General features: G+C 66.8%; 54 protein-coding genes, 1 other RNA gene and 1 other annotated feature (1 of these 56 cut by a window edge). Of the genes, 22 read left to right on the top strand and 33 right to left on the bottom strand.

Annotated features, from left to right (window positions below):
- The 9 genes from murD to NUV79_RS17940 form a co-directional block, all read right to left on the bottom strand.
- Nucleotides 1-732 carry the 5' portion of a UDP-N-acetylmuramoyl-L-alanine--D-glutamate ligase gene (murD, locus tag NUV79_RS17980; RefSeq protein WP_257734475.1) on the bottom strand. The gene continues 702 nt to the left of window position 1, outside the view, so only the first 732 of its 1,434 coding nucleotides appear in the window; the start codon lies at nt 730-732; its stop codon lies off the left edge, out of view.
- Between the two features lie 10 nt (nt 733-742).
- The gene (gene mraY, locus NUV79_RS17975) at nt 743-1,825 is read right to left on the bottom strand and encodes a phospho-N-acetylmuramoyl-pentapeptide-transferase (RefSeq protein WP_257734474.1); all 1,083 of its coding nucleotides are present in this window, start codon (nt 1,823-1,825) and stop codon (nt 743-745) included.
- A gap of 18 nt (nt 1,826-1,843) precedes the next feature.
- The gene (locus NUV79_RS17970; RefSeq protein WP_257734473.1) at nt 1,844-3,271 is read right to left on the bottom strand and encodes a UDP-N-acetylmuramoylalanyl-D-glutamyl-2,6-diaminopimelate--D-alanyl-D-alanine ligase; all 1,428 of its coding nucleotides are present in this window, start codon (nt 3,269-3,271) and stop codon (nt 1,844-1,846) included.
- Nucleotides 3,268-4,722 carry a UDP-N-acetylmuramoyl-L-alanyl-D-glutamate--2,6-diaminopimelate ligase gene (locus NUV79_RS17965; RefSeq protein WP_257734564.1) on the bottom strand — a complete coding sequence of 485 codons (1,455 nt, stop codon included), beginning with the start codon at nt 4,720-4,722 and terminating at the stop codon, nt 3,268-3,270. The genes NUV79_RS17970 and NUV79_RS17965 overlap by 4 nt, the downstream gene beginning before the upstream one ends.
- 27 nt (nt 4,723-4,749) lie before the next feature.
- Nucleotides 4,750-6,498 (bottom strand): peptidoglycan D,D-transpeptidase FtsI family protein, encoded by a 1,749-nt coding sequence (locus tag NUV79_RS17960; protein WP_257734563.1) that lies wholly within the window; start codon nt 6,496-6,498, stop codon nt 4,750-4,752.
- A gap of 26 nt (nt 6,499-6,524) precedes the next feature.
- Nucleotides 6,525-6,911, bottom strand: a complete 387-nt coding sequence (gene ftsL, locus NUV79_RS17955; RefSeq protein ID WP_257734472.1) for a cell division protein FtsL — start codon at nt 6,909-6,911, stop codon at nt 6,525-6,527.
- 2 nt (nt 6,912-6,913) lie between these two features.
- Nucleotides 6,914-7,954 (bottom strand): 16S rRNA (cytosine(1402)-N(4))-methyltransferase RsmH, encoded by a 1,041-nt coding sequence (gene rsmH / locus NUV79_RS17950; protein WP_257734471.1) that lies wholly within the window; start codon nt 7,952-7,954, stop codon nt 6,914-6,916.
- On the bottom strand, nt 7,951-8,427 hold the full coding sequence (locus NUV79_RS17945) for a division/cell wall cluster transcriptional repressor MraZ (protein WP_257734470.1): 477 nt from the start codon (nt 8,425-8,427) through the stop codon (nt 7,951-7,953). The genes rsmH and NUV79_RS17945 overlap by 4 nt, the downstream gene beginning before the upstream one ends.
- Before the next feature lie 419 nt (nt 8,428-8,846).
- Nucleotides 8,847-9,329, bottom strand: a complete 483-nt coding sequence (locus NUV79_RS17940) for a MarR family winged helix-turn-helix transcriptional regulator (RefSeq protein WP_257734469.1) — start codon at nt 9,327-9,329, stop codon at nt 8,847-8,849.
- Between the two features lie 129 nt (nt 9,330-9,458).
- On the opposite strand from NUV79_RS17940, the gene NUV79_RS17935 reads away from it, so the two are divergent.
- A complete protein-coding gene (locus NUV79_RS17935) occupies nt 9,459-9,881 on the top strand; it encodes an organic hydroperoxide resistance protein (protein ID WP_257734468.1) in 423 nt (140 codons plus the stop codon).
- Nucleotides 9,882-10,063: 182 nt separating this feature from the next.
- Here the strand turns inward: NUV79_RS17935 and rnpB are convergent.
- Nucleotides 10,064-10,470: RNase P RNA component class A (gene rnpB / locus NUV79_RS17930), an RNA gene on the bottom strand.
- 57 nt (nt 10,471-10,527) lie between these two features.
- Nucleotides 10,528-11,181, bottom strand: a complete 654-nt coding sequence (locus tag NUV79_RS17925; protein WP_257734467.1) for a lytic transglycosylase domain-containing protein — start codon at nt 11,179-11,181, stop codon at nt 10,528-10,530.
- A 355-nt stretch (nt 11,182-11,536) separates the two neighbouring features.
- Here NUV79_RS17925 and NUV79_RS17920 point away from each other — a divergent pair, with 355 nt between their 5' ends.
- From NUV79_RS17920 to NUV79_RS17895, 6 genes are all read left to right on the top strand, one after another.
- Nucleotides 11,537-12,286, top strand: a complete 750-nt coding sequence (locus NUV79_RS17920; RefSeq protein ID WP_257734466.1) for a TerB family tellurite resistance protein — start codon at nt 11,537-11,539, stop codon at nt 12,284-12,286.
- 10 nt (nt 12,287-12,296) lie between these two features.
- Nucleotides 12,297-13,100, top strand: a complete 804-nt coding sequence (locus tag NUV79_RS17915) for a peptidoglycan recognition protein family protein (RefSeq protein ID WP_257734465.1) — start codon at nt 12,297-12,299, stop codon at nt 13,098-13,100.
- Between the two features lie 107 nt (nt 13,101-13,207).
- Complete coding sequence (locus NUV79_RS17910; protein WP_257734464.1) at nt 13,208-14,872, top strand: efflux RND transporter periplasmic adaptor subunit; 1,665 nt, start codon at nt 13,208-13,210, stop codon at nt 14,870-14,872.
- Nucleotides 14,873-15,115: 243 nt separating this feature from the next.
- Entirely contained in the window at nt 15,116-15,865 is a 750-nt protein-coding gene (locus tag NUV79_RS17905) for an ABC transporter ATP-binding protein (RefSeq protein WP_257734463.1), read from the top strand.
- Nucleotides 15,862-17,094 carry an ABC transporter permease gene (locus NUV79_RS17900; protein WP_257734462.1) on the top strand — a complete coding sequence of 411 codons (1,233 nt, stop codon included), beginning with the start codon at nt 15,862-15,864 and terminating at the stop codon, nt 17,092-17,094. Before NUV79_RS17905 ends, NUV79_RS17900 begins: the two co-directional genes overlap by 4 nt.
- A gap of 84 nt (nt 17,095-17,178) precedes the next feature.
- Nucleotides 17,179-18,120 (top strand): sensor domain-containing diguanylate cyclase, encoded by a 942-nt coding sequence (locus NUV79_RS17895; protein ID WP_257734461.1) that lies wholly within the window; start codon nt 17,179-17,181, stop codon nt 18,118-18,120.
- Between the two features lie 27 nt (nt 18,121-18,147).
- On the opposite strand, the gene NUV79_RS17890 is transcribed toward NUV79_RS17895, so the two are convergent.
- Nucleotides 18,148-18,441, bottom strand: coding sequence for a winged helix-turn-helix transcriptional regulator (locus NUV79_RS17890; protein WP_257734460.1), 294 nt, complete (start codon nt 18,439-18,441; stop codon nt 18,148-18,150).
- A gap of 189 nt (nt 18,442-18,630) precedes the next feature.
- Here NUV79_RS17890 and gstA point away from each other — a divergent pair, with 189 nt between their 5' ends.
- From gstA to NUV79_RS17875, 3 genes are all read left to right on the top strand, one after another.
- Nucleotides 18,631-19,242: a glutathione transferase GstA gene (gene gstA / locus NUV79_RS17885; RefSeq protein WP_257734459.1), complete on the top strand. Its 612-nt coding sequence runs from the start codon at nt 18,631-18,633 to the stop codon at nt 19,240-19,242.
- 16 nt (nt 19,243-19,258) lie between these two features.
- The gene (locus tag NUV79_RS17880) at nt 19,259-19,639 is read left to right on the top strand and encodes a nuclear transport factor 2 family protein (protein WP_257734458.1); all 381 of its coding nucleotides are present in this window, start codon (nt 19,259-19,261) and stop codon (nt 19,637-19,639) included.
- 185 nt (nt 19,640-19,824) lie between these two features.
- Nucleotides 19,825-21,540, top strand: a complete 1,716-nt coding sequence (locus tag NUV79_RS17875; protein WP_257734457.1) for a Na/Pi cotransporter family protein — start codon at nt 19,825-19,827, stop codon at nt 21,538-21,540.
- A 54-nt stretch (nt 21,541-21,594) separates the two neighbouring features.
- Here NUV79_RS17875 and NUV79_RS17870 read toward each other — a convergent pair whose 3' ends face one another.
- The 4 genes from NUV79_RS17870 to NUV79_RS17855 are packed head-to-tail and all read right to left on the bottom strand — an operon-like array spanning nt 21,595 to nt 27,766.
- A complete protein-coding gene (locus NUV79_RS17870) occupies nt 21,595-22,029 on the bottom strand; it encodes a GNAT family N-acetyltransferase (protein ID WP_257734456.1) in 435 nt (144 codons plus the stop codon).
- Between the two features lie 55 nt (nt 22,030-22,084).
- Complete coding sequence (gene metH / locus NUV79_RS17865; RefSeq protein ID WP_257734455.1) at nt 22,085-25,837, bottom strand: methionine synthase; 3,753 nt, start codon at nt 25,835-25,837, stop codon at nt 22,085-22,087.
- Nucleotides 25,838-25,841: 4 nt separating this feature from the next.
- Entirely contained in the window at nt 25,842-26,753 is a 912-nt protein-coding gene (gene metF, locus NUV79_RS17860) for a methylenetetrahydrofolate reductase [NAD(P)H] (RefSeq protein WP_257734454.1), read from the bottom strand.
- Nucleotides 26,753-27,766 (bottom strand): ArsR/SmtB family transcription factor, encoded by a 1,014-nt coding sequence (locus tag NUV79_RS17855; RefSeq protein ID WP_257734453.1) that lies wholly within the window; start codon nt 27,764-27,766, stop codon nt 26,753-26,755. The genes metF and NUV79_RS17855 overlap by 1 nt, the downstream gene beginning before the upstream one ends.
- Before the next feature lie 287 nt (nt 27,767-28,053).
- Nucleotides 28,054-28,109, top strand: a sequence feature (sul1 is cis-regulatory element that is thought to sense ions involved in sulfur or methionine metabolism; They are found in Alphaproteobacteria).
- Between the two features lie 101 nt (nt 28,110-28,210).
- On the opposite strand from NUV79_RS17855, the gene NUV79_RS17850 reads away from it, so the two are divergent.
- On the top strand, nt 28,211-29,686 hold the full coding sequence (locus NUV79_RS17850) for a SulP family inorganic anion transporter (protein WP_257734452.1): 1,476 nt from the start codon (nt 28,211-28,213) through the stop codon (nt 29,684-29,686).
- A 491-nt stretch (nt 29,687-30,177) separates the two neighbouring features.
- Here the strand turns inward: NUV79_RS17850 and NUV79_RS17845 are convergent, their stop codons facing one another.
- Nucleotides 30,178-30,381, bottom strand: coding sequence for a cold-shock protein (locus tag NUV79_RS17845; protein ID WP_047581917.1), 204 nt, complete (start codon nt 30,379-30,381; stop codon nt 30,178-30,180).
- A gap of 475 nt (nt 30,382-30,856) precedes the next feature.
- Here NUV79_RS17845 and NUV79_RS17840 point away from each other — a divergent pair, with 475 nt between their 5' ends.
- Together NUV79_RS17840 and NUV79_RS17835 are read left to right on the top strand one after the other, a co-directional pair.
- Complete coding sequence (locus NUV79_RS17840) at nt 30,857-31,480, top strand: YitT family protein (RefSeq protein WP_257734451.1); 624 nt, start codon at nt 30,857-30,859, stop codon at nt 31,478-31,480.
- 96 nt (nt 31,481-31,576) lie between these two features.
- Nucleotides 31,577-32,749, top strand: a complete 1,173-nt coding sequence (locus tag NUV79_RS17835) for an alpha-hydroxy acid oxidase (protein ID WP_257734450.1) — start codon at nt 31,577-31,579, stop codon at nt 32,747-32,749.
- Here the strand turns inward: NUV79_RS17835 and NUV79_RS17830 are convergent.
- The 3 genes from NUV79_RS17830 to NUV79_RS17820 all read right to left on the bottom strand — a co-directional run bounded on the left by NUV79_RS17830 (nt 32,746) and on the right by NUV79_RS17820 (nt 35,295).
- The gene (locus NUV79_RS17830) at nt 32,746-33,123 is read right to left on the bottom strand and encodes a type II toxin-antitoxin system VapC family toxin (RefSeq protein ID WP_257734449.1); all 378 of its coding nucleotides are present in this window, start codon (nt 33,121-33,123) and stop codon (nt 32,746-32,748) included. The two genes, NUV79_RS17835 and NUV79_RS17830, sit on opposite strands and share 4 nt — an antisense overlap.
- A complete protein-coding gene (locus NUV79_RS17825) occupies nt 33,120-33,395 on the bottom strand; it encodes a type II toxin-antitoxin system Phd/YefM family antitoxin (RefSeq protein WP_257734562.1) in 276 nt (91 codons plus the stop codon). Before NUV79_RS17825 ends, NUV79_RS17830 begins: the two co-directional genes overlap by 4 nt.
- A 112-nt stretch (nt 33,396-33,507) precedes the next feature.
- Nucleotides 33,508-35,295 (bottom strand): peptide ABC transporter substrate-binding protein, encoded by a 1,788-nt coding sequence (locus NUV79_RS17820; protein ID WP_257734448.1) that lies wholly within the window; start codon nt 35,293-35,295, stop codon nt 33,508-33,510.
- Between the two features lie 355 nt (nt 35,296-35,650).
- Here NUV79_RS17820 and NUV79_RS17815 point away from each other — a divergent pair, with 355 nt between their 5' ends.
- Nucleotides 35,651-36,067 (top strand): DUF1801 domain-containing protein, encoded by a 417-nt coding sequence (locus tag NUV79_RS17815; RefSeq protein WP_257734446.1) that lies wholly within the window; start codon nt 35,651-35,653, stop codon nt 36,065-36,067.
- Nucleotides 36,068-36,074: 7 nt separating this feature from the next.
- Here the strand turns inward: NUV79_RS17815 and NUV79_RS17810 are convergent, their stop codons facing one another.
- Both NUV79_RS17810 and ettA read right to left on the bottom strand, forming a co-directional pair.
- Entirely contained in the window at nt 36,075-36,713 is a 639-nt protein-coding gene (locus NUV79_RS17810; protein ID WP_257734445.1) for a VOC family protein, read from the bottom strand.
- Between the two features lie 150 nt (nt 36,714-36,863).
- Nucleotides 36,864-38,516 carry an energy-dependent translational throttle protein EttA gene (ettA, locus tag NUV79_RS17805; protein WP_257734444.1) on the bottom strand — a complete coding sequence of 551 codons (1,653 nt, stop codon included), beginning with the start codon at nt 38,514-38,516 and terminating at the stop codon, nt 36,864-36,866.
- Nucleotides 38,517-38,676: 160 nt separating this feature from the next.
- On the opposite strand from ettA, the gene NUV79_RS17800 reads away from it, so the two are divergent.
- Both NUV79_RS17800 and NUV79_RS17795 read left to right on the top strand, forming a co-directional pair.
- On the top strand, nt 38,677-39,225 hold the full coding sequence (locus tag NUV79_RS17800) for a hypothetical protein (protein ID WP_257734443.1): 549 nt from the start codon (nt 38,677-38,679) through the stop codon (nt 39,223-39,225).
- A gap of 149 nt (nt 39,226-39,374) precedes the next feature.
- Entirely contained in the window at nt 39,375-40,187 is an 813-nt protein-coding gene (locus NUV79_RS17795; RefSeq protein ID WP_257734442.1) for an MBL fold metallo-hydrolase, read from the top strand.
- Nucleotides 40,188-40,197: 10 nt separating this feature from the next.
- Here the strand turns inward: NUV79_RS17795 and NUV79_RS17790 are convergent, their stop codons facing one another.
- The gene (locus NUV79_RS17790; RefSeq protein ID WP_257734441.1) at nt 40,198-40,938 is read right to left on the bottom strand and encodes an SDR family NAD(P)-dependent oxidoreductase; all 741 of its coding nucleotides are present in this window, start codon (nt 40,936-40,938) and stop codon (nt 40,198-40,200) included.
- A gap of 112 nt (nt 40,939-41,050) precedes the next feature.
- Here NUV79_RS17790 and NUV79_RS17785 point away from each other — a divergent pair, with 112 nt between their 5' ends.
- Both NUV79_RS17785 and NUV79_RS17780 read left to right on the top strand, forming a co-directional pair.
- Nucleotides 41,051-41,668 (top strand): TetR/AcrR family transcriptional regulator, encoded by a 618-nt coding sequence (locus tag NUV79_RS17785; RefSeq protein ID WP_257734440.1) that lies wholly within the window; start codon nt 41,051-41,053, stop codon nt 41,666-41,668.
- 95 nt (nt 41,669-41,763) lie between these two features.
- Nucleotides 41,764-42,093 carry a hypothetical protein gene (locus NUV79_RS17780; RefSeq protein ID WP_257734439.1) on the top strand — a complete coding sequence of 110 codons (330 nt, stop codon included), beginning with the start codon at nt 41,764-41,766 and terminating at the stop codon, nt 42,091-42,093.
- Nucleotides 42,094-42,105: 12 nt separating this feature from the next.
- Here the strand turns inward: NUV79_RS17780 and NUV79_RS17775 are convergent, their stop codons facing one another.
- Nucleotides 42,106-43,113, bottom strand: coding sequence for an aldo/keto reductase (locus NUV79_RS17775; RefSeq protein WP_257734438.1), 1,008 nt, complete (start codon nt 43,111-43,113; stop codon nt 42,106-42,108).
- Between the two features lie 154 nt (nt 43,114-43,267).
- On the opposite strand from NUV79_RS17775, the gene fliK reads away from it, so the two are divergent.
- From fliK to NUV79_RS17760, 3 genes are read left to right on the top strand one after another with little or no spacing between them, the layout of a single operon-like run.
- Nucleotides 43,268-44,899 carry a flagellar hook-length control protein FliK gene (fliK, locus tag NUV79_RS17770; RefSeq protein WP_257734437.1) on the top strand — a complete coding sequence of 544 codons (1,632 nt, stop codon included), beginning with the start codon at nt 43,268-43,270 and terminating at the stop codon, nt 44,897-44,899.
- Nucleotides 44,896-45,189, top strand: coding sequence for an EscU/YscU/HrcU family type III secretion system export apparatus switch protein (locus NUV79_RS17765; RefSeq protein ID WP_257734436.1), 294 nt, complete (start codon nt 44,896-44,898; stop codon nt 45,187-45,189). Before fliK ends, NUV79_RS17765 begins: the two co-directional genes overlap by 4 nt.
- Entirely contained in the window at nt 45,186-46,349 is a 1,164-nt protein-coding gene (locus NUV79_RS17760) for a GNAT family N-acetyltransferase (protein WP_257734435.1), read from the top strand. Before NUV79_RS17765 ends, NUV79_RS17760 begins: the two co-directional genes overlap by 4 nt.
- On the opposite strand, the gene NUV79_RS17755 is transcribed toward NUV79_RS17760, so the two are convergent.
- Nucleotides 46,282-47,280: a hypothetical protein gene (locus NUV79_RS17755; RefSeq protein WP_257734434.1), complete on the bottom strand. Its 999-nt coding sequence runs from the start codon at nt 47,278-47,280 to the stop codon at nt 46,282-46,284. The genes NUV79_RS17760 and NUV79_RS17755 overlap by 68 nt on opposite strands.
- Nucleotides 47,281-47,374: 94 nt before the next feature.
- On the opposite strand from NUV79_RS17755, the gene mog reads away from it, so the two are divergent.
- Nucleotides 47,375-47,908: a molybdopterin adenylyltransferase gene (mog, locus tag NUV79_RS17750; protein WP_257734433.1), complete on the top strand. Its 534-nt coding sequence runs from the start codon at nt 47,375-47,377 to the stop codon at nt 47,906-47,908.
- Between the two features lie 29 nt (nt 47,909-47,937).
- Here the strand turns inward: mog and NUV79_RS17745 are convergent, their stop codons facing one another.
- The 8 genes from NUV79_RS17745 to NUV79_RS17710 form a co-directional block, all read right to left on the bottom strand.
- Nucleotides 47,938-48,507 carry a glutathione peroxidase gene (locus NUV79_RS17745; protein WP_257734432.1) on the bottom strand — a complete coding sequence of 190 codons (570 nt, stop codon included), beginning with the start codon at nt 48,505-48,507 and terminating at the stop codon, nt 47,938-47,940.
- A 123-nt stretch (nt 48,508-48,630) separates the two neighbouring features.
- Entirely contained in the window at nt 48,631-49,017 is a 387-nt protein-coding gene (locus NUV79_RS17740) for a response regulator (RefSeq protein ID WP_047578914.1), read from the bottom strand.
- 12 nt (nt 49,018-49,029) lie between these two features.
- Nucleotides 49,030-50,139: a chemotaxis-specific protein-glutamate methyltransferase CheB gene (cheB, locus tag NUV79_RS17735; protein WP_257734431.1), complete on the bottom strand. Its 1,110-nt coding sequence runs from the start codon at nt 50,137-50,139 to the stop codon at nt 49,030-49,032.
- Nucleotides 50,139-50,732, bottom strand: a complete 594-nt coding sequence (locus NUV79_RS17730) for a chemoreceptor glutamine deamidase CheD (protein WP_257734430.1) — start codon at nt 50,730-50,732, stop codon at nt 50,139-50,141. Before NUV79_RS17730 ends, cheB begins: the two co-directional genes overlap by 1 nt.
- On the bottom strand, nt 50,729-51,607 hold the full coding sequence (locus NUV79_RS17725; RefSeq protein WP_257734429.1) for a CheR family methyltransferase: 879 nt from the start codon (nt 51,605-51,607) through the stop codon (nt 50,729-50,731). The genes NUV79_RS17730 and NUV79_RS17725 overlap by 4 nt, the downstream gene beginning before the upstream one ends.
- Before the next feature lie 3 nt (nt 51,608-51,610).
- Nucleotides 51,611-53,428: a methyl-accepting chemotaxis protein gene (locus NUV79_RS17720; RefSeq protein ID WP_257734428.1), complete on the bottom strand. Its 1,818-nt coding sequence runs from the start codon at nt 53,426-53,428 to the stop codon at nt 51,611-51,613.
- Between the two features lie 65 nt (nt 53,429-53,493).
- Nucleotides 53,494-54,006 carry a chemotaxis protein CheW gene (locus NUV79_RS17715; RefSeq protein ID WP_257734427.1) on the bottom strand — a complete coding sequence of 171 codons (513 nt, stop codon included), beginning with the start codon at nt 54,004-54,006 and terminating at the stop codon, nt 53,494-53,496.
- Nucleotides 54,003-55,267 (bottom strand): chemotaxis protein CheA (locus NUV79_RS17710; RefSeq protein ID WP_257734426.1); only part of this gene is annotated, 1,265 nt, incomplete at its 5' end. The genes NUV79_RS17715 and NUV79_RS17710, both read right to left, overlap by 4 nt.

Genomic DNA, 55,267 nt, shown 5'->3' with positions numbered 1-55,267 from the left:
GATCCTGACCAGTGGGCGGCCTCCGGCGGCCCGGCGCCTCGCCATCTGCTTGGAAGCCTCGTCATCGACGCCGACGACCGCGATATCGGCCGCCGCGACCAGCCGTTCCTTGATTCCCGCGTAGTTCTCCAGCGAGCCGTGCCGGTCGAGATGATCCGGCGTCAGGTTCATCTGGATGCCGACAGTGGGCTTGAGCGAAGGCGCAAGGTCGATCTGGTAGCTTGAGCACTCGATGACATGGATGCGGTTCGCGGCCGGCGGCTCCAGCGCCAGCACGGCGGTGCCGATATTGCCGCCCATCTGCACGTCGCGGCCGGCTTCCTTCAGCACATGCGCGATCAGCGCGGTCGTGGTCGACTTGCCGTTGGTGCCGGTAATGCAGACGACTGGAGAGCCCGGCGCGATCTTCGCCCGCTCCAAAAAGAACAATTCGACATCGCCGATGATCGCGACGCCGGCAACCTTGGCCTTGCCGACGGTCCAGTGCGGCTCGGGATGGGTCAACGGCACGCCGGGCGAGAGCACGAAAGCCGCGAAACCGGACCAGTCGGCGCTTGCGAGATCGACGACGGCGATACCCTCAGCCGCAGCTTTGTCCCGGCTTTTCTCGTTGTCGTCCCAGGCCGCGACCTCGGCGCCGCCCGCCTTGAGCGCACGCGCCGTCGCAAGCCCCGAGCCGCCGAGGCCAAACAGGGCGACCCTACGCCCGGCGAAAACGGTGACGGGCGTCATGCGTGCACTCTCAGCGCAGCTTCAGCGTGGCGAGGCCGACCAGCGCCAACACCACCGAAATGATCCAGAAGCGGATCACGACCTGCGGCTCGGTCCAGCCCAGTTTCTCGAAATGATGGTGGATCGGCGCCATCAGGAAGACGCGCTTGCCCGTGCGCTTGAACACGAAGACCTGGATGATGACCGAGAGCGCCTCGACGACGAAAAGGCCGCCGACGATCGCCAGAACGATCTCGTGCTTGGTCGCGACCGCGATGGTGCCGAGCAGGCCGCCGAGACCCAGCGAGCCGGTATCACCCATGAATATCTGGGCCGGCGGTGCGTTGAACCAGAGGAAGCCGAGGCCGGCGCCGATCACCGCGCCACAGATCACCGCAAGCTCGCCGGCGCCGGGGATATGGTGAATCTGCAGGTAGTTGGCGAAGATCGCGTTGCCGACAAGATAGGAGATGAAGCCGAAGGTGCCAGCCGCGATCATCACCGGCACGATGGCGAGCCCGTCGAGACCGTCGGTCAGGTTCACCGAATTGCCGGCGCCGACCACGACGAAGGCGGTGACCAGCGGAAACAGGATGCCGAGCGGGATGATCGCTTCCTTGAGGAAGGGCATCGCGAAGCCCGAGCCGATCGCCGGCGGCTGCGTCTGCATGATGAAATAGCAGGCGATCAGCGCGACCACGACCTCGATCGAAATGCGCGCCTTGCCCGAGAAGCCCTTATGCGACTGCTTGGTGACCTTGAGATAATCGTCATAGAAGCCGATCGCGCCATAGGCCGCGGTGACGCCGAGCACGATCCAGACATAAGGGTTGCGCAGGTTGCCCCAGAGCAGCACCGCGACGAACAGCCCGGTCAGGATCATCAGCCCGCCCATGGTCGGCGTGCCGCGCTTGGCGAGATGCGATTCCGGTCCGTCGGTGCGGATCGGCTGGCCCTTGCCCTGCTTGATCCGGAGCCAGGAGATCGCCGAGGGCCCGAAGAAGAAGACGAAGAGCAGCGCCGTCGCCGTCGCTCCGCCTGCGCGGAAGGTGATGTAGCGGAAGACGTTCAGCACCGGGAAGGTGCTGGCGAAGTCGGCGAGCCAGACGAGCATACTGCTTGGTTCTCTTGTCTATCGGTCTTCGGCAGGCACAGCAGGAAAGCGCGCGAGGATCGCCTTGACGATCGGACCCATGCGCGTGCCCAGCGATCCCTTGACCGTGACGGTGTCACCGCCGCGAATCGCATCGAGCACGAGCGGCTCCAGCTCGCTCGCGGAGGCGGCATAAGCCCCCCGCATGGCGGAAGGCAAGCTTTCATGCAGCCCCTTCATCAGCGGGCCACAGGTGAAGACCTTGTCGATGCCGTTCGAAACCAGCGGCTCCGCGAGCCCGCGATGCAGCTCCGGCCCGGTCGGCCCGAGTTCGAGCATGTCGCCGAGCACGGCGATGCGCCGGCCGCGGCCCTCGACCGGCAGGCGGCCGAGATTCTCGATCGCGGCCCGCATCGAGGCGGGGTTGCCGTTATAGCTCTCGTCGAGCAGCGTGATCCTGCCGCCCGGCGCCTGCAGCACCTGCCGCGCGCCCCGTCCGGCCGGCGGCGTGAGGTCGCCCAGCGCCAGCGCCGCCAGCGCGAGATCGGCGCCGAGCGCATGCACGGCGGCCAGCACCGCGAGCGAGTTCAGCACGATATGCTTGCCGGGGCTGCCCAGCCGGTAGGTCACCGGCTCGCCGAAGACGCGGGCCTCGACCGTCGACAGGTCAGGCTTCAGTGCACAGGAGATCAGCTTGACGTCGGCATCGGGGCTTTCGCCGAAGGTGATGATCCGCCCGGCCGGGCCGGATTTGGCGATATCGCGCAGCAGTTCGGATTGCGGGATATCGGCATTGACGATCGCCGTGCCGCCCTTCTCCAGCTCCCAATAGACCCCGGCCTTCTCCTCGGCGATCCCCTCCAGCGAGGCGAAGGCCGCGAGATGCACGGGCTGGATCGTGGTGACGATGGCGACCTGCGGGCGCACCATCCGTGCCAGTGGGACGATCTCGCCGGGGCTGTTCATGCCAATCTCGTAGACGCCATAGGCGACGTCGCTGGGCGTCCGACACAATGTGAGCGGCACGCCCCAGTGGTTGTTGTAGGAGGCAACCGGCGCATGGGTATTGCCCTGGCGCGAGAGCACAAGGCGCAAAGCCTCCTTGGTGCCGGTCTTGCCGACCGAGCCGGTGACCGCCACGACACCTGCCTTGAGCTCGGCACGGCGCGCGGTGCCCGCATGCTCCATCGCCTTCAGCACGTCCGGCACGACGGCAAGCGCGCCGGCGCCCTCAAACTGCGCCGCATGCGCCTCGTCGATCACGGCGAGCGCCGCGCCCTTGTCGAGCGCGCCCTTGACGAAATCATGCCCGCTGCGGGCCTCGCCGGTGATGGCGAAGAAGACGTCGCCCGGCTCCAGCGTGCGGGTATCGATCGAGGCGCCGGTCACGACCGGCGGCACGGCGCCCTCAGGCTTCGCGCGCAACGCCGCGATCAGCTTGTCTCCGGTCCAGAGCGGGGCGCTCATTTCGTCATCTCCGATAGCGCCTTGCGGACCACGTCATGGTCCGAGAAGGGCAGCGTCCGGTCGCCTATGATCTGGCCGGATTCATGGCCTTTTCCGGCCACGATCAGCAAATCCCCAGGCTTCAGCATCTTGACGGCAGCGTTGATCGCTTCCTCGCGGTCGCCGATCTCCTGGAGCTTGGGCGAAGCGGCCATGATCTCGGCCCGGATCGTCGCCGGGTTCTCGCTGCGCGGATTGTCGTCGGTGACGATGGCGATATCGGCCTTCTCGGCCGCGATCGCGCCCATCAATGGGCGCTTGCCCTTGTCGCGGTCGCCGCCGCAGCCGAAGACGCAGATCAGCCGCCCGGTCGCATAGGGCCTGAGCGTGGTCAGAACCGCAGCGAGCGCATCGGGCTTATGCGCGTAATCGACGACGACGAGCCCACCATTGGTCTCGCCGACGCGTTCGAGCCGCCCGGCGACGCCCTTCAGTCCGGAAATCGCCTTGAGCGAACGAGCCTTGTCCTCGCCAGTCGCGATGGCGAGCCCGGCCGCAACCAGCGCATTGCCGGCCATGAAATCGCCGACCAGCGGCAGGTCGACCGATAGCTCGCGCCCGTCGAACCCGACGGTCAGGCGCTGCGAGAAGCCGTCGCGCTCGTTGCGCAGCAAGGTCAGCGTCTCGCCCTCGCGGCCGATGCCGATGATCGGGTGCCCCGCCTTGGCCGCAGCCTCAGCCGCCTCCTCCGCATAGGGCTCGTCGCGGTTGATCACCACCGGAGCGCCCGCGGGCAGCAAGTCCCAGAGCCGCAGTTTCGCGGCGAGGTAGTCCTCGACGCTCGGGTGATAATCGAGATGGTCGCGCCCGAGATTGAGGAAGGCGCCGGCGCTGAGCCGCACGCCGTCGAGGCGGCGCTGGTCGAGCCCGTGCGAGGAGGCCTCCATCGCCAGATGCGTGATGCCCTCGCCCGCGAGCTTGTCGAAGGAGGCGTGCAGCGAGAGCGGGTCCGGCGTCGTCAGCGAGCCGTAATCGGCGCCCTTGCTGGTCACGACGCCGATCGTACCGACGCTCGCCGCTTCATGGCCGAGCGCCTGGAAGATCTGGCGGGTGAAATCCGCGACCGAGGATTTGCCGCTGGTCCCGGTCACCGCGACAATGGTCTCCGGCTGCCGCGGATGGATTTTCGCCGCGGCCAGGGACAACGCCAGCCGCGGATCGTCGACCTGCGCGAAGGCGACGCCGGCCGGCAGGTCGGCCGGGCGCGGGCCGCCCGAGACGATCGCGACCGCGCCATGCCCGACCGCATCCATGATGAAGCGCGCGCCATCGGCCTTGGCACCGGCGAGCGCGACGAAGACGTCGTCGCCGGTCACCTTGCGGCTGTCGAAGGCCACGCCATGCACCTGCTGGCTCGCGGCCTCAGCCTCGAAAATCTCGGGGAAGAGGTCTCCGAGGCTGTATCCGGTCATCGTCATGGCCACCGTTATAGACTGTGCTTAGCGCGAACCCCAGGCGCCGAGCCGCGCCATCAGCGGGAAGGGCAACGGCGGCGGGTCGAAGCGCGGGTTGAGCCCCAGGATCGGCCCGGCGCGCTCGATCACGCGGCCGGTCGTGACGCCGGCATTCCACGCCGCGGTTGAATAGCCGCCGCTCTCGGCATAGCCCTTCGGCTCGTCATAGATCGCGAGGAACAGGTATTTCGGCTTGTCGGAAGGGGCGATCGCCGTGAAGGTCGTGAAGTTCTTGTTCTTGGCGTAGCGGCCGTTGATGACCTTTTCGGCCGTGCCGGTCTTGCCGCCGACGAAATAGCCGGCAACGTCGGCCTTGCGGGCCGAGCCCTTCTCGCCGTTGAGCCGCATGATGAAGCGCATCGCCTCCGAGGTCTCCGGCTTGATCACGCGGGTCGCAACCTGCCGGGCTTCCTCCTCGCTGCGCTTCAGGAAGGTCGGCTTCATCAGGTAGCCGCCATTGACCAGCGCGGCGACCGCCGACAGCGCCTGCAGCGGCGCGACGGCGAGGCCGTGGCCGAAGGCGATGGTCGCGGTGTTGATTTCGCCCCAGCGCTGCGGAACGATCGGCGCCGCGCTTTCCGGCAGCTCGGTCGTCATCCGGTCGAGCTGCATCATCTTCTTGAGGAAGGCCTTGTGGCCCTCGACGCCGACGGCCAGCGCCATCTTGATCGAGCCCATGTTCGACGAGTGCAGGAAGACTTCCGGCACGGTCAGCGTCCGGCCGGTGCCGTGGTATTCCTTGATGACCTGCCGGCCGAACCGCATCATGCCGCCGGCGGTCGAGAAGCTCGAATTGATGTTCACCTTGCCGGAATCCAGCGCCATCGCGATGGTCAGCGCCTTGAAGGTCGAGCCCATCTCGTAGACGCCGACATTCATCCGGTTGATCCGGTCCTTCTCCAGCGCATCGACCGGGTTACCCGGATCGAAATCGGGCAGCGAGACCAGCGCGATCACCTCGCCGGTGTTGACGTCCATGATCGCGCCCGCGGCGGCGATGGCCTTGAAGCGTTCCAGTCCCTTGGCGAGTTCGTCTCGCAGCAGGTGCTGGACACGCAGGTCGATCGACAGCTTGACCGGCTTGAGATCGGACGCCTCGGTCGCCAGCCCCGCTCCGTTCAGGTCCTGCAGGCCTTGCGAGTCGATGTATTTCTCGATTCCGGCAATGCCGACATTGTCGATATTCGCGAAGCCGAGCACGTGGGCTGCGGCATTGCCGTTCGGGTAGACGCGCTTGTTCTCGGGCACGAACCCGACGCCGGGGATGCCAAGCCGGTGGACTTCCGCCTGCTGGCGCGGCGTGATCTCGCGCTTGACCCAGACGAAGCCCTTCTTGGTGCCGAGTTTGTCGCGCAGTTCCTTGGCGTCGAGGTCCGGCAGCACGGCCGTCAAAAGCTCGGTCGCCTCGTCCTTGTCGAGGATACGGCGCGGCTCGGCGAAGACCGAGACCGTGCGGATATCGGTCGCCATGACCTCGCCGTTGCGGTCGACGATGTCGGGCCGGGCGGCCGAAATGGCATTGGAGGTCGCGCGGCGCAGGCCCACCTGCTCGTTCGGGGCGACGCCGAGATAGACCAGACGGCCGGTGATGGCGAGGAACAGCGCGGAGAAGCCGAGGATGACGAGGCCGACGCGCGGCTCGCTTTTCTCGCCGCTCATGCGGAAGACGTCGCGCAACCAGGCCAGGCGCCCGCGCTTGACCACGCCCTCGGCGGCCTCGTGCTGCTGCTCCATCGAAACCTCGTTTCGTGTCGGCTCGGTCATGGCATCGGCCCCGGCGTGGTGGCGCCCGCCCTGGTGTTCCTGGGAGTCTCGGTCGGCATGCCCAGCCCGAGATCCTCGAGCTTGCGGCCGATGGTATCGACCTTGGGGCCGCGGTTCGGGATGTCCGAGGGCTTGACCACCTGCGTAACCACGAAGGGCTGGAGGTCGAGATGGCGCTCCGCCAGCATCTGGACGCGGTCGGGCCGGTTGAGGAACTGCCACTCGGCCTTGAGCACGGCGATGGCGTCGCGCTCGCGCTGGGTCTTGGACTTGAGCTTCTGGAGATGCTCGGTCGCCAGCGTCGTCTCGTATTTGATCGAATAGGCATAGACCGCCGAGGAGACCAGCGCGCCGATGGCAATGACATGCAGGAGCTTGATCACGCTCAGGGCCTCCGGCGCGGCTGCGGGTCGGGGACGGTGGAGAGCGCGACGAGCCCGGCATCGGCCCGGCGTGCCGGCGCCTCGTTGCGTTCGGCGGCACGCAGCTTGGCCGAGCGCGCCCGCGGATTGGCCCGCATCTCGGCCTCGGACGGCGCGACCGCACCCTTGGCGACCAGCCTGAAGGTCGACTGCGCGGCGGCAACCGCCGGCGCATGGCGCGAGCCCGCCGGCACCCGGCCGGAGCGCTCCGCGAAGAACTGCTTGACGATACGGTCTTCCAGGGAATGGAAGGTCACCACGACCAGTCGCCCGCCCGGCTTCAGCACGGTCTCGGCCGCGTGCAGCGCCCGGACCAGCTCGCCGAGTTCGTCATTGACCGCGATGCGCAGCGCCTGGAACACGCGCGTCGCCGGATGCGCCCCGCCGGGCTCGCCCCAGACGATGCCGGCGACGAGATCGGCCAATTGCTTGGTCGTCGTGATTGGCGCCTTGCGGCGGGCCTCGACCACGGCGCGCGCGACGGCGCGCGAGCGACGCTCCTCGCCATAGTGATAGAAGATATTGGCGAGCAGCCCTTCCTCGGCCTCGTTGACGAGGTCCGCCGCGCTCTGCCCGCTGCTGCTCATCCGCATGTCGAGCGGCCCGTCGAAGCGGAACGAAAAGCCGCGCTCTGCCTGATCGATTTGCATCGAGGAGACGCCGATATCGAGCACGACGCCGTCGAGCGGCGCCATCTTGAAGCGCTCGGCCTCCTCGGCAAGCTCGCCGAAATTGGCCTGGGACAGCGTCAGGCGTCCGGCCATCTCGGCGACGAGATCGGCCCCGCCGGCGATCGCCGTCGGGTCGCGGTCCAGTCCCAGCAGGGTCACATCCGGCTCGGCCTCGAGGATCGCGCGGGAATAGCCTCCCGCCCCGAAGGTACCGTCGAGATAGCGCCCGCCGGCCTGCGGCGCGAGCGCATCCAGAACCTCGGCGAGCAACACGGGCACATGACGAACCGGTCCGCCAATGGCTCCGCCGGAACGGTCGCCATGGTCCGTCATGTGCCCGTGCCTCCCGTTGGAATGGTCAAGCTGCCGAGCGTGCGCTTCACGTCGCGCAGGCGCGTCCGCGCAGCGTCGAGATGCGCGCGGAACCGCTCCGGCTCCCAGATCTGGAACTTGTGGCCGTGCCCGACGAAGGTCACGGCATCGCCGATACCGGCATGCGCCTTCAGCGCCTCGCTCAGCACCATACGGCCCTCCGTATCGATCTTCAGCACCTCCGAGGTGCCGTTCAGCGCCGTCGAGAGCAATTCCCACTCGTCCGAGAACGGCGAGAAGCGCGCGAGGATATCGTCGATCGTAGCCCTGAGCGCGTTGCCGCCGGCATCCAGCGCCGGCAGGTCGAGCCCCTGATGGACATAGAGACCCTCGTAGCCGTCCTTGGCCAGCACCGACCGGAAACTCGAGGGAATGGAGACGCGCCCCTTGGCGTCGAGCCGGTTCGTGAAATTCGAGACGAAGCGGTCCGTCAACGCCGCCTCCCGGCCTGCTCTTCAAGGCGCCACCGCTGAGATGGGCAAGCGGCGAAAGGACTCTCCGTCGAAGCGGGCAAGGCAGGCCAGCAAGCCAAATTCCGCGCGGCACACGGAGCCTGACCCTTGGTTTGCCTGCCGGCTTCGACGGGATGATTTGGGATAGCATGGGCCTATATGGGCGTCAATGGAATCACGGGTGCAACGGCGCACCCGCGAGGACTCTCCGCCATCACAGCTCGTTAAGGTTAAGTATCCGTAAGCACGCGCAATTCGGCGTCGCCCGACCCTATGGGCAGGCGGAAAATCATTTCAGCGATGCGAAAAATATTTACGAAAGCGGGCCGTTATTTTTAGCAGGCCGCAAGCCGCCGCCCGGAAGGCGCAGGGAAGGTGGCGCCTACGGCAAAAGGCTCCGCTCAGCCGTCGCGCGACGACGCCAGCAGCGCATCGCGGACGAGGCCAAGCTGATCGCGCAACCGCCCGGCATCGCCGGCCGTCCCGCCGAGCGCCTCGCCGACAGCGTCCTGCACGCAGCGCCCCCGCTCGCGCAGCCCCTCGCCCTTCTCGGCGAGATGGATGCGCACCTGCCGCTCGTCGCGCGCATCGCGCTCGCGCCGGATCAGGCCGGAAGCTTCGAGCCGCTTCAGCAGCGGCGTCAGCGTGCCGGAATCGAGCATCAGCCGCTCGCCCAGATCCTTCACCGTCAGCCCATCCTGCTCCCAAAGCACGAGCATCACGAGATATTGCGGGTAAGTCAGCCCGAGCGCGGCCAGGATCGGGCGGTAAGCCCGGCTGAAGGCATGGCCGACCTGATAGATCGCGAAACAGAGCTGCTGCTCCAGACGCGGCATGCCCTCCCCGGCCCTGTCCTGCTTCGCCATCACACCCTCGCCGATCATCCCGCCTCACGGAAAGCCGAAAGCGACCCCGCGATCAACCGCTATTTGCCGCGCTCAAATTAATTGTTGACAATCTAATTGCGCACAATCTAAAAACAACCATCAACCCAGTGAGCAAGGAGACCGATCATGAAGACGCTCTACACCGCCCATGGCTCCGCCACCGGCGGCCGCGAAGGCCAGGCCGCGACCGATACCGGCAACGTCAAGCTCGCGCTGAACACACCCAAGGAACTCGGCGGCGGCGGCGGCGAAGGCACCAATCCCGAGCAGCTCTTCGCCATGGGCTACTCGGCCTGCTTCCTCGGCGCGCTCAAGTTCGTCGCCGGTAAGGAGAAGGTGAAGATCCCGGATGACGCGAAGGTCTCGGCCGATATCGGCATCGGCGCCCGCGACGATGGCCAGGGCTTCGGCATCGCCGCCAAGTTGACCGTCTCGATCCCCGGCCTCGACAAGACCGTGGTCGAGGACCTCGTGAAGAAGGCCCATGTCGTCTGCCCCTATTCGCACGCGACGAAGGGCAACATCCCGGTCGAGACGACGGTGGCCTGATAACCACCTCGCCTGAAAGACTGATCCAGCCGGTATTTGCAGGCTTGATGCTTGAAAATTCGCTCCAGCGCGGAAGCTGGAGCGGTCGCCGAGAACCGGAGCGCAGCGGACATCAGTCCGTGAGCACCGGAAGCGCAGGCGATCGCTTCAGATGCCCGCTGGAGTAGAATTTGCGGGCATCAAGCGCCAGTCGGCCTGTAAGCCGGGTTCTGGATGGCTACCGGATTTCTCCGATAACGTGACGGCCATTCCTCTGGGACGCGCATTGCTGCGCGCCTCGAGCAACCAACCCGGACGACAAGGCACAGAAACCTGCCCCTGCCCGCTTGCGCGGGCAGCATCGTCCCTATTCGGTTTTGCTCCCGGTGGGGCTTGCCATGCCGTCCCCGTTGCCGGGTCCGCGGTGCGCTCTTACCGCACCTTTTCACCCTTACCCTGCCGGAAAAGCCGAAGCTCTCCAGCGCAGGGCGGTTCGATCTCTGTGGCGCTTTCCCTGGGGTCGCCCCCGCCGGACGTTATCCGGCACCGTGTTTCCGTGGAGCCCGGACTTTCCTCCCTCGCAAGCGAGAGCGGCCGTCCGGCCGACTGGCGAGGGGGAGATGCGCGCTGGCGCGCCCGGCGTCAAGCGAAACCGGGCCGCATCAGGTCAGTTGCGGGCGGTGATCGTGCGCACCTTGGCGCAATAGGTGCGGTTGGCGCCGCTCATGCGGGTCGCCATATGGCCGCTCTGATACTTCATGATGGTGCGGCAGGTGTCGCCGCCGGCGAGCTTGTAGGCCTGCGCCAGATACTTCATCCCGAAGCGCGCATTGGTCTCGGCATCGAGCAGGCCGCCGGCACCGCCGGAATAGCCCATGCCGCGCGCCGTCTGGTGGCGGATCTGCATCAGGCCGTAATTGCCGGCATGCGAGGCGCGGGGATTGTAGCGGCTCTCGACGCGCACGACGGCATCGGCCAGCGAGAACGGCACGCCATTGGCCGCGGCGTGGCGGGCGACGATCGCCTTGATGCCCTCGGAGCCTGCCGGAGCGGCGAGCGCGCGGCTGGCGCGGGTCTCGGTCTTGTCGGCTTCAGCCTTGGCGGCCTCAACCTTGGCGGCGCGGGTCGCGGACTTCGCCTTGGGAGCCTCGGCCTGGACGTCCTCGCCCTTGCCTTCGGCAGCCTTGGCGCGGGCGATCTCGGCATCACGAACGAGCAGCGACCGGGGGTCCGTTTCCGCGTTGACGAAATCCTCGGCCAGGGCAACCCCAGAGAGGCTAATCAGGCACGCAGCCGCAAGACCACCACAGATATATCGCATGTCGAATTTGAACCCCATTGAGCCATGACTGGCCGATGGGGCTGCTCAACTGATGGTCGAATGTGTCGATAATCTGGCACATTCCACAGAAAAACGCACAACAATTAGCGTGTACAGGAATTTATTCTATATTTAACTATTCAGTATTCATATGTATTCGTTCGACTCAAAAACTTCGCCGGCTCCCCGCCTCGGCACGCGAATCAAGCAGGCGAATCAGCTGCCGCATTTCGGCCTCATTCCCGGATGGATGTGCATTTTTGGCGCGGCAGGCCGTCGCACCGGGCGCTCTTGCGCGGGCAAGCCCCCTTCTCCCATCATCCGCGCATTCGGATTCACCGGGATCGGTTTTGTGATGGCTTCCTCTTTCTGGGGCGCTCTGGGCGGCGGCGGGCTCGGGCTCGTGATCGGCGGCCCGCTCGGCGCTCTCGTCGGCGCGCTCGCCGGCCATGTCCTGGTCGATCGCGAGGGCGCGCCCTTCGGCCCGGCGCCGCGCGAGCTGGTCTTCACCACCGGCCTCGTCGCGCTCGCCGCCAAGATGGCGCGCTCGGACGGCGTCGTGACCTGCGACGAGGTCACCGCCTTCCGCCGCATCGTCGAGGTCCCGCCCGACCAGCAGCAGCGCATCGAGCGCCTGTTCGATCTCGCCAAGCAGACCAGCGCTGGCTTCGAGGCCTATGCCACGCAGATCGCCGGCGCCTTCAAGGACGAGCCCGCTTTGCTGGAGGACGTGCTCGACGGGCTCTTCCTGATCGCCGCCGCCGATGGCGCGATCCACGAGGCCGAGCACGCCTATCTCCAGGCCGTCGCCGGCATCTTCGGCATCGCCGAGGCCGATTTCGCCCGGATCGAGGCCCGCCATGCCCGCCGGCCGGACGACCCCTATCTCGTCCTCGGCGCCAATCGCGAGATGAACGACGCCGAACTGAAACGGCATTACCGCCGCCTCGTCGCCGAAACCCATCCCGACCGCGAGATCGCCCGTGGCCTGCCGGAGGAGGCGATCGCCATCGCAACGCGCCGCATCGCCGCCATCAACGCCGCCTGGGACGCGATCCAGAAGGAACGCGGCATGAATCGCAGCCTCGCGCCGCAACCCGCCTGAGCCAGCCCGCATGACCGATATCGCCCCACCGGACGTGGCCAAGCCCGACAGCCGCTTCGCCGCGAAAATCTTCCCCTCGCCTAACCATGGCGAACGCAAGCACCCGGACGGCAGGCCCGGACGCCGGCCAGACATGCTGATCCTGCACTACACCGGCATGCCGGTCGCGGGCGAAGCGCTGCAATGGCTCTGCAACCCGGTCGCGCAGGTCTCCTCGCATTATTTCGTCTTCGAGAACGGCCACACGCTCCAGCTCGTGCCGGAGGGCCGGCGCGCCTGGCATGCCGGCGCCTCGCACTGGGCCGGCGAGACCGACATCAACTCCTGCTCGATCGGCATCGAGATCGCCAATCCCGGCCATCCCGGCGGCCTGCCCGACTATCCCGAGGAGCAGATCGCGGCGACGCTGAACCTCTGCCGCGACATCTGCGAGCGCTGGTCCATTCCCCCTGAGCGCGTGCTCGCCCATTCCGACATCGCGCCCGGCCGCAAGATCGATCCCGGCGAGAAATTCCCGTGGCGCCGCTTTGCCGAGGCGGGCGTCGGCCTGTGGACCGAACCGGCCCCGATCCGCGGCGGGCGCTTCTTCGCCCGTGGCGAAAGCGGCCAGCCGGTCGAGGCCTTGCAGGCGATGTTCGCGATGCTCGGCTATGGCGTCGCCGTCGACGGCATCTTCGACGAGAAGCTTGAGGCGGTGGTCGCCGCCTTCCAGCGCCATTGGCGCCAGGAGAAGGTCGACGGCGTCGCCGATTCCTCGACGATCACGACGCTGCGCGACCTGCTCGCCGCCACGCAAGCCGCCCGCACCGCCTGAGCTGCGGCTAAGCCAAAGATTGCAGGAAGTTAACTCGCCGGACGGCGTGCTTTCTGGCAAACTCTTCTTCGCTCGCGCCCAGGCGCGAACGGGACGGGGAAACGACCTTGCGCAGATGGCTGATCGGAACCGGGCTGATCGTTCTCGCGGCGGCCGGCGGCTATTGGGCCCTGCGCCCGGCCGGCAGCAACGCCAATGAGCCGCCCTATCGCACGGCGCCGCTCGACCGGGGCCGCATCACCGCCGCCGTGCGCGCCACCGGCACGCTGACGCCGGTCACCACCGTCCTCGTCGGCTCCCAGCTCTCCGGCCAGATCGTCGAGCTCCTCGCCGACTACAACACGCAGGTGAAGGCCGGACAGGTCGTGGCTCGCCTGCAGAGCGACCAGATCCGGACGCGCCGCGACGCCGCCCAGGCCGATCTCGAACAGGCCAAAGCCGATCTCGTCGTCAAGAACGCCCAGCTCGAACGCGCCCGCGCCGCGCGGATCAAGGCGGATTCCTTCATCCGTGATCTCGAGGCCCAGCGCACCCGCACCTCGGCCCAGCTCGCCGATGCCAGGCGCACTTTCGAGCGGCAGGACCAGCTCTTCAACCGCAGCACGGGCTCACAGCAGAATCTCGACACGGCCCGCACCCAGGTCGAGGTCCAGACCGCCTCGCTCGCCTCGAACGAAGCCCAGCTCGCCTCCGCCCGAGCCGAGCTCAAGGGGCTCGATGCCGATATCCAGCTCGCCGAAGGGCAGGTTCAGGCCAGCCAGGCCCTGATCGGCAGCCGCGACGCCAAGCTCCGCGACATCCTGATCGACCTCGAACGCACGCAGATCCGCTCGCCGGTCGATGGCGTCGTGGTCCAGCGCCAGGTCGATCTCGGCCAGACGGTCGCCGCCTCGCTCTCCTCGCCGACGCTGTTCCAGATCGCGCAGGACCTGCGCACCATCGACATCTACGCCAATATCGACGAGGCCGATGTCGGCCGATTGAAGCCGGGCCAGCCGGTCTCCTTCACCGTCAACGCCTATCCCAGCCGCAATTTTCAGGGCCGGGTCGAGATGGTCCGGCTCGGCGCCCAGACCATCCAGAACGTCGTCACCTATACCGGCATCATCCGCGTCGAGAACCGCGACATGGCGCTCCTGCCGGGCATGACCGCCAATCTTCAGGTCGTGACCGAGGATCGGCCCGATGCGCTGCGCGTGCCCAATGCCGCCCTGCGCTTCCGCCCGGCCGGCGCAGCAGGTGCCGCCCCTGCCGGCTCGGGCACGGGCCCCGTGGCGCTTCCGGATGCCGGCGAACGCGCACCGCGCGCCGCCAACGCCCTGCGCGAGCGGATCGAGACCGAATTGCAGCCGACGCCCGAGCAAAAGCAGGCGATCGCCGAGATCCTGAGGGAACGTCGCGGCAATCGCGAAGCGATGAACGGCCTCTCGCCGGAGGAGCGGCGCGCAGCCTTCCGCGCGGGCAGTGCCGAGCTGGTCAAGAAGATCGGCGCGGTACTCGACCCCGAGCGACGCGCGAAGCTTGAGACCTTCATGCAGGAAGGCCGGCGTGCGGCGCCAAGCCGTGGCATTCCCGGCCGCGTCTATGTGCTGGACGAAGCCGGCCAGCCGAAGCCCGTGCCCGTCATGCTCGGCCCGACCGATGGCGCTTTCACGGAACTGCTCGGCGGCGAGGTCAAGGACGGAGCGCAGGTGGTGACCGGTGGCGGTCCGCGCATCACGACGGCGCCGGAACCGCCGGCCTCCCGCGCCCGCGGGCCACGGCTGTTCTGAGGGCGCGGCAATGAGTCTCCCAAGAGACGACACCGGGAAGGGCATCCGCGGGATCCCCTCTCCCGAATGGGAGAGGGGTAGGGGTGAGGGCCTGCGCTTTCAGGGTAGGCACGACGTCACAGCCCCGCGCCTTTCACGGTTGGGGCAGGCCCTCATCCCTGCCCTTCTCCCACACGGGAGAAGGGTTCCCCCCGCGCAACCGTCCAACGCGCAGCAGGCTCGTCCCAAAAGCGGAGCGCGCCCATGCCCCTGATCGAAACCCGTGACCTCTCCCGCGTCTATGATCTCGATTCCGGCCGCGTCACGGCGCTGGACCGGGTTTCGCTGACGATAGAGGCCGGCGATCTCGTCGCGGTGATGGGCCCGTCCGGCTCGGGCAAATCGACCTTCATGAACCTGATCGGCTGTCTCGACCGGCCGAGCGGCGGCCATTACGTGCTCGACGGCGTCGCGGTCGAGACCCTTTCCGGCGACGGGCTTGCCGAGCTGCGCAATCGCAAGCTCGGCTTCGTCTTCCAGCAATTCAACCTGCTGCCCCGCATCGATGCCTGCGCCAATGTCGAACTGCCGATGGTCTATGCCGGCGTCGCCCGCGCCGAGCGGAAGCGGCGCGCGCTTGCCGCCCTCGCCCGCGTCGGTCTCGCGGAGCGTGCCCATCACCGGCCGATGCAGCTCTCCGGCGGCCAGCAGCAGCGCGTCGCCATCGCCCGCGCGCTGGTCAACGAGCCGCGCCTCCTGCTCGCCGACGAGCCGACCGGCGCGCTCGACAGCCGCACCGCGCTCGAAATCCTCGCGCTCTTCCAGGACCTCAACCGCGAAGGCGTCACCGTCGTCCTGGTCACGCATGACGCCGAGGTCGCCCGCCATGCCAGGCGCCTGATCCGCTTCCGCGACGGCCACCTGCTCAGCGACATCAGGCAGGAGCCGGCCGACGCCCGCGCCGCGCTCGCAGCCTTCGACGCCGGCATCGGCCTGCCGGAGGCCGCCGCATGAGCCTCACCGAAGCGATCCGCTCGGCGCTATCCGCCATCGGTGCCAACGCGCTGCGCTCGGCCCTGACGATGCTCGGCATCATCATCGGCGTCGCCGCCGTCATCGCCATGGTCGCGATCGGCTCCGGCGCCCGCGCCCGCGTCACCGGTCAGATCAAGTCGCTCGGCGCCAATCTCGCGATCATCCAGTCCGGCAACGTCACGCAGGGTGGCGTCAGGCTCGGCGCCGGTGCCTCCTCGACGCTGACCGACGAGGATGCCGCGGCGATCCTGCGCGAGGTCGAGGACGTCACCGCCGCCGCACCGGTGCTCATCACCCGTGCGCAGGCCGTCTATGCCGGCGCCAACTGGTCGACGCAGATCACCGCCACCGATCTCGACTTCTTCGCCGCGCGCGAATGGGAGATCGGATCAGGCCGGCTGTTCGAGCCGGAGGAATTGCGCAAGGGCGAGATCGTCGCCGTGATCGGCCAGACGGTGGCGCGCAACCTCTTCGGCGAAGAGAACCCGCTCGACCAGCAGTTTCGCATCCGCAACGTACCCTTCAAGGTCATTGGCGTGATGGCGTCCAAGGGCCAATCCGCACTGGGGCAGGATCAGGACGACGTCATCTTCGTGCCGCTCGATACCGGCCGGCGCCGCATCGTCGGGCGCAACTATGCCCGCGACCGCTCGGTGCAAAGCATCATGGTCAAGTTCGCGAACGAAGATGCGATCACGCCGGGCATCGCCGAGGTCACCGCCCTGCTGCGCCAGCGCCACCGGCTTATGGAGGATCAGGAGGACGACTTCATCGTCCGCAACCTCACCGAGATCGCCAATACCGCAACCGCCGCCGCGACGACGCTGTCATGGCTGCTGGCGGCCGTGGCCGCCGTCTCGCTCCTCGTCGGCGGCATCGGCATCATGAACATCATGCTGGTCTCGGTCACCGAGCGCACCCGCGAGATCGGCTTGAGGCTCGCGGTCGGCGCCCGCCAGAGCGCCGTGCTGACCCAGTTCCTGATCGAGGCGACGACGCTTGCGACCATCGGCGGCGCGGTCGGCGTCGGGCTCGGCATCGCGGCGGCGCTGACCATCGCCCATGTGGCCGGCTGGCCCTCGGTGATCTCGGTCCAGACCATCCTGATCGCGGTCGGCGTCTCCGGCCTGATCGGCGTGTTCTTCGGCTTCTACCCGGCGCGCCGCGCCGCCAGCCTCGACCCGATAGAGGCGCTCCGGCGCGAATGAGGCGGCGGATTTTTCCGCACTGCGCAAAGGTTCGCTTAACCCCACCCGCTCTAGGCTGCCGTTAAGGCAGTCAGGAGGCGGACCGTGAACAGCCAGCAGCTCACCGCGGCGACGCAGTCCTTCTACGATCGCGCGGTCGCGGCCGCCGCCGTCGGCGCCTGGGAATGCAATCTCGCCAACGAAACCCTGAGCTGGACCGACGGCGTCTACGATCTGTTCGGCCTGAAGCGCAGCTCCGGCATCTACCGCAACGCCATCCTCGATCTCTATGAGGAGCGCTCGCGCCGCGAGATGAACCAGCTGCGCAGCAAGGCGATCAGCACCGGCCAGGGCTTCGCGCTGGATTGCCGGATCAAGGCGGCCAATGGCGACAAGCGCTGGATGCGCCTGATCGTCGGTGTCGGCCATGAGCATGGCCGGCCGATCCGCATCTTCGGCTCGAAGCAGGACGTCACGGCCGAGAAGGGGCTGTGGACCGAAACCGCCTCGCTGGTGCGAACCATCGGATCAACGAATCTCGCGGCGCGCCGCAGCTTCACCGACGCGCTCCGACAATTCCGGCACGAACGCGACCGCGAACCCGAGCGCTTCGCGCTTGCCATCTTCGAGATCGATCGGTTCGCGACGCTCGTCGAGAATTACGGCCGCCCCGCGGGCGAGGACGTGATCCGCAATTTCGGCGAGCGGCTGCGCCGGCTCTTTCCCGATGCGCTGGCCATCGACCAGACCGGCCCCGGCGCCTTCGCCCTCCTGCTGCGCATGCCCGGCGACAAGGGCTATCTCGCCTCGATGCTCTCCGGCACGCGCAAACTGCTGTGCCGGCCGATGCCGCGCGGCAATCACGTCATCGATTTCACGCTCTCGATCGGAGCGGCCCTGCTGACGCCGGAGGGCTATCGCGAGCAGAATGAGATCTTCACGGAAGCCGAAGCCGCGCTCCAGATCGCCGGCATGGCCGGCGGCGACTGCGTCCGCGTCTTCGACGGGCCGGTGGCCACCGTCAGCCGGGCCGCGCTCGCCGGCTGACAGCGCCGAAGCGCTCCCCCTGCCCGGTCAGGCTGCCTGTCCGCGCGCTAATGCCTTGAGCTTGGCGCCAACCTCCGCAATCGCCTGAATCGCCGGCACGTATTCGCGGCCAAGCGGCGTCAATGCGTATTCCACCGAGGGCGGCGAGCCCGGCAGCACCTTCCGCATGACGACGCCCTTGGCCTCCAGGCCGCGCAGCCGGGCGCTCAGCATCTTGGCCGAGATCGCGGGGATGTCGCGGCGCAGCTCGCCGAACCGGCGGGGACCGCCGCTCAGAAACCAGACGACATTCGGCGTCCAAGCTCCGCCGAGCACCAGCATGCAGGTGCCGACATCGCAGGTTTCCGGTGGTTCTGGCGAGCGATTCCTACGAATTTTCAATGCCATGCGGGAAACCTCCGGTAACCGGGAGGATACCGGAAAATGAGGTTACAACAAGTAATAAGGTATACAAAGGTTATCGCTGAGATCTAACCATGGCGCATCACCGATCCACGGAGATGAACCGTCATGAAGCTCTATTTCGCACCCGGCGCCTGCTCGCTCTCGCCCCATATCGCGCTCCGCGAGGCTGGCCTGCCCTTTACCCTCGAACAGGTCGACATCTTCACCGGCAAGACCGCCGGCGGCGAGGACTTCGCTGCGATCAATCCCAAGGGCTACGTTCCCGCACTGAAGCTGGAGGACGGCAGCGTCCTCACCGAAGGCGCCGCGATCGTCCAGTACATCGCCGACCTCGCCCCGTCCGTCGGCCTCGCTCCACTGCCCGCGACGCTGGAACGGGCGCGGCTGCAGGAATGGCTCAATTTCCTCGCGAGCGAGTTGCACAAGGCGTTTTCGCCCCTGTTTCGGCCCGGGACGAGCGAGGCTGGGCGGCAGGAGGCCCGAGCAGCCATCGCACGGCGCCTCGGCCATATCGAGACGGAGCTCGCCGACGGACGCAGCTATCTGCTCGGAGACGCCTTCAGCGTCGCCGATATCTATCTCTTCGTCATCGCGGGCTGGGCCGAAGGCAAGGACATCCCTCTGTCGGCCTGGCCTCGCCTGACAGCCCTGCTGGAGCGCGTCGCGAGCAGGGACAGCGTGCGGGAAGCGCTGAATGCCGAACGCCTCGCCGCCTGATGCTGGGCACCGCCCCATGAACGCGCCATTCGCCCCGATCGAGGCCCTGCTCGGCCAGTATTTCGACGGCCTCCATCGCAGCGACGCGGCCCTGCTGGGCCGCGTCTTCCACCCGCAGGCGATCTACGCCTGCGCCAGCGACGGACAGCTGACCCACATGACGATGGACGCCTATCTGCCGATGGTGGCCGCCCGCCCCTCTCCGGCCAGCCGCCAGGAAAAGCGGCACGACCGGATCGTCTCGATCGCCTTCGCCGGGCCGATCACGGCGCTCGCCCGTGTGGAATGCGCCATCGGAGAAAAGCAGTTCACCGATCTGCTCAGCCTCGTCCAGCTCGATGGCGAGTGGCGCATCGTCGCCAAGGTTTTCCATTTCGATCTCGCCCCCGCCGCCTGACGAGAGCGGCGGCTGAACGCAGGCCAGCGGGCTCGGTCACAACACTGTCGCAGGGGAAGCTCTAGAAGAAAGCGATCGATCGAGACCTCACCTGTGGCCGGGACCGGCCCGGCCTTGCCGGGGCGGTGGCGGCCGCGCCGCAAGCCTCGCCGGTGCATCAGCACCGGCCGCGCCGGGAATCTCCGATGCAGATCGACATCTTCTCGCAAGTCATCGTGCCAGTGATCGGCGGCCTGGGCATCTTCATGCTCGGGTTGGAATTCATGAGCAACGGCATCCAGTCGCTCGCCGTCAACAAGATGCGGGCCCTGCTCGCGCGGATCGCCGGCACCCCGTCCAAGGGTGTGCTCGCCGGCACCTTCATCACCGGCGTCATCCAGTCCTCGACCGCGATGACCGTGATGGTCGTCGGCCTCGTCAATGCCGGCGTCATCGGCCTCAGGCCGGCGATCAGCGTGATCATGGGCGCCAATATCGGCACGACGCTGGGCAACGGCCTGATCGCGCTGCCGCTCGGGCCGCTCGGGCTGCTGCTCGCCGGCATCTTCGCGCTGGTCCACATCTTCGCCAAGACGGACAAGATCAAGAACATCGCTCTCGCCTGCATGGGCTTCGCGCTGATCTTCTACGGCCTGAACCTGATGACCGGCGGCCTGCGCCCCCTGCGCAATATGCCGGAGGTGATGAGCGTTATCTCGGCGCTCAAGGCCGATACCTATCTCAACCTGATCTATTGCGTGCTGATCGCCGCCGGCATCACGGCGATGATCCACTCCTCCTCGGCCACCATCGGCATCGTCATGGGCCTCGGCGCCGCCGGCATCCTCGACTGGAAGACCGCCGTCGCCTTCTCGCTCGGCGCCGATCTCGGCACCACGATCACCTCCTGGATGGCCTCGCTCAACCTGTCGAAGAACGCCAAGCGCGCGGCCTACGCCCATATCTCCTTCAACATCATCGGCGTGATGGTGACGATACCGCTCTTCTTCGTCTCGATGGAGGTGCTGACCTGGGCGATGCAGTGGTTCGGCGGCGATCCGGGCGTTCCCGTGATCAAGGACGGTAAGGAGACCTTCCCGCTCGTTCCGGTCGCGGTCGGCCTCTACTCGACCTTCTTCAACATCTTCAACACGCTGCTGCTCTTCCCCTTCGTCGGCGTGTTCGAGCGCGTACTGTCGCGGGTCGGCGCGACCTCGGCCGAGGATATCGAGGACTATTCGCAGCCGCGCTATCTGGTGAAGGCGCATGACCATGCGCAGGCCGTGCAGGCGATCCAGCGCGAGACCGGCCGCTATCTCGAGGCCGCCCGGCTCTTCGTCGACATCGCACGCGGCAAGCCTGACGCCCCGGACAAGATCGAGGAGCATTATGCCGCGATCGACATCCTCAACCGCGACATCCGCGCCTATACCTCCGGCATGTTCACGCCCGAGATGCCCTATGCCCGGGCCGATCTCGTCGCCAGCCTGATCGAGGAAGAGGATTTCACCGCAAGCCTCGGCGAGACGCTCTACCAGATCGCCCGCCGCATCGAGCGCCAGCCCTTCGGCGAGCAGGGTCGAAAGCTCGTCGACACGGTGCTCGACAAGGTCTCCGAGACGCTCGCCACCATCGTCCCGATCGGACAGGAGCGGGCGCCGGCAACCGGCATGGCCGAAGCGCGCAATGCCGAGCTCCTCGCCCTGCGCGAGCGCTGCCTGCGCCTCGGCTCGGAACTGCCCTGGGTCGAGCGCGGCGCGATCCTCGCCCTGCTCGGCAGCGCCGAACGCGCCTTCTTCCTGATCGAGCGCATCGACGCCGAGCGCCGCTCGGTCTCACGCGAGATCGCGACAGTGCCGGCCGGCGCGAAAGCCGGAGAAGCAAGCCTCGGCGAACTGGCGATCGCAGCCGTTCCGGCCTGAGCCGACATCGACACCACAAACGCGAAAGCCGCCCCATCGGGCGGCTTTCTTGCGTCAGAGAAGCTTGGTGAAGACGATCTGCCCGTCGAGGCCCCGGCCCATGTCGCGCCAGCCATGGCGGACATAGAAGCGCTCGGCCCGCGTGCCCGCCCCGGTTTCGAGCCAGGCCTGGGCATGGCCCGCGGCCTTCAAGCCAGCGAGCGCGGCATCGATTAGAGCGCGGCCATGGCCCCGCCCCTCCTGCGCCGGATCGATGAAAAGGGCCCAGATTAGGCCGGTCTGATGGTTGGCGCAGGCGAAGCCCGCGATCTCGCCCGCCTCTTCCGCGACAACGAAGATCGCCTGCTCGCGATACCAGGCGACATCCTCGTCCGTGACCTTCGTGGGGTCGCTCAGGATGTTCTCGCGCACGCTCATCCGGATGGCGCGGATGCGCGGCTCATCCGCCGCCACCGCCTTGCGGATCAGCCTTGCCTTGTCAGTCGTCACGAACGCTCTCCATCGCTACGGCAGGCGTGATGCCCGCCGCCGCGATGGAACGCAACTACTCCGCGGCCTGCAGGCGATAGGCTGACGTGTCGTAGTTGAGGATCGGCGCCAACCAGCGCTCGACCTCCTCGATCGTCATGCCCTTACGCTCGGCATAATCCTCGACCTGATCGCGCTCGACCTTGGCGACACCGAAGTAATAGGCCTCCGGGTGCGCGAAATAGAGCCCGGAGACCGAGGAGCCCGGCCACATCGCGTAGCTCTCGGTCAGCTTCACGCCGACGCGGCGTTCGGCTTCGAGCAGCCGGAAGAGCGTCTCCTTCTCGGTATGGTCGGGCTGGGCCGGATAGCCCGGCGCCGGGCGAATGCCCTGGTATTCCTCGCGGATCAGGTCCTCGTTGGTGAAGGCTTCGTCCGGCGCATAGCCCCAGAATTCCTTGCGGACGAGCTGGTGCATCCGCTCGGCGAAGGCTTCGGCGAAACGGTCCGCCAGCGCCTTCACCATGATCGAGCGGTAATCATCGTTGTCGCGCGCGAACTTCTCGGAAATGCGCTCCTCCTCGGCCCCCGCCGTGACGGCGAAGGCGCCGATATAGTCGGGCGCCACGCCTTCCGGCGCGACGAAATCGGACAGGCACATGTTCGGCTTGCCGTCGCGCTTCGAGAGCTGCTGGCGTAGGCCGTGGAAGGTCGCGAGCTGTTCGTGCCGGCTCTCGCCGGTATAGAGGCGGATATCGTCGCCGACGGCATTGGCCGGCCAGAAGCCGATCACCGCCTTCGGGTTGAACCAGCGCTCCTCGACGACGCGCTTCAGCATCGCCTGCGCATCGTCCCAGAGCGCGCGCGCCGCCTCGCCCTGCTTCTCGTCCTGCAGGATCGCCGGGAAGCGGCCCTTCAATTCCCAGGTCTGGAAGAACGGCGTCCAGTCGATCACCGGCACGAGATCGGCGATGTCATAGGTGCGGAAGGTCCGCGTGCCCAGGAAGCTCGGCTTCGGCGGCACATAATTCGCCCAATCCGTCTTGAAGGCATTGGCGCGGGCCTTGGCCAGCGGCAGGCGCTGCTTGTCGGCTTCCGAGCGGCGATGCGCCTCGGCGACCTTGGCATATTCCGCCTGCACGCCTGCGACATAACCCGGCTTCTGCTCCGACGAGAGCAGGCTGGAGACGACGCCGACGGCGCGCGAGGCGTCGTTCACATGCACCGCCTGGCCCTTCTCATAGGCCGGATGGATCTTCACCGCGGTATGCACGCGGCTCGTCGTCGCCCCGCCGATCAGCAGCGGAATGTCGAAGCCCTCGCGCTCCATCTCGGAGGCGACCGTCACCATCTCGTCGAGCGAGGGCGTGATCAGCCCTGAGAGGCCGATGATGTCGACCTTCTCCCGGCGCGCCGTCTCCAGGATCTTCTGGGTCGGCACCATCACGCCGAGGTCGATCACCTCGTAATTGTTGCATTGGAGTACGACGCCGACGATGTTCTTGCCGATATCGTGGACATCGCCCTTCACCGTCGCCATCAGCACCTTGCCGGCGGCCGAGCGCTCGGAACCGCCGTTCAGACGCTTCTCCTCCTCCATATAGGGCATGAGATAGGCGACGGCCTGCTTCATCACGCGGGCGGACTTCACCACCTGCGGCAGGAACATCTTGCCCGAGCCGAACAGGTCGCCGACCACGTTCATGCCGGCCATCAGCGGTCCCTCGATGACGTGCAGCGGCTTGGCGGCGTTGAGGCGCGCCTCTTCCGTGTCGACATCGATGAACTCGGTGATCCCGGCGACGAGAGCATGCTCCAGCCGCTTCTCGACCGGCAGTTCGCGCCAGGCGAGGTCCTTGCCCGAAGCCGCGACCGAACCATCGCCCTTGAAGCGTGGCGCGGCCTCCAGCAAGCGCTCGGTCGAATCCTTGCGGCGGTTGAGGACGACATCCTCGCAGAGCTCGCGCAATTCGGGATCGAGATCGTCATAGGAGCCGAGCTGGCCGGCATTGACGATGCCCATGTCCATCCCCGCCTTGATGGCGTGGTAGAGGAAAACCGAGTGCATGGCTTCGCGCACCTTCTCGTTGCCGCGGAACGAGAAGGACAGGTTCGAGACGCCGCCCGAGATATGGGCATGCGGCAGGGTCTCGCGGATCGCCCGCGTCGCGTCGATGAAGTCGTTGCCGTAGTTGTCGTGCTCCTCGATGCCCGTCGCCACCGCGAAGATGTTCGGATCGAAGATGATGTCCTCGGGCGGGAAGCCGATCGTCTCGGTCAGCAGCTTGTAGGCCCGCGTGCAGATCTCGATCTTGCGCTGGAACGTGTCGGCCTGCCCGACCTCATCGAAGGCCATGACGACCACCGCCGCGCCATATTGCCGGCAGATGCGCGCCTGCTCGAGGAAAGCCTCCTCGCCCTCCTTCATCGAGATCGAGTTGACGATCGGCTTGCCCTGGATGGTCTTGAGGCCGGCTTCGATCACCGGGAATTTCGACGAATCGACCATGATCGGCACGCGGCTGATATCCGGCTCCGAGGCGATCAGGTTGCAGAACTCGGTCATCGCCTTCTCGGAATCGAGCAGGCCTTCATCCATGTTGATGTCGATGACCTGCGCGCCGTTGGCGACCTGATCGCGCGCCACGTCGAGCGCGGCGGCATAATCACCAGCCGTGATCAGCTTCCGGAACTTGGCCGAGCCGGTGACGTTCGTGCGCTCGCCGACATTGACGAAGGGGATGGTCTCGTCGAGCGTGAACGGCTCCAGCCCCGCAAGCCTGAGCCAGGGCTTCACCTCGGGAATCTGGCGCGGTGCCTTGCCGGCGACCGCCTCGGCAATGGCGCGGATATGGTCGGGCGTGGTGCCGCAGCAGCCGCCGACCATGTTGACGAAGCCTGCATCGGTGAACTCGGCCAGCATCTTGGCCGTCGCCTCGGGTCGTTCGTCATAGAGGCCGAATTCGTTGGGCAGGCCGGCATTCGGATAGGCGCAGACCAGCGTGTCGGCGATGCGCGACATGTCCTTGATATGCGCCCGCATCTCGCGCGCGCCGAGCGCGCAATTGAGGCCGATGGTCAGCGGGGCTGCATGGCGCACCGCGTTCCAGAAGGCCTCGACCGTCTGGCCCGAGAGCGTGCGGCCCGAGAGATCGGTGATCGTGCCGGAGATCATCACCGGCAGGCGGATGCCCTTCTCGCGATAGACCTGCTCGATCGCGACGATCGCCGCCTTGGCGTTCAGCGTGTCGAAGATCGTCTCGATCAGCAGCAGCTCGGACCCGCCATCGATCAGACCCCTGACCTGCTCGGCATAGGAATCGCGCACCTGATCGAAACTCACGGCGCGGAAGCCGGGATTGTTGACGTCGGGCGAGATCGAGAGCGTGCGGTTGGTCGGTCCGATCGCCCCGGCGACGAAGCGGCGCCGCCCGTCTTCCTTCTCGGCGATCATCGCTGCCTCGCGGGCGAGCCGCGAGCATTCGACGTTCAGCTCATAGACGATCGCCTCCATGCCGTAATCGGCCTGGGCGATCGAAGTGCCCGAGAAGGTGTTGGTCTCGACGATATCGGCGCCCGCCCGGAAATAGGCGAGATGGATGTCGCGCAGCGCCTCGGGCTGGGTCAGGGCGATGATGTCGTTATTGCCCTTGAGGTCGTGGTTGAAGCCCTTGAAGCGCTCGCCGCGGAAATCGGCTTCCGAGAGTTTCAGGTTCTGGATCTGCGTGCCCATCGCGCCGTCGAGCACGAGGATGCGCTCGCGCGCGGCCTGGCGCAGCGAGCGCTCGATCTCGGCGCCGTCGACGGGGGCGGGAATGAAGTCGGACATAGGCTTACTCCGCCGCCACGGCCTGCGCCGCCGGCTTCTCGGGCTTGAGGCCGACGAGATGGCAGATGGCATAGACGAGGTCGGCCTTGTTCATCGTGTAGAAATGCAGGTCGGTGGCGCCGCGATCGATCAGGTCGAGCACCTGCTCGGCACAGACGGCGGCGGCGACGAGGCGGCGCGTGGCGGCGTCGTCCTCCAGCCCCTCGAACCGATCGGCCAGCCATTGCGGCACGCTGGCGCCGGTCTTGCGGGCGAAATTCGCGGTCTGCTTGAAGTTCTGGACGGGCACGATGCCGGGCAGGATCGGAATCTCGATGCCCTTGGCGCGCACCTTGTCGAGATAGCGGAAATAGACGTCGTTATCGAAGAAGAACTGGGTGATCGCCCGCGTCGCGCCGGCATCGACCTTCTTCTTGAGCGCGTCGATATCGGCATCGAGCGAGGCTGCCTCCGGGTGCTTCTCCGGATAGGCCGAGACCGTCACCTCGAAATCGCCGATCCGCTTCAGGCCGGCCACGAGGTCCGAGGTCTGGTGATAGCCGTCCGGGTGCGGCTCGTAGGCCGTGCCGAGCCCGCCGGCCGGATCGCCGCGCAGCGCCACGACATGGCGCACCCCGGCATCCCAATAGGAGCGGATGACCTCGTCGACCTCGGCCTTCGAGGCCGAAACACAGGTGAGGTGCGCGGCCGGGCTCAGGCGCGTCTCGTCGACCATGCGCTTGACGGTGGCGTGAGTGCGCTCGCGGGTCGAGCCACCGGCGCCATAGGTCACCGAGACGAAGCTGGGTCCGAGCGGCTCAAGCCGGCGCACGCTGTCCCACAGCGCGACCTCCATCTCCTCCGTCTTCGGCGGGAAGAATTCGAAGGAGACGCGCGGGCGGCGCGAGCCATGGCGGCTGGGGCGGAAAGCATTCATCACGCAACCTCGAGATTGATCGTGCGGGCCGGCGGATCGGCCTGGACGCGCCGGTCGCGGCCACGCCAGAGCATGACCGGGAGCTGGCCCGAGCCGCCATCGGCCAAGGTGACTTCGCGGGAAAGATCGCAGGACAGACCGGCCTCGGCGAACCAGGCGGCGATCTGCTGGCGGGAGAAGCCGAGCCGGCGATGCGCATGCTCGGTCCGCAGGAATTCCATGTCGTGCGGCGCGAAATCGACGACGATCAGGCGCCCGCCGGGCGCCAGCATCGCGGCGGCCTCGCGCACGGCCCGGCCGGGATCGTCGAGGAAATGCAGCACCTGATGGATCACGACGAGATCGAAGGAGCCGCGCGCGAAGGGCAACGCGTAGATGTCGCCCTGCCGCAGCTCGACCCGCGAAAGCCCCGCCTGCTCCAGATTGGCCCGCGCCACCGCCAGCATGGCATGGTTGGCATCGACCCCGACGGCGCGGCCGAATTTCGGCGCGATCCGCTCCAGCATCCGCCCCGTGCCGGTGCCGAGATCGAGCATGGCGCCGGGCGTACCCTCGCCCACCGCCTCCTCGACCGCAGCCTCGACGGCATGATCGGGCACATGCAGGCCGCGCAAACGGTCCCAGTCGCGCGCGACGCTGGCGAAATAGTTTTGCGCAGCCTCGGCCCGCGTCGCGCGTACCGCCGCGAGACGCTCGCGATCGGCGGCGAGCACCGGATCGCTCAGGTCGAGCCAGGCGGCGAGCGACGCGGCAAAGGCGCCGCCCGGCCCGGTCTCGTCGAGCCGGAAGAAAGCCCAAGCCCCTTCGCGCGAGCGCCGGACCAGCCCGGCCTCTGCGAGCAGCTTGAGATGGCGCGAGATGCGCGGCTGCGACTGGCCGAGAATGTCGGTGAGATCGGAGACCGAGAGCTCGCCCTCGGAGAGCAGCGCAAGGATGCGCAGCCGCGTCTCCTCGCCGGCAGCCCGGAGGCCCGCAAGAAGCACATCGGAAGACAATGTCGTCGGCTGCCGCACGCGCTAGCGTCCCCTGTCGAGAAGGAAAAAGATATAAAGATATCTTTATATCGAACACACCGTTCGTGCAAGCGGATTGTCGTGCGGAAGATAGGACGCCGCGCGCCTTTCGCGGGAGAAGTCGGGAGCTACATGCCGCTATGACGTTTGGCTGCGGAGCGAACTCTGCAATATCCACCAGCGGCCCATCGTGGATGCATCGCAGAATTGCTGTCGCGCAGACCAGACCCTGCGTGCGCATTGCTTGTTGTGCGGCTAAACCAAGTGGCTATAACAGTGCCAATAAACTCGGACCCGGTGAAATTCCGGGTGGCTCTTCCGGCCGCCGATCCGCCGGACAACGCTATGACGGACAATATTTAAGCCTCGGACAGTTCCGGGCATCCGTTGTCGCGCGCCCCAGCCCTTTTCCGGCAGCGGGCCTCGAAGGCTTCATTTTCTCATATGGCAACGTCTCATCTGCGGAGCGAATGGGCTCCGAACGTCACGCGAGAGCTCCTCGCCGGCACCGTCGTCGCACTCGCCCTTATCCCGGAGGCCATCGCCTTCTCGATCATCGCCGGCGTCGATCCGAAGGTCGGACTCTACGCCTCGTTCTGCATCGCCGTCATCACGGCCATCACTGGCGGCCGCCCTGCAATGATCTCGGCCGCAACCGGCGCGATGGCGCTGGTCATGACCACGCTTGTGAAGGAACACGGCCTCGACTACCTGCTGGCGGCAACACTGCTGACCGGCCTCTTCCAGATCATCGCCAGCATCCTGAAGCTCGGAAACCTGATGCGCTTCGTCTCGCGCTCGGTCGTGACCGGCTTCGTCAATGCGCTCGCCATCCTGATCTTCCTGGCACAAATGCCCGAATTTCTCGGTCGCGGCCCCATCGTCTACGCCATGACAGCGGTTGGCCTCGCGATCATCTATCTGCTGCCGCGATTGACCAAGGCCGTGCCGTCACCACTGGTCACCATCGTTCTGATGACGGCGATCTCGATGTATTTCGGTTTCGGCATCCGCACCGTCGGCGACATGGGCGCGCTTCCGACCGAACTGCCCTTCTTCGCGCTGCCGCAGGTGCCACTGACCTTCGAGACGCTGAAGATCATCACGCCCTATGCGTTGACGCTTGCCATGGTGGGCCTGCTCGAAAGCCTGATGACAGCGGCCATCGTCGACGAGATGACCGATACCACGTCCAACAAGAACCGCGAATGCGCTGGTCAAGGCCTCGCCAACATCGCTGCCGGGTGCTTTGGCGGCATGGCCGGCTGCGCGATGATCGGGCAGTCGGTCATCAATGTCTCGTCAGGTGGTCGCGGTCGCCTCTCGACCTTCTGGGCCGGCGGCTTCCTGCTGTTCTTGATCGTCGCACTCGGTCCGTACGTCGCCCAGATTCCCATGGCAGCACTCGTCGCGGTGATGATCATGGTCTCAATCAACACCTTCCAATGGCGCTCGCTGAGGACCCTGCTCATCCATCCGAAGAGCTCCAGCTTTGTCATGCTTGGCACGGTCGCGGTCGTGGTCGCCACGCATGACCTCGCCAAGGGCGTGCTCTTCGGCGTCGTGTTGAGTGGGCTATTCTTCGCCCACAAGGTCACGCGCTTCTTCGCGGTCTCCTCGGAGCGTGCGGGCGAGAAGCGGATCTACCGCGTCAGCGGACAGATCTTTTTCGCCACAGCCGAGGCCTTCCATGGCGCCTTCGACTTCCGCGAGGAGGAGGTCAGGAACGTCGTCATAGACCTCAGCGCGGCACATTTCTGGGACATTACGGCGATCAACGCGCTCGACCGCGTCGTGTTGAAGTTCCGGCACCACGATATTGTCGTCGAGGTCGTCGGCATGAACCAGGCCACCGCGACCATGGTCGAGCGCCTCGCGGTTCACGACAAAGAACGACCGACGCTCACTGCAGGGCATTGATCTCGAAAAGGCGAAGTCGCCACTCGCGGTAGCTTCACCGTGAATGGCCGGCAGCTGACTCTTGGGAACATCCCTTGTGTCGGCTCACGCCCCATGACGACCTCTTAGCAGGTGCCCGATCATTCTCGTCGAGCCCGATGCTGAAACAGAAGGCCAAATCGCCAGGCGTCGAAGCGGAGCAGACCCCCAGATACCGTGCGCAGAGCCGGGCAGCGCGAGGTCGTCGCTGCTCGACATCATCGACATCGCAACGACATCGGCACGCAGCCGTCGACTGCGAACGCCGCAAGGCTCCGCGCATCCCCCGGATGCTCCAGCCCGAAACCCCGCAGGCCAGGCCTGGACGGGGCTTTCGGCACGCATCCTATCGCGTCAAGAGCCATCGCGCCGGACACACGGCGACAACGCCGATCCGGTCGTCATTGTCAGGCGCGCGCTCGCCAGCGCCCCGCCGCGCGCGGCAGGCGAGCCCTCCGGCAAACAGAACGGTCTCAGAGCACTTTCAGATCGCCCGCGGCCGTCTTGCCGCGTTCGGTCTTCAACTCGAACGAAACCTTCTGCCCCTCCGTCAGCGTCATCATGCCGGCCTCTTTCACGGCCGTGATGTGCACGAACACATCCTTGCCGCCTTCCGCCGGTTGAATGAAGCCGAACCCCTTCTCAGTGTTGAACCATTTCACGGTTCCGGTCGCCATCGCCACATCCCTCGAAGCCAACGCGTCTCACTCACACCGGCACTGAACGCATGGCTCCTATGCCGGCAAGGTAAGGATTGACCGAAAACCGGTCCTTGTCGAGATGAAAGGACAGGCAGGCGGCACCTGAGCCTCTCAAGATTTTGTCAACGCGATCCGTGTCTTGGCGCCAATGCGAGAAGAGCCGCCCAGATCGGCTTTCACTTTTCCCGACGCAGCGACCTAGCGTCCCTGCGCGTCAAGATTGCCGTGTTCTTTCCACCTCAACCGCAAGCCGATGATTTTGGTCTCACTTGCCGCGAGCATCATCTTGGCAAAATGGCTCCACGACAGAAAACGCCGGACGGCGTCATAGCATCGACTGCGCCCCCGGGTTCTCGCCGGCCGCATCGAGCAGGGCGAGAGGCGGACCCGCCCGGCGCGATCCTTGCAGGCCCTCTGGTGCCGGAAGCCGCCAGCCGATACAGGCCTCGCCATGTCCTCAACCGCCGCCCCTGTCATGCCGCAGCAGCACCGCTTTTACGAAGACCTCCTCGCCCTGCCGCTGGGCACGCTGATGATCAGCTTCGGCATCGTCCTGTTCGCCAAGGCGACGCTGCTGACCGGCGGCGCGGCCGGGCTCGCCCTCCTGCTGCAATTCGGCACGGGGGCGGATTTCAGCCTGCTCTTCTTCGTCATCAACCTGCCGTTCTACTGGCTCGCCTTCCGGCGGATGGGCCTGCCCTTCACGTTGCGTACCTTCGCCGCCGTCGGCCTCGTCTCGGTCTTCGTCTGGGCGACGCCGGGCTGGTTCCGCATCGAGGCGGTGGCGCCGCTCTATGCGGCGATCGCCGGAGGCGTCGCTATGGGGCTCGGCCTGCTGGCGCTGGCGCGCCACCGCACCGCGATCGGCGGGGTCAACATCCTCGCGCTCTACCTGCAGGAGCGCCATGGCCTGCGCGCCGGCTGGGTCCAGCTCGGCATCGACGCGGCGATCTTCGCCGCCGCCCTCTTCGTGCTGCCGCCCGACAAGGTCGCGCTCTCGCTCCTCGGCACGCTCGTGCTCAACGCCATCCTCGGCATGAACCACAAGCCCGGCCGCTACATGGCGGTGTCCTGACGAGAGGCCTTCCGCGCCGCGTAACGGTTGCGCCCTGCCCGCCAGCATGCGAGCAAGCCCGGAGGACAAGACGGGACGCCAACGGCGAGACGAGACATGGCCCAGCCCCTGACCATCGAAGACCTGCGCCTTCTGGCCAAGCGCCGCGTGCCGCGCATGTTCTACGACTACGCCGATTCCGGCGCCTGGACCGAAGGCACCTACCGCGCCAACGAAACCGATTTCGCCAAGGTGAAGCTGCGCCAGCGCGTCGCCGTCGACATGACCAACCGCTCGCTCGCCTCGGAGATGATCGGCCAGCCGGTTTCCATGCCGGTCGCGCTCGCCCCCACCGGCCTCACCGGCATGCAGCACGCCGATGGCGAGATCCTCGCCGCCAGGGCCGCCGCCAAGGCCGGCGTGCCCTTCACGCTTTCGACCATGAGCATCTGCTCGATCGAGGATGTCGCGAACCACACCCAGGCGCCGTTCTGGTTCCAGCTCTATGTGATGAAGGACCGCGACTTCATTTCGCGGCTGATCCAGCGGGCCAAGAAGGCCGGCTGCTCGGCCCTTGTGCTGACGCTCGACCTGCAGATCCTCGGCCAGCGCCACAAGGATATCCGCAACGGCCTCTCGGCCCCGCCGAAGCCGACAGTCGCCAACCTGATCAACCTCGCCTTCAAGCCGCGCTGGTGCCTGAAGATGCTGGATACGCCGCGCCGGCAGTTCGGCAACATCGTCGGACATGTCACCGGCGTCGCCGACATGTCCTCGCTCTCCTCCTGGACCGCCAGCCAGTTCGACCCGAAGCTGAACTGGGACGACGTCCAGTGGATCAAGGAGCAATGGGGCGGCAAGCTGATCCTCAAGGGCATCCTCGATCCCGAGGACGCCGAGATGGCCGCCAAGAGCGGCGCCGACGCCCTCATCGTCTCGAACCATGGCGGCCGCCAGCTCGACGGCGCGCTCTCCTCGATCGAGGCCCTGCCGGGGATCGTCGAGCAGGTCGGCAACCGCATCGAGGTTCTGTTCGACGGCGGCATCCGCTCGGGCCAGGACGTGCTGAAGGCGATCGCGCTCGGCGCGCACGGCACCTTCATCGGCCGCGCCTTCCTCTACGGGCTCGGCGCCATGGGCGAGCAGGGCGTCACCGCAGCGCTCGACATCATCCGCAAGGAGCTCGACACCACCATGGCGCTCTGCGGCCTGCGTGACATCAAGGATGTCGACGAGCGCATCCTCGTCGGCGGCCGTGCCGGGGCGATCAAGCGGCTGGCGGGCGCCTAAGCTTTCAGGCACGGCACGCCGTACTCAAGCAGGCGAGCATCTCGGGTCACGAGCGTCAGCTCACGGTTCTTGGCCTGTGCGACGAGCATGCGGTCGAATGGATCGCGATGGATCGATGGCAGGGCGGCGGCCATCGTTGCGTCATCCAGGGTAATCTCGATGAAGGTCAGCCCCGAAGCCGGCAAGGCTCTCCATTCGGCGACGGGTAGATCGAGCTTACCAAGGGAGCGCTTGATCTCCAGCTCCCACACGCTGGCGACGCTGATGCAGACCTGATCGGCCCTGGCGATAGCCTCCCTCACCGGACTGGAGAGCTTGTCGCCGTCCAGGCCGAGCCACCACAGCAGGACGTGACTATCCAAAAGGCAGTTCAAAGGCTCTGCCCGGCATCATCATTCGTGGAATAGACCTCGAACAGATCGGTGAGATCGTTCTGCGGTTTCCACCAATCCGGATCGATCTCTCGGATTTTCCCTGCCCAAAGACCGGGTTGACGCTTGACGGCACCGGTCGGCGGGGGATCGACCTGCACCAGCTTCACGGCCGGCACGCCGTTGCGCGCGATAACGACCTCCTCGCCGCGCAAGGCCTGTTCGATTAATCGCGAGAGGCCAGTCTTGGCCTCGTGCACATTCACGATGGTCATCACCCTCTCCATATTAGCTAAGCTTAGCTAATATGGAGAGGGTGGGTTTGAATGGCAACTTCCGACCCAAGAGATCTCCCGCCGGGACAAGCCCGGCGGGAGCTTTCATGCCTCAGGCGCGATACCAGGACGCGAGGTTCCAGGTGTCGACATCCCAGCCCGAATGGTCATGCGAGAGGGTGTTCGACGCGGCGACCACCTTCTTGCGCGACAGGATCGGCAGGATGACATTGGCCTCGCAGAAGATCTCGTTGACCTTGATCAGCAGCGCGGCGCGCTTGGCCGGATCGAGTTCCTTCTGGGCAGCCTTGTAGGCCTCGTCGGCAGCCGGGTCGGTGTAGCGCGAGACGTTGCGGCCCAGCCACTTGTTCTCCTTGTTGGCGACTTCCCACGAGGTGAACTGGTTGAGGAAGCGCTCCGGATCGGGCTGCGGCTGCGTCGTCGTGTACATCTCGATGTCGACGTACAGCTTGGTGTAGGTGTCGGGGTTGGCGACGTCCGACGAGAAGAACACCGAGGCCGTCACCGACTTCAGCTCGATATCGATGCCGGCGCGCTGGCACGCCTGCTTGATGATCGCCTGCACCTTCTGGCGCGGAGCGTTGATCGAGGTCTGGAAGACATACTTGAGTTTCTTGCCGTCCTTCTCGCGGATGCCGTCCGAGCCCTTCTTCCAGCCGGCATCGTCGAGGATCTTGTTCGCCTTCTCGATGTTGAACTCGTACTTGAGCTTCTCCGACTTGAACTGCTTGGGCTCGTTCACGAAGCTCGCCGTAGCCGCGCCGGCGCGGCCATAGATGAACTTCTGGATCGAGTCGCGGTCGATCAGCAGGTTGATCGCCTGGCGCACGGCCGGATCGCTGAGCGTCGGATGCTTGGTCTTGACGCTCGAACGCTCGCCATCGACCTCGGTCCACGGGTCGGTCGTGTTCAGGGTGATGAACTCGATGTCGCCGGCAGCCGCCGCGCTGATCTTGCCGCGACCACCCATCTCCATGCGCTTCAGGACTTCGTCCTCGACCAGCGTATCCCAGGCATAGTCGTATTCGCCGGTCTGGAGGACGGCGCGGGCCGCCGAGACCGCGTCACCGCCGCCCTTGATCTCGAACGTGTCGAAATGCGGACGATTGGCGACGTGATAGCTCTCGTTGCGAGCGCCGGAGAGGATGTCGCCGGGCTTGAAGTCGACGAACTTGTAGGGGCCGGTGCCGACGGGCTTGAGGTTCGCCGGAGCCTCGCGGGACTTGGCGCCCTTGTACTCGCCGAAATGGTGCTTCGGGATGATCATGCCGGCGACGCCGACAAAGGGATCGGCCCAGAACGGCGTCGGCTTGGCGAAGATCACCTTGACGGTGAAGTCATCGACCTTCTCGACCTTGATGTCCTTGTAGGCACCGGTGGTGTAGGCGGCAGTCGCCGGATCGGCAGCGTATTCCCAGGTGAAGACGACGTCGTCGGCCGTGAACGGCTTGCCGTCATGCCACTTCACGTCCTTCTTCAGCTTCCAGGTGACGGTCGTGCCGTCCTCGGACAGGCCGCCATTGGCCTTGGTCGGTACCTCGGCCGCGAGCTGCGGGATCAGGTTGCCTTCCTTGTCCCAGCCGGCGAGCGGCTCGTAGAACACGCGCGACGCGATCTGGTCCTTGGTGCCCGAGGCGAAATGCGGGTTCAGCAGCGTCGGGGCCTGCCAGAGCAGCATCTTGAGCGGGCCGCCGCCGCCGGCCTTGGTCGGCTTGTATTCGAGCGTGGCATTGGCCATCGCGACATCGTTCCAGGAGAGGATCTGGGTCGCGATCGGCGCGGTGATGCCGAGCGCCGCCATCCTCTGGATGAAGGAGCGCCGCGACAGGCCGCCCTTCTTCACGTCCTGCACCATACCCTGGATATACTGACTAGTCATAATCAACCTTCACGTCATGGCAGCAAGAACACGATCAATAACTTGACCAGTTCCAGATCGGATTTATCAGTTCCAGGGCGTAGAATAGCCTTGGACGCGACTCTGCTCCTAGGAGCCGCTGCCTTAATCATAACTTAAGTCGTCAGACGGGAACCGCATGGCGGACCTGCTTGCCACTCGTAGCCCCGGCTAAATTACGCTGATTCACAAGGGAAAAACGCTGCGAACCCTGCAAGCGGGAGTGATGTCATAGCGTCGCAGCCGGGGCCTCCCGACACGGGACACCATGGTTGCGACCCGCCCGTCTGCTTCCGTAACATGGCCGCACTAGGGCATATCCGGCAGGAGCGAGCGCATGAGTGCAGACGACAAGCCGCGCCTTCTATCCGGCGGCAACCCGCAGATTACGAAGGGCGACGGCGACGCGCCGGTGCAGGCCTATATCGCCGCCATGCCCGGTTGGAAGAGCGCCGTCGGCCGGCGCATCGACGACCTGATCGCCGAGGCCTTCCCCGATGTGACGAAGGCGGTGAAATGGAACTCGCCGCTCTACGGCACCGGAAACCAGACCTGGTTCATCGGCCTCCACTGCTTCACGCGCTATGTGAAGATCTCGTTCTTCAAAGGCGCGCTGCTCGACCCAATGCCGCCCGGCACCTCCAAACAGAAGGAGGTGCGCTATCTCGACATCCACGAAAACGACACCCTCGACGAAGCGCAGTTCTCTGACTGGGTCAGGCAAGCGAGTCGCATACCCGGCGAGCGCATGTAGGCGCTGATCAGGATAACTCCTTCAGCCCGCCAGGCGTCTCGATCTGCGCCCGATAACGCAGCTCCGGCCCGTGGCTGACGACAGGCCCTCGCTCCGTCCCAAGCTCCAGCAACAGCGCCGCGATTGCATCGGCCTCCGGATGCTCCAGCGAGAACCCACGCAACCACGCGCCCAGATCGGCGATCGTCGCCATCGAGCGCGGCTTGCCACGCCGGTCAATGATCGAGGGAGCTGCTCCACCCCAGGGCAGCGAACCGTCATCGGGAATGGCGAAATCGAAGGCCGGAGCATCCATCGGCAAGCCCACCTTGCGACCGAATATGGCCTCACGGCCCTTCAGGACAGCGTCGATCCGGTCGGTCCGGGCGACCCAGCCGCACAGGCGACGGCCGGCATCCCACTCCCGCCGAACCTGCTTCCGGTCGTCGAGCCCGAACCAGCGGGCGCGCCCCGGATTCGTCCCATCGGGATCGACCGCGACGATCTCCAGATAGACCGTGTCGCCGAGCTGCAGCAGGTGATTATGGGTGCCCATGTACCCATGCCGCTGGCCGAAGGGCACATCGAGATCGAGGCAATCCCGAACATGCGCGACGCCTTCCGCGAGCGTGGGCGCGATGACGGTCAGATGATCGAGTGTCAGCATGCCGTCAGTTGAAGCCGACGCGGGCCTGTAGTCCAGCACCTGCGACCGTGGACCGCTTCGACACGCCTCAGCGCATCTTAAAGCAATACATGAAAAAGCCCCGCGGACCTTGCGGCACCGCGGGGCGTTTTTGAGTCAGATATCAATCACTCAGCGCGAGAACTTCTTGTACTGGATGCGCTTCGGAATGGTCGAGTCGATGCCGAGGCGGCGCTTCTTGTCCTCCTCGTAATCGGCGAAATTGCCCTCGAACCACTCGACATGGCTGTCGCCCTCGAAGGCGAGGATATGGGTCGCGATGCGGTCGAGGAACCAGCGATCGTGGCTGATGATCACGGCGCAGCCGGCATAGTCCTCCAGCGCCTCCTCCAGCGCGCGCAGCGTGTCGACGTCGAGGTCGTTGGTCGGCTCGTCGAGCAGCAGCAGGTTGGCGCCGGACTTCAGCATCTTGGCGAGATGGACGCGGTTGCGCTCACCGCCCGAGAGCGAGCCGACCTTCTTCTGCTGGTCGCCGCCCTTGAAATTGAAGGCCGAGCAATAGGCACGGGAATTGATCTCGCGCTTGCCGAGATAGAGCACGTCGTTGCCGCCGGAGATTTCCTCCCAGACGTTCTTCTTGTCGTCGAGCGAGTCGCGGCTTTGGTCGACATAGCCGAGCTGGACGCTCTCGCCGACCTTGATCGTGCCGGCATCCGGCTTCTCGGCGCCGGTGATCATCTTGAACAGCGTGGTCTTGCCGGCGCCGTTGGGGCCGATCACGCCGACGATGCCGCCCGGCGGCAGCTTGAACGAGAGATCGTCGATCAGGAGCTTGTCCTGGAAGCCCTTCGACAGCCCCTCGAAATCGACGACGTTGTTGCCCAGCCGCTCGGCGATCGGGATGATGATCTGGGCGGTATCCGGCCCCTTGCTGTTGGCCTTCTGGACGAGCTCGTCATAGCGCTGGATGCGGGCCTTGCTCTTGGCCTGGCGGGCCTTGGGCGACTGCGCCATCCACTCCGCTTCGCGCTCCAGCGTCTTCTGGCGCGAGGCGTCCTCGCGGCCTTCCTGGGCAAGGCGCTTCTGCTTCTGCACCGACCAGGCCGAGTAGTTGCCCTCATAGGGGATGCCCTGGCCGCGATCGAGCTCGAGAATCCAGCTCGTGACGTTGTCGAGGAAGTAGCGATCGTGGGTGACGATCAGGATCGCGCCCGGATAGGTCCGCAGGTGTCCTTCGAGCCAGGCGGTAGTCTCGGCGTCGAGATGGTTGGTCGGCTCGTCGAGCAGCAGGAGTTCCGGCTGCTCCAGCAGGAGCTTGCACATGGCGACGCGGCGGCGCTCGCCGCCCGAAAGCTTGTCGACGGCCCAGTCGTCCGGCGGGCAGCGCAGCGCGTCCATCGCCTGGTCGACCTTGGAATCGAGATCCCACAGGCCCTTGGCCTCGATCTCGTCCTGGAGATTGGTCATCTCGTCGGCGGTCTCGTCCGAATAGTTCATGGCGAGCTCGTTATAGCGGTCGAGGATCGCCTTCTGCGGGGCCACGCCGAGCATGACGTTCTCGCGCACGGTCAGGCTCTCATCGAGCTTCGGCTCCTGCGGCAGGTAGCCGACGCGCGCGCCTTCCGCGACCCAGGCCTCGCCGGTCCATTCCTTGTCCATGCCGGCCATGATCTTGAGCAGGGTCGACTTACCCGCGCCGTTGACGCCGAGCACGCCGATCTTGGCATCCGGATAGAACGAGAGATGGATGTTGTTCAGGACCTGCTTGCCGCCCGGATAGGTCTTGGACAGGCCGCGCATATGGTAGATGAACTGGCGGGACATGGGGCGAGCGGGCTCCGCTTTAGAACGCTTGGCGACGGATGTCGGGAAATCTGGCCGCTATGTAGCGACCGGGCGCGTCGCCCGCAACCGCGTCCGGCGCATTGCGGAGGCCAGACTTGTCCGGAACAATGCCGGTCTACAGCAGCGGGGGCGATTCGAAATGCAGGACAGGGATGGCAGGGCGACGGTCGCGCTGCGGCTGCGCGACGGCGCCCAGCTCTTCAACACGCTCGACCCCTTCCCCTTCCGCGAGGGCGACATCGCGGCCGAAGCCGAGGAATACATCGTCGACTGGGCCCGCGACTTGCCGAAGGACGAGCCGATCGCGATCGTCATCCATCTCGAAAGACCTGATGCCCCCGACAGGCCGGTGCCCGATCTCGCCACCGCGCTGACGAGTTGGTTCGCCGGCCGGGCGAAGGCTGAGACCTATGCGCTGCGCGAACTGTTCCGCGACGGCCGGCTCGCCTTCGCCATCGGCTTCGTCGGGCTCGCCGCCTGCCTGTTCCTGAGCTGGCTGCTGACGAAGGCCTATGAAGGCCCCTTCGCCCGCCTGTTTCAGGAAAGCCTGATCATCATCGGCTGGGTGGTGATCTGGCGCCCGGCCGAGATGTTCCTCTACGACTGGGTTCCGATCCTGCGACGCCGGAAGCTCTACCGCCGCCTTGCGGCTGCGACGGTCGAGGTCCGGCGCTCCGCGCAACCCTAGAGCACGCGCCGAACAGACTGCACCGCAGTCTGTTCGGATCACGCGTTCTCTATCACTAAGTGAGAGCCGGATCACGAAACCGCCAGCGCGCTTTTCACGGCCCGCCCTTTGCCTGATCGTTACGGGCAACGCGCAACCGGAGCCGGACGATGAAGCTGTCGCGCACCTTCGGGTTATTGGCTTTCGTCGGCATCGCCTTGAGCGCTGCCCTGGGCTTCGCACCGGCCCGCGCCCAGTCTAACGAACCCGGCTGCCGGCCGGAGATGGCCAGCCTCGGCCTGCCGATCCACCGGGTGCAACTGGCGAAGGGCGAGGCAAGGCTGACCTTCGTCGGCCACGCCACCTTCCTGATCGAGACGCCGGGCGGCGTGAAGATCGCGACCGATTACAACGATTATGTCCGCCCGCCGGTGACGCCCGACATCGCCACGATGAACAAGGCGCACTCGACGCACAACTCGCGCAATCCCGACCCCGCCATCAAGCATGTCCTGCCCGGCTGGGACCTGTCCGGCCGGGGCGCGGCGCAGCACGACCTCACCTTCGGCGATGTCCGCGTGCGCAACGTGCCGACCAATATCCGCACCTACGAGGGCGGCACGGACTATGATGGCAATTCGATCTTCATCTTCGAGATCGGCGAGCTCTGCATCGCCCATCTCGGCCATCTGCATCATCCGCTGGAACCCGGCCATCTGCGTGCGCTCGGCCGGGTCGATATCGTGCTCTTCCCGGTCGATGGCAGCTACACGCTCGACCAGACCGGCATGCTGGACGTGCTCAAATCGATCCAGGCGCGGGTGATGATCCCGATGCATTTCTTCGGCGGCGGCACGCTGAACCGCTTCCTCGCCCGCACGCAGGACATTTGGCCGGTCGAGCGCCGCGAGCAGCCGACGATCACGCTGGGCAAGGCGACACTGCCGGCCAAGCCCACCATGATCGTCCTGCCCGGGCACTAGGCCAGCGGCGTCAGGTATTCACGCCGCCGTCGATGGCGAAGCCGGCGCCGGTGATGAAGCGCGCTTCCTCGCTGGCGAGATAGGCGACGAGCCCGGCGATGTCCTCCGGCTGGCCATAGCGCGGGATCGCCATGCGCGCCCGCTGGGCATCGGCACCGGGGCCGCCGGCAGGGTTCATGTCGGTATCGGTCGAGCCGGGATGGACGATGTTGACCGTGATACCGCGCGGCCCGAGATCGCGCGCCAGCCCCTTGGTGAAGCCGATCAGCGCCGCCTTGCTCATCGCATAGAGCGTGACATTGGGCTCGACGACGCGGTCGGCGAGGCAGGAGCCGGTCGAGATGATCCGCCCACCCTCGCCCAGATGCGCCGCAGCCGCCTGCGAAGCCAGCACCACAGCGCGGACATTGACCGAAAGCGTCGCATCGATATCGGCGAGGCTCCAGTCGGCGACCGGGCCGCCGCGATAGATGCCGGCATTGTTGACGAGGATATCGAGCCCGCCGAGCGCCCTGGCGGCATCATCGACCGCGCGCGTCACCGCGGCAGGGTCGGCGCTGTCGGCGGCGATGGCGAAGCCCTTGCGGCCGAGCGCCTCGATCTCCCTGACGACCGCTGCCGCCTTGTCGGCGGAGCGCTCATAGGTCAGCGCGACATCGGCGCCCTCGGCAGCGAGCCTGCGGGCGATGGCGGCGCCGATTCCGCGGCTGCCGCCGGTGACGAGCGCGCGCTTTCCGGCAAGGCGTGACATGGCAAACTCCATTTATGTGATGATCGATACACAATACATGATGCGCTTGCCTGAGGCCGTCAAGAGAAATATATAATGGTCATCACAAAAATAATTCCGAGGAGCCGAATCCATGGCCGAGCGGGGCCGTCCACGCAGTTTCGACCGGCAGGCCGCGCTGGAGCGCGCCATGGACGTCTTCTGGGAGCGCGGCTACCAGGCGGCCTCGATGAGCGACCTCACCGAGGCCATGGGCATTAACTCGCCGAGCCTCTATGCCGCCTTCGGCAGCAAGGAGGCGCTCTATCGCGAGGCGATCCACCATTTCGCCACGACCGAGAGCGACGATATTCTGGCACCGCTCCAGGACGCGCCCACCGCGCGGGCCGCGCTCGAAGGTTATCTGATGGCGAGCGCCAGGACCTTCACCCGGCCCGGCCGGCCACCCGGCTGCATGGTCGTGCTCTCGGCGGTGAATGCCGTCGGCGTCGGCGACGAGACCAGCCGCATCCTGCGCGAGATGCGGGCCGGCAGCGTCAGCATGATCGAGCAGCGGCTGCGGCGGGCCATCACTGAAGGCGAATTGCCGGCCTCGCTCGATCTGCCGGGGATCGCGAGCTATTACGTCACCGTTCAGCAGGGCATGTCGATCCAGGCGCGCGACGGTGCCTCACGCCCAATGCTGGAGACGATCGCGCAGGGCGCCATGGCCGCATGGGACAGTCTCACCCGGCCACGCGCCGCCGCCTGAAAATCCGCGTTAACGCCTCGCTGAGACTGATTTCAGGCTTTCCTTGCCCTAGCGGCAGATCACGGCATCCTGTCGGCAATCGGGAGACTGCCTCCATGCGCCGCATCGCCGCCCTCGCCTGCCTGCTCGCGACCGCCACCTTGCTGCCTGTCCAGGCCGAGGCGGCGCGGTTCCGCGGGGGCGGACGCAGTTCCGGCTCGTCCACCACGACCAGCCGCAGCGTCGTCGTCGTGCCCGGCGTCGCGCTGGGCGCCAACCGTGCCCAAGCCGCCGCCAAGCAGCCCGAGCGCGTGCCTTTTCCCCCGGCGACAGCCCATCAGCCGCGCGAAGAGCCTGTACCGCTGCGCCTCTCGTCCACCAGCGAGACCAAGAAGCCGTGGTGCCAGACCGATATGGTGGTCGGCGGCTTCTGCATGATGAATTGAGCGCCTCATCGCTCAGGCGCGGCTGACGCGCCCTTCGAGCGGATAGGCCGGGTCGCTGTAGCCCGGCGTCGAGGGATGCCCGGCCGGCACCAGCCGGTCGATCAGCGCCTCATCCTCGGCATCGAACCCGGCATCGAGCGCCGCAAGATAGGCCTCCCATTGCTCGAAGGTGCGCGGACCGGCGATCGCGGCCGTCACGAAGGCATTGTTCAGCACCCAGCGCACCGCGAACTGGATCGGCGTCAGCCCCTTCCCGGCGGCGTGCTCCTTGATCGTCTGGGCGATGATCAGGCTTTCCTCGCGCCACTCCGCCTGCATCATCCGCCGGTCGCCGCGTCCGGCGCGCGTGCCTTCCGCCGGGGCCTGACCCGGCGCGTATTTCGCCGTGAGAACGCCGCGCGCCAAGGGCGAATAGGAGGCGACGCCAAGGCCGAAATAGCCGCAGGCCGGCAGATGCTCGACCTCGGGCATGCGGTTCATCGCGTTGTAATAGGGCTGGCTGACGACCGGCCGATCGATGCCGAGCTCGTCGCAGAGCCGGCAGATCTCGGCGAGGCGCCAGGCGCGATAGTTCGAGACCCCGAAATGCCGGATCTTGCCCTGCCGCACGAGATCGGCGATCGCATGCACCGTCTCTTCCAGCGGCGTCGTGTGGTCCTCTTTGTGGAGGTAGTAGATGTCGATCGTCTCGGTGCCGAGCCGGCGCAGGCTGTCCTCGCAGGCGCGCAGCACCCAGCGCCGCGACAGCCCGCCTTTCATCGGCCCCTTGCCCATGATGTTCGCGACCTTGGTCGCCAGCACCCAGTCGTAGCGATGCGCGGCGATGGCGCGGCCCGTGACCTCCTCGGACTGGCCCTCGTTATAGACATCGGCCGTATCGATGAAATTGATCCCGGCCTCGCGGGCGCTGTCGATGATCCGGCGCGAGGTCGCCTCCTCAGTCGGACCGCCGAACATCATCGTGCCCAGGCAGAGCGGCGAGACCTTGAGGCCGGAGCGACCGAGACGGCGATAGTCCATGGCAGATATCCTCGAACGGGGTGGCCAAACCTGCCGCAGCGCCGCGCCATACGCCAGCGCCCGGCGCGCAGGCACGCCCTGCATGGCGCGGCCGGCCAGCAAGGAAATGCTTAATCTTTCGTGACAGGGTGGTGCGTCGTCACAGGTCCACCCGATGAATCTCGCCCAGCTCGTCAAGAGCCAGACCCTTGCCACCTTGCTGCAGGCGCTCGACGCTGGCGGCGAGCTGACGGCTGGCCGGACGGTGCAGGCCAGGCTCGCTTCGCTGGAACCGGACGGCACCGCGACGGCCATGATCGGCGAGACCAAGGTCGCGCTCGTCCTCGCCGGCCCGCAGGCGCGGCAAGCCGCCTTGCAGCCAGGAGCAACCTTGCTCCTGCGCCTCGACCCTCCCGAGCAGCCCGGCGGCGACCTGCGCGCCACATTGGTCGACGTGCGCCCGCCATCGGCAGCTGCGACCGGGCAGCCTCAGTCGCAATCGGCCCCGGCGCCCCAACCTGGGCAGCTCAACGCGCTTCCGGCTTCGGCAACCGCCCCAGCCCGGCCGCTCTCGGCCGCCGGCCCCGCTCCTACGCCACAGCCCGTCGCCATGCCGGCGCCAGCAGCCGCGCAGGCCGCGCATCCACCCTCCCCGGTCGCTGTGCAGCAGGCCTTCCTGCAGCAAGCGTTGCAGACGCTGGGCCTGCCGGCAGCCACGCCTCCGGTCGCGGCAGGCTCCGCATCCGCCAACCCCACCCCCGTCAGCCCCGCCCCGCCGGCGACCGCCACGTCTCCCGCTCCTCCGGTGATCACGGCCGCAACCGCGCGCGCCATCGCCGGGCCGCTGCTCGGCCCCATGCTTCAGCAGCAAGGAGGATTAGCCCCGCTCTTCGCCAATCTGCGCGCCATCGCGCAGGGCTCGATCTCGCTGGCCCTGCCCAAGACGTTGCCGCCCGCGATCCAGCAGGTGCTGGCGCAGGCCATTCCGGCCGAAAGGCAGGCGCCGACGGCGGCAAGGTTGAAGGAAGCCTTTCAGGCGTCCGGGCTCTTCCTCGACGCGCGTCAGGCCGCAGCACTGCCTACGCCGCGGCAAGGCGATCTCAAGGCCGGCCTGCAAGCGCTGCGCGAAACCCTGCTGCCGATCATCGACGCCCTGTCGCCGGACCCGAAGGCGAGCCGTCATGACCACGGCAGCGAGCAGGCAGCGGAGCAGCAGGCCGGCTCCATGGACCAATCCACCCGCCTAGCCCCGCCGCGACGCGACGGCCCCCTTGCGCCGCAGCCAGCCGTGGAGCCCTCGCTGGCGCCGGGCGAGAAGCCGCTCGCCATCGCCGAGACCCTGCTCGACCAGACCGAGGCCGCGCTCGACCGGATCAAGCTGACGCAATATGCCTCGCTACCGCTGGAGCCTGGCCGGCAGGACGGCACGCAACCGGCACAGCGCTGGCTCGCCGAGATTCCGCTCGCCTTCCAGCATGGCATCGCGATGCTGCCGCTCCAGGTCGAGCGCGATCCGCCTCGCCGCGATGCGCAGGGCGTGAGCCCACCGGTCTGGCGCATCCGTTTCGCGCTCGATGTCGAGCCGATGGGGCCGCTCCAGGGCGTCGTCACCTTGCAGGGCCGCGATGTCGGCGTCTCGATCTGGGCCGAGCGCGAGGAAACCAGCCAACTCCTGCGCGGCGCGGCGCCCGGCCTCGAAGGTGCCTTGCTCGACGCCGATTTCGCCAGCGGCGCCATCGACATCCATACCGGCCAGCCACGCGTGATGCAGCCGACCGCCGGCCAGTTCCTGGATCGCCTGTCATGAGTGCGCCGCAGCCGCCCCGCATCGCCGTCGCGCTCGAATATGACGGGCATGGTGCGCCGCGCGTCACCGCGAAGGGCCGTGGCGAACTGGCCGAACGCATCGTCGAGACCGCCAGGGAGCATAACGTCGCCGTCGAGCAGAATGCGATCTTGGCACAGGCGCTTTCGGCCGTGGAACTCGATGACCAGATTCCCGAGGAGCTTTACCGCGCGACCGCGCAGGTCATCGCCTTCGTCCTCTCCCTGCGCGGCGAGTTGCGCCGGCCGAACCGGGACGGCCATCGGTCTTGAGCACGATCGTCGTCAGGCGCCTCGGCCCCACCGCTTACGCGGAGCTGGGGCCGGTTTTCGCGGAGCTCGCGCGCCACGCGCTGGAGCCAAATCCGCATATGGCACCGGCCGCCGTCTCGGCCGCGACGACGCTGGTGCCGGAGGACGAGATCGTCGTTCTCTGCGCCTGGCTCAGCGAAGCCCTCGATTTCGAACAGCTCGTCGGCGTCTGGGCCTTCCGGCGCGAGCATGGCTGGCGCAGCGGCTTTGCCGCCTCCCTCGCATCGCCGCTGGTACCGCTCTACGAGGTCTCGTCGCTGCCGGTGCTCGACCGCGACCATGCGGCCGAGGCGGCACGCGCGCTGATGCGCTATCTCCTCGGCTCGCGCGATCTGCCACACCGTCTCCTTCTGCCGCTGCTTCCGCTAGACGGCCCCTGCTATGCCGCCTTGGCCGAAGCCTGCCGCCAGACCGGCAGCGCGATCTCGACCTATGAGCGCTGGGTCCGCCCGGTGATGATCCCGCGCCCGGACGACAATTTCGAAGCCTACCTCAGGCGCACGCTCGGCTCGTCCTACAAGAAGCGGATGCAGCAGTTCCGGCAGGTGGGGAAGCAGGGCGCCCTCACCTTCCGGCGCAATCGCGGCCGCACGGCCCTTGAAGCGCTTGATGCCTTCCTCGCGCTCGAAGCTTCCGGCTGGAAGGGCGAAGCTGGCACCGCCATCGCCTGCCTGCCGGCCGACACCGCCTATATCCGCCGCCTGGCCGAGCTTAGCGCCGCCGACGACACGCTGCTGATCGACACCTTGCTGCATGACGGGCGCGCCATCGCCATGGGCCTGCTGGTCGAAAGCGGCAATCGCCGGCATTTCCTCAAGATCGCCTATGACGAGACTCAAGGCCGCCACTCCCCCGGCCGAACCCTGGCGATCGCCATGCTGCAGGCCGATTTCAACGGCACGCCGCCCGCCTTCTTCGACAGCGGCGCCGGCGAAGGCGTCGATGCCGGCACCTATGTCTGGGGCGAGCGCCGCGAGATGGCCAATGCGATCATCCGCGTCGGCCCGGGCCGTGCTGGCGCGGCCGAGATCGCCACCTTCGCCCGGATGTGGCTCAGGCGCCTGCGGGATGCCGCCCGAGCCCGATCCGCCCGAGCAGCCAGCGGCCGACCTCCGGCTTGAAGTGCAAGGTGTCGAGCCAGTAGCGCGACGACGCCTTGGCGGGATCGAAATCCTCGAACGGATGGTTCGAGACGAAGTCATGGAATGGCAAGCCGCGCCGCGCCGCCAGAGCGGCGATGTCTTGCCGCCAGATGGCCAGCTCGCCAGCGCGCGCGCCATCGGTGACGAGCTGCCGCTGCGCCGCGCTCATCGGTGACAGGACGATCGTGACCTCCAGCCCCCGTAGCAGGTCGAGCGCCCGTTCAAGATAAGTCAGATCGTCCGGCCGATAGGTCATCGCCGCGATATTCTGCTCACGGCTGATCCTGCCGACCAGCGCGGCATCGAAATCCGGCGTCGCCTTGTAGCCGTCGCCGTGCCAGAGGCCGGGCTCGGTCCGCAGCGGCCGCGGTCCGCGCAGATTGTCGATCGCCTTCGGATTGAGCACGACCGAGACCAGCGCCTCCCGGCGCCCCGTTGCCGTCGCGAGTTTCCGGTCGATCGGCGGAGGCGGCGGCCAGGCCGTGAACATGAAATAGTCGAGCTCGATCACGACCCGCCTGACGCTGCCGACATCGACTGCAAGAGCCGCGAGAACCGGTAGTTCCCGCGCCATCAGGGCTGAAAAGCCAGCATTGTAGACTTGCCCTGCCTCGGCCGAGGCATCGCGCGGATCGATGCCGCGATAAACCACCGACGAGCCGATCAGCAGCGTCTGCGGCTTCAGCCTCGCGATCTGGAGCGGCTTGATCAGGCGCATCTCGACATCGAGCAGGCGGCTCGCACCGACGCCGTCGCGCGTCCAGGGCGGGTTGTCGCGAAACACCCAGTAGGGATCGCGCCAAAGCGTCAGCGCCGCCAACAGACCGACCGCCAGCGCGACCGTCGCCGCGAAGCTGGTGGCAAAGCTGCGTGGTTCGGCAGAACCGGACAAGGCTGCGGCAAGACGCATGGCGCTGCGCTACCAGATCATCCCGGTGCTGGCGAGCCGGCTTGACCGCCCATCCGGCCCGCCGATACAGCAGGCCACCTGCAGGAGAGAGACGATGAGCGCAACCGCCCGGATCGGAATCGTGACGGTCTCCGATCGCGCCTCGGCCGGCATCTATACGGATGAGGGCGGGCCGGCCATCGATGCCTATTTCCGAAAAGTCCTGACCTCGCCCTGGGAACCTGTCGCGCGCGTCATCCCCGACGATCGCGCGACAATTGCCGAGACGCTACGCGATCTCGCCGACAAGGAAGGCTGCTGCCTGATCGTCACCACCGGCGGCACCGGCCCGGCCCCGCGCGATGTCACGCCGGAGGCAACCGAGGACGTCGTCGAGAAGCCGATGCCCGGTTTCGGTGAATTGATGCGGCAGGTGAGCCTCGCCAAGGTGCCGACAGCGATCCTTTCGCGCCAGACGGCGGGCATTCGCGGGAAGTCGCTGATCGTCAACCTGCCCGGCCGCCCCCGCGCCATCGCCGAATGCCTCGACGCCGTGATGCCGGCGATCCCCTATTGCATCGACCTGATCGAGGGGCCCAGGCTCGAAACCGATCCTGAAGTGATCGCGGCCTTCCGACCGAAGAAGTGAGATAGCCTCGGGCTTCGGAGCAAGGCGGCTCAACCCGCCGCCAACTCACGCCCGATCGCCTGCACAAGCTGCGGCGAGAGCGGGTCAGTCCCGGACGGAAAGCCGCCGAGCAGCGCGCCGTCGCGGCCGATCAGATATTTGTGGAAGTTCCAGCGCGGTGTGTCCGCGGGCTTCTCCGAAGCGGCCCAGCGATAGAACGGATGCGCCTCCAGCCCGCGCACCACGGTCTTCTCGACGAAGGCGTAGGTCGCGCCATGGCTCTGGCGGGCGGCCTCGGCGATGGCCGCGCCCTCGAGCGGCTCCTGCCCGCCGAAATCATTGCTCGGCACGGCGACGAGCATCAGCCCGCGCGCCTGATAGCGCTGCCAGAGCTGTTCCAGCGTCGCCATCTGCCCGGCATAGCCGCAGCGCGTCGCGGTGTTGACGACGAGGATCGGCCGGCCGCGATAATCGGCGAGCGGCATGCGCCCGCCGCCCGGCTTGTCGAAGCCGAAGGCATGGGCGCCGGTTAGAGCCTGCGCCGCAACTGAGCGAGGCACGAGACCGGCAGCAGTCGCCCCGGCGATCCCGGCGACGATCTGGCGGCGCGACGGCAGCATGACATCTCTCCGGTTCGACAGCCGAACGGGCGGCATCATGCCCCAAAGCAGAAAGCCCCGCAGCCGGCCGGCGCGGGGCTTCGCTTCACGATGGCGAGACCGCAAGGCCTCTGCAGACAACTCTCAGCAAGCGAGGACCTTCTTCACCCGCACCTCGAGGTCGCGCAATTCGTAGGGCTTCACGACGTAATGGTCGGCGCCGTTGCTGGTCGCCTCGTCCATCTTGTCGACCGAGCGTTCCGAGGTCGCCATGATGATCTTGATCTGGTTCAGTTCCGGCACCGAGCGGATGGCGCGCAGCAGGTCGATGCCGCTCATGCCGTCCATGTTCCAGTCGAGCAGCAGCAGATCATAGCGCTTGGTCTGCATCTTCATCAGGGCCTCGCGGGCGTTCTCCGCCTCGTCGATGTCCTGGAACTCGATCTGCTTGAGGAAATAGGTCGCCAGGCCGCGCATGCTCTTCTGGTCGTCGACCACCAGGATGCGGTATTCGCTTCTGGCCTTTGACATAACTTTTGCTCCTTACGCGGTGCGTAGATTCGGCCGCTCGCCGACCAGCTGCCCGACTGCTCCACCGATCTGGGTGAGCGGGACGACCCTGTCGGCGGCTCCGATCTCGAAAGCCGCTTTCGGCATCCCGTTTACCACGCAGGTCTCCCCGCTTTGGATTAACGTCTCGGCGCCGGCTTTGCGCATGGCTAACAATCCGTCAGCACCGTCGCGCCCCATGCCGGTCAGCAGGATGCCGACCGCATGGCTGCCGACGCTGCGTGCCACGGAATGGAACATCACGTCGACGGAAGGCGAATGACCGCTGACCAGCGGCCCCTCGCGCAGCACGCAGACGAACTCGCCGCGGCGTTCCTCGATCTCGAGATGCCGCGGCCCACCCGGCGCCACCACGGCCATACCGGGACGCAGCTTATCACCGTCAGCCGCCTCGCGCACATCGAGGCCCGTCGCGGTCGCAAGCCGCGCCGCGAACTTCGCCGTGTAGCCCGGCGGCATGTGCTGCACGACGACGATCGGTAGCCTGAGATGGGCGAGATCGCGCATCACCGTCTGCACGGCCGGCACGCCGCCGGTCGAGGCGCCGATCGCGATCATCGAGGTCTTGCCGCTGCGGGCCGGCTCCCGTGGCGGGGCCACAGCAGGACGGGCCGGTGCAGCGGCGGCCATCTGCGTCATCTGCCTAGCGGCGGCGATCATCTTGCGGCTGGCCGCGGCGCGCTGCAAAGCCGCGACGAGATGCTTCATGAAGCCGTCGAGCGTATGGGTCGTACCATCCGGCTTCTCGATGAAGTCGATCGCGCCGAGCTCCAGCGCCTGGATGGTGTTGTCCGCGCCTGGACCACCGAAGGCCGAGACGATCAGCACGGGCAGCGGGTCCTGCTTCAGCACGCGCGCCAGAAGCTTCAGGCCGTGCCGGCCCGGCAGTTCGAGATCGAGCGTCACGACATCGGGCCTGAGCTCCTGGATGGCGTCCCAGCCCTCCTCGGCGCTGCCGGCGATGCCGATCACCTCGAAGCCCGGCGCAGAATTGATGATCTGCGTCATCAGCTTCTGCATCAGCACGGAATCGTCGACGACGAGGACCTTGACCGGGGCAGCGGAAGACGTCGCGACAACCATCACCAGACCTCCACTTCACCAGCCACCGGCTGCGTCTTGAGCCGGTTGAGATAGGCGACTTCCTGCTCGTGGCCGCTGTCGCGCGCGGTGGGCTGGACATGCTGTACCCAGGCCCGGCCCGTCGAGGGCTGGTAATGGATGCGCCGCGAGCGCGTGCCGCCGACATCCCGCGAGACCACCGGGATGCCCTCGACCTTCAGGAATTCGTTGACGAAGGCGATGTTGCCGTCGCCGATCGCGAGCATCGTGGCGCCCGAGAGCACGCGCGCCCCGCCGAAGACCTTCGCCTCGAAATTGCTCCTCTTGGCGCCGCGCTTCAACAGGTCGTTGATCAGCACCTCCATGGCGGTGTCGCCATAGCGCTCGCCAGCGCTGGAATCCGAGCCGCCATTGTTCTTCGGCAGCAGGAAATGGTTCAGGCCGCCGACGCCGGCGACGGGATCGCGCATGCAGACCGAGACGCAGGAGCCGAGCACGGTCGCGACGATCTCGTCCTTGGCGGAGGTGATCTCGTGCTCGCCCGGCGCGACGGTGATGATCGTCGCCTGGAAGCGCGGATCGAAATAGCGGCGAGAGGACCGGGAGACGCTCATGCAGTCCTCTCGTAGATGGTGCGGCCGATCAGGCGCAGGTTCGGATGCGGTTGCGGCAGCGATTCCGAGTGCCCGAGATAGAGGAAGCCGCCAGGCGCCAGCAGCGTCACGAAACGGTCGAGGATCGAGGCCTTGGTCTGCGTGTCGAAATAGATGAAGACGTTGCGGCAGAAGATCACGTCGAACGGGCCGCTCATCGGCCATTTCTCGATCAGGTTGAGCCGCTTGAAGGCGATCATCCGGCGCAGCTCTTCGCTGATCCGGGCCTCGCCCCGCCCTGCCCCGCCTTCGAGCTTGAGCATCGGCTTCACATCGGACGGCAGGCGCTCGAACAGCTCCGCCGGATAGATGCCGGCCTCGGCGCGCGTCAGGATGTCGGTATCGATATCGGTCGCCAGGATCTTGAAGTCGAGGTCGCTGCGCGGCCCCACCACGTCGCGGCAGGAGGCGGCGATCGAATAGGGCTCCTCGCCGGACGAGCATGCCGCCGACCAGATCCGGATGCGGCCGCGCCGGCCGGAACGCTCCTGCAGGAGGCGCGGCATCACGTCCTTGCGCAGATGATCGAAATGGTGGCGCTCGCGGAAGAACGCGGTGTGGTTCGTCGTCACCGCGTTGATCAGCTCGGGCAATTCGCCCGCGGCCTGCGGCGTCTTGAGGAAGGCGCAGTATTCCGCGACCGAATTCATGCCGAGCGCCTTGACGCGCCGCGCCAGACGGCCGCGCGTCATCGCTTCCTTGTGCTCGCGGATGACGATACCGGCCTGCTCATAGACCAGCGTGGCGATGAACTTCATGTCGTCGCGGGTCAGGGTGACGTCGGCCATCGCGGGCTGGGCCGCCGCGAAGGGATTGGACGAGGCAGGTCTGTTCATCACTCAAATCCCCATCCGGCCGCCAGCGGCGACGCGACGATGCTGTGTCTGCTGCACGGTCCGCGGCGACACCGGGGTCGCCACGGGCGCGACGCCGCGCCGGGCCGGAGCCGGAGCGCCGTGCAATGTGTGGTGTCCGCCGAGCGCCTCGATATGGGCGTGCAGCGCGGCCGCCTGGTCGGCGAGTTCGGCCGCAGCCTCGGCGCTGCGCTCGGCGAGATCGCTGTTCTGCCTGACGCCCTTGTCCATCTTGGCGACGCTGCGGCCCATCTCGCCGGCCCCGCCGGCCTGCTCGGCCGTCGCGGTGGCGATCTCGGAGACCGTCGCGGAAACCTTGCCCGCCGCCGCGACGATGCGCTCCAGCGCCGTGCCGGTCTCGCGGACGAAGCCGACGCCCTCCGCGACCTGCCCGTTCGACGAGGCGATCAGCCCCTTGATATCCTTGGCCGCTTGCGCCGAACGCTGCGCCAAAGAGCGCACTTCGGACGCGACCACGGCAAAGCCCTTTCCGGCATCGCCGGCACGCGCCGCCTCGACCGCGGCGTTCAGCGCCAGCAGGTTGGTCTGGAAGGCGATCTCGTCGATCACGCCGACGATCTCGGAAATCTTCAGCGACGAGCTTTCGATCCGCTCGATCGCGCCGATCGCGCGCGTGACGACGCCCTGTCCCTGCTGCGCGACGCTCATCGTCTCGCCGGCGAGCTCGCCGGCCTCGCGGGTGCGGATGCTGCTGCGCCCGACCGAAGACGCGACCTGCTCGGCTGCGGCCGAAGCCTCGCCGAGATCGGCGGCAGCTCGCCCGGCGCCGGCCGCGAGCTCCGTGGTCGCGGCATCGACCTCGGCCGCGACCTGTGAAACCCGGCCTGCGGTCGCCCGGATCGTCTCGAAGGTCGCTCCGAACCGTTCGAGCGTCTCGTTGAGGCTGTCCTGAAGCTGGCCGAGGCTGCCCTGATGGGTCACCGGGACGCGGCGGTTCAGGTCGCCTTCCGCCATCCCGGAGACGGCATCGGCCATCTGGTCGAACGTGCCCTCGAGCAGCGCATTGATCCGGTTCAGGCCCTTGACCGCATGGCCGAGCGGCAGCGGCTGCCCTTCCGACGACAGACGGCGGGAAAAGTCTCCGGACTCGGCCGCCTCGACGAGCGTCACGATTTCACCGGCGAGCTTGAGATCGCCGGTCATCTCGCGCCATTCCACGGCAGTGCCGAAGCTGCGGCCATCGGCACGCATCATCGCGGTCAGGGTCAGGCAGATCGTGCGGCGGCCGAGCGTGAGGCGCACCGGCTGGCCGCTGAGCGGCTGATGCTCGCCCTGCACGCGCTCCATGACGCGACCCAGCATGTCCTTGGCGGAGCAGCCGGGAAAGGCGGCGCGGAAATCCTCCTGCGCCTCGCCGAAGAAGCGCAGCAGCGCCTTGCTGACATAGACGACCCGGCCGGCGGGATCGCAGAGCATGATGCTGGCGCGGCCATGGTCGAGCGCCGCGCGCAGGCGCTCGGCTTCCTGGCCCTGTTCATGGATGGCTGCGAGCGCGCGCGACAGATCCGCCCCCTCGCCTGATCCGGACAGGTTGGGAAATGTGACGTCGCCGCCCTCGGCCAGTCGAGCCGCAGCGGCAGCGCTGCGCGCGAGCGGACGGGTCGTGCCCCAGGCCGCAGCGCCGCCGAACAGCGCGACCGTCGCGACCGCGGCGGCACCCAGGGCGGGCGCACCGGCGAAGGCGGCATAGGACGCCAGGCTGCCGGCGAGCGCAGCCGAACCGGCGGCGAGCAGCGGCTGGCTGACCGAGAGACGTGAGAAGGGGCCGAGCGCGCTGCCCATGGGGTTCGATCGTTTCTTGTTCTCGCCCGCTTCTTGAACGCTACGCTCGGGCTGGTCTCAAAAGGTCAGGCGGCCCGGCTGGTCTTGATCTGGGCCTCGGCGCCGCCTTCGCGGATCACGGCCGCGAGATCCAGCAGCGCGACGATATCGGTGTCGAGCAGGACGAGGCCTTCGATCAGGCCGTGCTCGTCGCGCTCCAGGTCGGGAGCCGGACGAACCGCGGTGACCGGAACGTCGACGATATCCGAGACCGAGTCGACCAGCAGGCCGGCGGTCTTGTCCTCGACATCGACGACCACGATGACATGGGTCGCCGTCGCCTCGGTGGCGCCGAGCCCGATCGCGGTGCGCAGGTCGTAGACCGCAAGGATGACGCCGCGCAGGTTGAGCACGCCGCGCACATGCGGGGCCGCATGCGGCAGCGGCGTCGTCGCCTGCCAGCCCTTGATCTCGCGGACCATGCCGACATCGATGCCGAAGGTGCGGTCGCCGACCTTGAAGGTCACGATCCGGCGCGCAGCCGCTTCCGGCTGTGCAGACGAGAAGTGCTTTTCGCCGAGTTGGAGCGTCATGGTCATCCAGCCATTTTGAGGTCAGATTGGGGGTTGCGGCTGCCGGACGCGGCAAGCCGTAGCATCGAGTCGATATCCAGGATCAGGGCGACAAGGCCGTCGCCGAGGATCGTCGCCGCCGAGGCACCGTTGACCGCGCCGTAATTCGCCTCGAGGCTCTTCACGACGACCTGCTGCTGGCCGACGATCTCGTCGACGGCGATGCCGACATTGTTGCCGCGCTCGTTCTCGGCGATGATCACGATGTTCTCGTTGGTGGTGCCCATCGAGCCCATCACGTCGCCGAGGCGATAGAGCGGAGTGACCTCGCCGCGCCAGCGCAGGACTTCCTGGCCGAAGGGCAGACGCTCGATCGGGGTCGAGGCGAGATGCTGCGTCTCGATGACCGAGGCGATCGGGATGACGTAGCGGTCATCGCCGCAGCGGATCACCATGCCTTCGAGCACCGCGAGCGTCAGCGGCAGGGCCAGCGTGAACTTGCAGCCCCGGCCCGGCTCGGAATCGACCGAGATGCGGCCGCCGAGCGATTCCACGTTGCGGCGCACGACGTCCATGCCGACGCCGCGGCCTGACACGTCGCTGATGACCTCGGCCGTCGACAGGCCGGCGGCGAAGATGAGCTGGTCGATCTCCTCCGGCGCGAGCTTCTCATCGGCGCCGACGAGACCGCGCGAGCGCGCCTTGGCCAGGAGCCTGTCGCGGCCGATGCCGCGTCCATCATCGGTGACGGAGATGACGATGCGGCCGGCGCGATGCTCGGCGATCAACTTGATCGTGCCTTCGCGCGACTTGCCCGCAGCGACACGCTCGTCCGGCGTCTCCAGCCCGTGATCCATCGAATTGCGGATCATGTGGGTCAGCGGATCGGCGAGCTCCTCGATGATCGTCTTGTCGACCTCGGTGTTCTCGCCTTCGAGCACCAGCCGCACTTCCTTGCCCAGCGTCTGGGCGAGTTCGCGGACCAGGCGCGGCATGCGCTGGAACACGGCCTTCACCGGCTGGGCGCGGACCGCCATGACATGGTCCTGCAATTCGCGCGTTTGACGCGAGAGCGTCAGCATGCCCTCGGCCGTCTTGGCGTGGACGTCGTAGGGCAGCGAGCGGACGCATTCGACCAGCATGGACTGGGTGATGACGATCTCGCCGACCAGGTTCATCAGCTTGTCGATGCGGTCGAGATCGACGCGGACGCTGACGGCCTGGCGCTGGCGTGCCGCGTTGTCGGGGGCGGCCGGGGCACGCGGCGCGGCGCGGGCGACGGCCTGTC

It is taken from the genome of Allobosea sp. 47.2.35 (assembly GCF_024655635.1).
Lineage (GTDB): Bacteria > Pseudomonadota > Alphaproteobacteria > Rhizobiales > Beijerinckiaceae > Allobosea.
The sequence above is the reverse complement of the archived record's forward strand: the minus strand, read 5'-3'. Positions and strand labels throughout refer to the sequence as shown.

Excerpts from the sequence above, each read along its gene's own strand:
- mraY (WP_257734474.1), bottom strand. The coding sequence starts at position 1,825 with ATGCTCGTCTGGCTCGCCGACTTCGCCAGCACCTTCCCGGTGCTGAAC.
- NUV79_RS17970 (WP_257734473.1), bottom strand. The coding sequence starts at position 3,271 with ATGAGCGCCCCGCTCTGGACCGGAGACAAGCTGATCGCGGCGTTGCGC.
- NUV79_RS17965 (WP_257734564.1), bottom strand. The coding sequence starts at position 4,722 with ATGACCGGATACAGCCTCGGAGACCTCTTCCCCGAGATTTTCGAGGCT.
- NUV79_RS17960 (WP_257734563.1), bottom strand. The coding sequence starts at position 6,498 with ATGGAGCAGCAGCACGAGGCCGCCGAGGGCGTGGTCAAGCGCGGGCGC.
- rsmH (WP_257734471.1), bottom strand. The coding sequence starts at position 7,954 with ATGACGGACCATGGCGACCGTTCCGGCGGAGCCATTGGCGGACCGGTT.
- NUV79_RS17940 (WP_257734469.1), bottom strand. The coding sequence starts at position 9,329 with ATGATCGGCGAGGGTGTGATGGCGAAGCAGGACAGGGCCGGGGAGGGC.
- NUV79_RS17935 (WP_257734468.1), top strand. The coding sequence starts at position 9,459 with ATGAAGACGCTCTACACCGCCCATGGCTCCGCCACCGGCGGCCGCGAA.
- NUV79_RS17925 (WP_257734467.1), bottom strand. The coding sequence starts at position 11,181 with ATGCGATATATCTGTGGTGGTCTTGCGGCTGCGTGCCTGATTAGCCTC.
- NUV79_RS17920 (WP_257734466.1), top strand. The coding sequence starts at position 11,537 with ATGGCTTCCTCTTTCTGGGGCGCTCTGGGCGGCGGCGGGCTCGGGCTC.
- NUV79_RS17915 (WP_257734465.1), top strand. The coding sequence starts at position 12,297 with ATGACCGATATCGCCCCACCGGACGTGGCCAAGCCCGACAGCCGCTTC.
- NUV79_RS17905 (WP_257734463.1), top strand. The coding sequence starts at position 15,116 with ATGCCCCTGATCGAAACCCGTGACCTCTCCCGCGTCTATGATCTCGAT.
- NUV79_RS17900 (WP_257734462.1), top strand. The coding sequence starts at position 15,862 with ATGAGCCTCACCGAAGCGATCCGCTCGGCGCTATCCGCCATCGGTGCC.
- NUV79_RS17890 (WP_257734460.1), bottom strand. The coding sequence starts at position 18,441 with ATGCTGGTGCTCGGCGGAGCTTGGACGCCGAATGTCGTCTGGTTTCTG.
- gstA (WP_257734459.1), top strand. The coding sequence starts at position 18,631 with ATGAAGCTCTATTTCGCACCCGGCGCCTGCTCGCTCTCGCCCCATATC.
- NUV79_RS17880 (WP_257734458.1), top strand. The coding sequence starts at position 19,259 with ATGAACGCGCCATTCGCCCCGATCGAGGCCCTGCTCGGCCAGTATTTC.
- NUV79_RS17875 (WP_257734457.1), top strand. The coding sequence starts at position 19,825 with ATGCAGATCGACATCTTCTCGCAAGTCATCGTGCCAGTGATCGGCGGC.
- metH (WP_257734455.1), bottom strand. The coding sequence starts at position 25,837 with ATGTCCGACTTCATTCCCGCCCCCGTCGACGGCGCCGAGATCGAGCGC.
- metF (WP_257734454.1), bottom strand. The coding sequence starts at position 26,753 with ATGAATGCTTTCCGCCCCAGCCGCCATGGCTCGCGCCGCCCGCGCGTC.
- NUV79_RS17850 (WP_257734452.1), top strand. The coding sequence starts at position 28,211 with ATGGCAACGTCTCATCTGCGGAGCGAATGGGCTCCGAACGTCACGCGA.
- NUV79_RS17845 (WP_047581917.1), bottom strand. The coding sequence starts at position 30,381 with ATGGCGACCGGAACCGTGAAATGGTTCAACACTGAGAAGGGGTTCGGC.
- NUV79_RS17840 (WP_257734451.1), top strand. The coding sequence starts at position 30,857 with ATGTCCTCAACCGCCGCCCCTGTCATGCCGCAGCAGCACCGCTTTTAC.
- NUV79_RS17835 (WP_257734450.1), top strand. The coding sequence starts at position 31,577 with ATGGCCCAGCCCCTGACCATCGAAGACCTGCGCCTTCTGGCCAAGCGC.
- NUV79_RS17825 (WP_257734562.1), bottom strand. The coding sequence starts at position 33,395 with ATGACCATCGTGAATGTGCACGAGGCCAAGACTGGCCTCTCGCGATTA.
- NUV79_RS17820 (WP_257734448.1), bottom strand. The coding sequence starts at position 35,295 with ATGACTAGTCAGTATATCCAGGGTATGGTGCAGGACGTGAAGAAGGGC.
- NUV79_RS17815 (WP_257734446.1), top strand. The coding sequence starts at position 35,651 with ATGAGTGCAGACGACAAGCCGCGCCTTCTATCCGGCGGCAACCCGCAG.
- NUV79_RS17810 (WP_257734445.1), bottom strand. The coding sequence starts at position 36,713 with ATGCTGACACTCGATCATCTGACCGTCATCGCGCCCACGCTCGCGGAA.
- ettA (WP_257734444.1), bottom strand. The coding sequence starts at position 38,516 with ATGTCCCGCCAGTTCATCTACCATATGCGCGGCCTGTCCAAGACCTAT.
- NUV79_RS17800 (WP_257734443.1), top strand. The coding sequence starts at position 38,677 with ATGCAGGACAGGGATGGCAGGGCGACGGTCGCGCTGCGGCTGCGCGAC.
- NUV79_RS17795 (WP_257734442.1), top strand. The coding sequence starts at position 39,375 with ATGAAGCTGTCGCGCACCTTCGGGTTATTGGCTTTCGTCGGCATCGCC.
- NUV79_RS17790 (WP_257734441.1), bottom strand. The coding sequence starts at position 40,938 with ATGTCACGCCTTGCCGGAAAGCGCGCGCTCGTCACCGGCGGCAGCCGC.
- NUV79_RS17785 (WP_257734440.1), top strand. The coding sequence starts at position 41,051 with ATGGCCGAGCGGGGCCGTCCACGCAGTTTCGACCGGCAGGCCGCGCTG.
- NUV79_RS17780 (WP_257734439.1), top strand. The coding sequence starts at position 41,764 with ATGCGCCGCATCGCCGCCCTCGCCTGCCTGCTCGCGACCGCCACCTTG.
- NUV79_RS17775 (WP_257734438.1), bottom strand. The coding sequence starts at position 43,113 with ATGGACTATCGCCGTCTCGGTCGCTCCGGCCTCAAGGTCTCGCCGCTC.
- fliK (WP_257734437.1), top strand. The coding sequence starts at position 43,268 with ATGAATCTCGCCCAGCTCGTCAAGAGCCAGACCCTTGCCACCTTGCTG.
- NUV79_RS17765 (WP_257734436.1), top strand. The coding sequence starts at position 44,896 with ATGAGTGCGCCGCAGCCGCCCCGCATCGCCGTCGCGCTCGAATATGAC.
- NUV79_RS17755 (WP_257734434.1), bottom strand. The coding sequence starts at position 47,280 with ATGCGTCTTGCCGCAGCCTTGTCCGGTTCTGCCGAACCACGCAGCTTT.
- mog (WP_257734433.1), top strand. The coding sequence starts at position 47,375 with ATGAGCGCAACCGCCCGGATCGGAATCGTGACGGTCTCCGATCGCGCC.
- NUV79_RS17745 (WP_257734432.1), bottom strand. The coding sequence starts at position 48,507 with ATGCTGCCGTCGCGCCGCCAGATCGTCGCCGGGATCGCCGGGGCGACT.
- NUV79_RS17740 (WP_047578914.1), bottom strand. The coding sequence starts at position 49,017 with ATGTCAAAGGCCAGAAGCGAATACCGCATCCTGGTGGTCGACGACCAG.
- cheB (WP_257734431.1), bottom strand. The coding sequence starts at position 50,139 with ATGGTTGTCGCGACGTCTTCCGCTGCCCCGGTCAAGGTCCTCGTCGTC.
- NUV79_RS17730 (WP_257734430.1), bottom strand. The coding sequence starts at position 50,732 with ATGAGCGTCTCCCGGTCCTCTCGCCGCTATTTCGATCCGCGCTTCCAG.
- NUV79_RS17725 (WP_257734429.1), bottom strand. The coding sequence starts at position 51,607 with ATGAACAGACCTGCCTCGTCCAATCCCTTCGCGGCGGCCCAGCCCGCG.
- NUV79_RS17720 (WP_257734428.1), bottom strand. The coding sequence starts at position 53,428 with ATGGGCAGCGCGCTCGGCCCCTTCTCACGTCTCTCGGTCAGCCAGCCG.
- NUV79_RS17715 (WP_257734427.1), bottom strand. The coding sequence starts at position 54,006 with ATGACCATGACGCTCCAACTCGGCGAAAAGCACTTCTCGTCTGCACAG.